General features: G+C 44.2%; 49 protein-coding genes and 2 tRNA genes (2 of these 51 running past the window's edge). 26 read left to right on the top strand and 25 right to left on the bottom strand.

Annotation, left to right across the window (positions count from 1 at the left end; translation table 11 throughout):
* Positions 1–309, bottom strand: partial view of a hypothetical protein gene (locus tag FTU87_RS07235; RefSeq protein ID WP_100534866.1) — the start only. It extends 420 nt beyond the left edge of the window; only the first 309 of its 729 coding nucleotides appear in the window; its start codon is at positions 307–309; the stop codon falls past the left edge of the window.
* Positions 310–483: 174 nt separating this feature from the next.
* Between FTU87_RS07235 and FTU87_RS07230 the strand changes: the two genes are divergently transcribed.
* Positions 484–990, top strand: a complete 507-nt coding sequence (locus tag FTU87_RS07230) for a hypothetical protein (protein WP_180096903.1) — start codon at positions 484–486, stop codon at positions 988–990.
* Between the two features lie 52 nt (positions 991–1042).
* On the opposite strand, the gene FTU87_RS07225 is transcribed toward FTU87_RS07230, so the two are convergent.
* From FTU87_RS07225 to FTU87_RS07215, 3 genes are all read right to left on the bottom strand, one after another.
* Positions 1043–1324: a hypothetical protein gene (locus tag FTU87_RS07225; protein WP_005097706.1), complete on the bottom strand. Its 282-nt coding sequence runs from the start codon at positions 1322–1324 to the stop codon at positions 1043–1045.
* 46 nt (positions 1325–1370) lie between these two features.
* The gene (locus tag FTU87_RS07220; protein ID WP_005097704.1) at positions 1371–2693 is read right to left on the bottom strand and encodes a hemolysin family protein; all 1323 of its coding nucleotides are present in this window, start codon (positions 2691–2693) and stop codon (positions 1371–1373) included.
* Between the two features lie 127 nt (positions 2694–2820).
* Positions 2821–3810, bottom strand: coding sequence for a LysR family transcriptional regulator (locus tag FTU87_RS07215; protein WP_180096902.1), 990 nt, complete (start codon positions 3808–3810; stop codon positions 2821–2823).
* 661 nt (positions 3811–4471) lie between these two features.
* Between FTU87_RS07215 and FTU87_RS07210 the strand changes: the two genes are divergently transcribed.
* From FTU87_RS07210 to FTU87_RS07195, 4 genes are all read left to right on the top strand, one after another.
* Positions 4472–6073 carry an isocitrate lyase gene (locus FTU87_RS07210; protein ID WP_005169883.1) on the top strand — a complete coding sequence of 534 codons (1602 nt, stop codon included), beginning with the start codon at positions 4472–4474 and terminating at the stop codon, positions 6071–6073.
* Between the two features lie 258 nt (positions 6074–6331).
* Complete coding sequence (locus tag FTU87_RS07205; protein WP_180096901.1) at positions 6332–9433, top strand: multidrug efflux RND transporter permease subunit; 3102 nt, start codon at positions 6332–6334, stop codon at positions 9431–9433.
* 133 nt (positions 9434–9566) lie between these two features.
* Positions 9567–10907: a magnesium transporter gene (mgtE, locus tag FTU87_RS07200; protein WP_100329090.1), complete on the top strand. Its 1341-nt coding sequence runs from the start codon at positions 9567–9569 to the stop codon at positions 10905–10907.
* A gap of 74 nt (positions 10908–10981) precedes the next feature.
* Positions 10982–11563: a DUF4112 domain-containing protein gene (locus tag FTU87_RS07195; RefSeq protein ID WP_159516095.1), complete on the top strand. Its 582-nt coding sequence runs from the start codon at positions 10982–10984 to the stop codon at positions 11561–11563.
* An 82-nt stretch (positions 11564–11645) separates the two neighbouring features.
* Here the strand turns inward: FTU87_RS07195 and htpX are convergent, their stop codons facing one another.
* Both htpX and FTU87_RS07185 read right to left on the bottom strand, forming a co-directional pair.
* A complete protein-coding gene (htpX, locus tag FTU87_RS07190) occupies positions 11646–12551 on the bottom strand; it encodes a protease HtpX (protein WP_005097694.1) in 906 nt (301 codons plus the stop codon).
* A 176-nt stretch (positions 12552–12727) separates the two neighbouring features.
* Complete coding sequence (locus tag FTU87_RS07185) at positions 12728–13600, bottom strand: lytic transglycosylase domain-containing protein (protein WP_180096900.1); 873 nt, start codon at positions 13598–13600, stop codon at positions 12728–12730.
* 500 nt (positions 13601–14100) lie between these two features.
* Here FTU87_RS07185 and ttcA point away from each other — a divergent pair, with 500 nt between their 5' ends.
* The gene (ttcA, locus tag FTU87_RS07180; protein WP_005097691.1) at positions 14101–15027 is read left to right on the top strand and encodes a tRNA 2-thiocytidine(32) synthetase TtcA; all 927 of its coding nucleotides are present in this window, start codon (positions 14101–14103) and stop codon (positions 15025–15027) included.
* A 203-nt stretch (positions 15028–15230) separates the two neighbouring features.
* Positions 15231–15617, top strand: coding sequence for an SCP2 sterol-binding domain-containing protein (locus FTU87_RS07175; RefSeq protein ID WP_180096899.1), 387 nt, complete (start codon positions 15231–15233; stop codon positions 15615–15617).
* A gap of 97 nt (positions 15618–15714) precedes the next feature.
* Here FTU87_RS07175 and FTU87_RS07170 read toward each other — a convergent pair whose 3' ends face one another.
* A complete protein-coding gene (locus tag FTU87_RS07170; protein WP_005097690.1) occupies positions 15715–16830 on the bottom strand; it encodes a transglycosylase SLT domain-containing protein in 1116 nt (371 codons plus the stop codon).
* A gap of 362 nt (positions 16831–17192) precedes the next feature.
* Between FTU87_RS07170 and greB the strand changes: the two genes are divergently transcribed.
* From greB to epmA, 5 genes are all read left to right on the top strand, one after another.
* Positions 17193–17687, top strand: a complete 495-nt coding sequence (gene greB, locus FTU87_RS07165) for a transcription elongation factor GreB (protein WP_005097688.1) — start codon at positions 17193–17195, stop codon at positions 17685–17687.
* Between the two features lie 88 nt (positions 17688–17775).
* Positions 17776–17865 (top strand) — tRNA-Ser (locus FTU87_RS07160).
* A gap of 258 nt (positions 17866–18123) precedes the next feature.
* Positions 18124–18213 (top strand) — tRNA-Ser (locus FTU87_RS07155).
* Between the two features lie 179 nt (positions 18214–18392).
* Positions 18393–19460 (top strand): 4-phosphoerythronate dehydrogenase, encoded by a 1068-nt coding sequence (locus FTU87_RS07150; RefSeq protein ID WP_005169904.1) that lies wholly within the window; start codon positions 18393–18395, stop codon positions 19458–19460.
* A complete protein-coding gene (gene epmA, locus FTU87_RS07145) occupies positions 19457–20431 on the top strand; it encodes an EF-P lysine aminoacylase EpmA (RefSeq protein ID WP_180096898.1) in 975 nt (324 codons plus the stop codon). The genes FTU87_RS07150 and epmA overlap by 4 nt, the downstream gene beginning before the upstream one ends.
* A gap of 92 nt (positions 20432–20523) precedes the next feature.
* Here the strand turns inward: epmA and FTU87_RS07140 are convergent, their stop codons facing one another.
* The 12 genes from FTU87_RS07140 to radA form a co-directional block, all read right to left on the bottom strand.
* Positions 20524–21759 carry a multifunctional CCA addition/repair protein gene (locus FTU87_RS07140; RefSeq protein WP_074383390.1) on the bottom strand — a complete coding sequence of 412 codons (1236 nt, stop codon included), beginning with the start codon at positions 21757–21759 and terminating at the stop codon, positions 20524–20526.
* A 94-nt stretch (positions 21760–21853) separates the two neighbouring features.
* Complete coding sequence (locus tag FTU87_RS07135) at positions 21854–24133, bottom strand: NADP-dependent malic enzyme (protein WP_180096897.1); 2280 nt, start codon at positions 24131–24133, stop codon at positions 21854–21856.
* Between the two features lie 140 nt (positions 24134–24273).
* Complete coding sequence (locus FTU87_RS07130) at positions 24274–27150, bottom strand: bifunctional diguanylate cyclase/phosphodiesterase (protein WP_180096896.1); 2877 nt, start codon at positions 27148–27150, stop codon at positions 24274–24276.
* 176 nt (positions 27151–27326) lie between these two features.
* Positions 27327–28037 (bottom strand): 16S rRNA (uracil(1498)-N(3))-methyltransferase, encoded by a 711-nt coding sequence (locus FTU87_RS07125; RefSeq protein WP_100329084.1) that lies wholly within the window; start codon positions 28035–28037, stop codon positions 27327–27329.
* A gap of 107 nt (positions 28038–28144) precedes the next feature.
* Entirely contained in the window at positions 28145–28981 is an 837-nt protein-coding gene (metF, locus tag FTU87_RS07120) for a methylenetetrahydrofolate reductase [NAD(P)H] (protein WP_180096895.1), read from the bottom strand.
* 183 nt (positions 28982–29164) lie between these two features.
* A complete protein-coding gene (gene ahcY / locus FTU87_RS07115; protein WP_180096894.1) occupies positions 29165–30547 on the bottom strand; it encodes an adenosylhomocysteinase in 1383 nt (460 codons plus the stop codon).
* Between the two features lie 381 nt (positions 30548–30928).
* Entirely contained in the window at positions 30929–31453 is a 525-nt protein-coding gene (locus tag FTU87_RS07110; protein ID WP_100329081.1) for a tetratricopeptide repeat protein, read from the bottom strand.
* 98 nt (positions 31454–31551) lie between these two features.
* Positions 31552–31890 (bottom strand): DUF3325 domain-containing protein, encoded by a 339-nt coding sequence (locus FTU87_RS07105; RefSeq protein WP_180096893.1) that lies wholly within the window; start codon positions 31888–31890, stop codon positions 31552–31554.
* On the bottom strand, positions 31887–33608 hold the full coding sequence (locus FTU87_RS07100; RefSeq protein ID WP_180096892.1) for a PepSY domain-containing protein: 1722 nt from the start codon (positions 33606–33608) through the stop codon (positions 31887–31889). Before FTU87_RS07100 ends, FTU87_RS07105 begins: the two co-directional genes overlap by 4 nt.
* A 1-nt stretch (position 33609) precedes the next feature.
* Positions 33610–33966 (bottom strand): hypothetical protein, encoded by a 357-nt coding sequence (locus FTU87_RS07095; protein WP_180096891.1) that lies wholly within the window; start codon positions 33964–33966, stop codon positions 33610–33612.
* Between the two features lie 208 nt (positions 33967–34174).
* Positions 34175–35179, bottom strand: coding sequence for a Tim44 domain-containing protein (locus FTU87_RS07090; protein ID WP_180096890.1), 1005 nt, complete (start codon positions 35177–35179; stop codon positions 34175–34177).
* Positions 35180–35297: 118 nt separating this feature from the next.
* A complete protein-coding gene (radA, locus tag FTU87_RS07085; RefSeq protein ID WP_005169957.1) occupies positions 35298–36689 on the bottom strand; it encodes a DNA repair protein RadA in 1392 nt (463 codons plus the stop codon).
* Between the two features lie 174 nt (positions 36690–36863).
* On the opposite strand from radA, the gene FTU87_RS07080 reads away from it, so the two are divergent.
* Positions 36864–37268 (top strand): hypothetical protein, encoded by a 405-nt coding sequence (locus FTU87_RS07080; protein ID WP_005169959.1) that lies wholly within the window; start codon positions 36864–36866, stop codon positions 37266–37268.
* 100 nt (positions 37269–37368) lie between these two features.
* Here the strand turns inward: FTU87_RS07080 and FTU87_RS07075 are convergent, their stop codons facing one another.
* Positions 37369–38715 (bottom strand): sodium:alanine symporter family protein, encoded by a 1347-nt coding sequence (locus tag FTU87_RS07075; RefSeq protein ID WP_005097666.1) that lies wholly within the window; start codon positions 38713–38715, stop codon positions 37369–37371.
* A 320-nt stretch (positions 38716–39035) separates the two neighbouring features.
* Between FTU87_RS07075 and FTU87_RS07070 the strand changes: the two genes are divergently transcribed.
* From FTU87_RS07070 to FTU87_RS07040, 7 genes are all read left to right on the top strand, one after another.
* Positions 39036–40439, top strand: coding sequence for an amino acid permease (locus FTU87_RS07070; protein WP_005097664.1), 1404 nt, complete (start codon positions 39036–39038; stop codon positions 40437–40439).
* 133 nt (positions 40440–40572) lie between these two features.
* The gene (locus FTU87_RS07065; protein ID WP_005097662.1) at positions 40573–40806 is read left to right on the top strand and encodes a lipoprotein; all 234 of its coding nucleotides are present in this window, start codon (positions 40573–40575) and stop codon (positions 40804–40806) included.
* A gap of 24 nt (positions 40807–40830) precedes the next feature.
* Entirely contained in the window at positions 40831–42075 is a 1245-nt protein-coding gene (lysA, locus tag FTU87_RS07060; RefSeq protein WP_074383381.1) for a diaminopimelate decarboxylase, read from the top strand.
* Positions 42076–42088: 13 nt separating this feature from the next.
* Entirely contained in the window at positions 42089–42934 is an 846-nt protein-coding gene (gene dapF, locus FTU87_RS07055) for a diaminopimelate epimerase (RefSeq protein WP_100534855.1), read from the top strand.
* Between the two features lie 93 nt (positions 42935–43027).
* Positions 43028–43633 (top strand): alpha/beta fold hydrolase, encoded by a 606-nt coding sequence (locus FTU87_RS07050; protein ID WP_026056588.1) that lies wholly within the window; start codon positions 43028–43030, stop codon positions 43631–43633.
* Complete coding sequence (xerA, locus tag FTU87_RS07045) at positions 43634–44569, top strand: site-specific tyrosine recombinase/integron integrase (RefSeq protein WP_180096889.1); 936 nt, start codon at positions 43634–43636, stop codon at positions 44567–44569.
* Between the two features lie 231 nt (positions 44570–44800).
* Complete coding sequence (locus FTU87_RS07040) at positions 44801–45184, top strand: hypothetical protein (protein ID WP_034608955.1); 384 nt, start codon at positions 44801–44803, stop codon at positions 45182–45184.
* 186 nt (positions 45185–45370) lie between these two features.
* Here the strand turns inward: FTU87_RS07040 and FTU87_RS07035 are convergent, their stop codons facing one another.
* Positions 45371–45865, bottom strand: a complete 495-nt coding sequence (locus FTU87_RS07035) for an Lrp/AsnC family transcriptional regulator (protein WP_004645712.1) — start codon at positions 45863–45865, stop codon at positions 45371–45373.
* A gap of 112 nt (positions 45866–45977) precedes the next feature.
* Here FTU87_RS07035 and FTU87_RS07030 point away from each other — a divergent pair, with 112 nt between their 5' ends.
* From FTU87_RS07030 to FTU87_RS07005, 6 genes are all read left to right on the top strand, one after another.
* A complete protein-coding gene (locus FTU87_RS07030) occupies positions 45978–46583 on the top strand; it encodes a LysE family translocator (RefSeq protein ID WP_180050104.1) in 606 nt (201 codons plus the stop codon).
* Positions 46584–47103: 520 nt separating this feature from the next.
* Complete coding sequence (locus FTU87_RS07025) at positions 47104–47856, top strand: electron transfer flavoprotein subunit beta/FixA family protein (RefSeq protein ID WP_180096888.1); 753 nt, start codon at positions 47104–47106, stop codon at positions 47854–47856.
* 18 nt (positions 47857–47874) lie between these two features.
* Positions 47875–48807 (top strand): FAD-binding protein, encoded by a 933-nt coding sequence (locus tag FTU87_RS07020; RefSeq protein ID WP_074383378.1) that lies wholly within the window; start codon positions 47875–47877, stop codon positions 48805–48807.
* Between the two features lie 153 nt (positions 48808–48960).
* Positions 48961–49620 carry a hypothetical protein gene (locus tag FTU87_RS07015; protein ID WP_180096887.1) on the top strand — a complete coding sequence of 220 codons (660 nt, stop codon included), beginning with the start codon at positions 48961–48963 and terminating at the stop codon, positions 49618–49620.
* Positions 49621–49940: 320 nt separating this feature from the next.
* Positions 49941–52934, top strand: a complete 2994-nt coding sequence (gene gyrA, locus FTU87_RS07010) for a DNA gyrase subunit A (RefSeq protein WP_180096886.1) — start codon at positions 49941–49943, stop codon at positions 52932–52934.
* 68 nt (positions 52935–53002) lie between these two features.
* Positions 53003–53422, top strand: a complete 420-nt coding sequence (locus FTU87_RS07005) for a hypothetical protein (protein ID WP_005097650.1) — start codon at positions 53003–53005, stop codon at positions 53420–53422.
* A gap of 33 nt (positions 53423–53455) precedes the next feature.
* Here the strand turns inward: FTU87_RS07005 and FTU87_RS07000 are convergent, their stop codons facing one another.
* The 4 genes in view from FTU87_RS07000 to FTU87_RS06985 are tightly spaced (at most 11 nt apart) and all read right to left on the bottom strand, a layout consistent with a single transcriptional unit that may run on beyond the window.
* On the bottom strand, positions 53456–54556 hold the full coding sequence (locus tag FTU87_RS07000; protein WP_100329070.1) for an ABC transporter permease: 1101 nt from the start codon (positions 54554–54556) through the stop codon (positions 53456–53458).
* On the bottom strand, positions 54556–55683 hold the full coding sequence (locus FTU87_RS06995) for an ABC transporter permease (protein WP_180096885.1): 1128 nt from the start codon (positions 55681–55683) through the stop codon (positions 54556–54558). Before FTU87_RS06995 ends, FTU87_RS07000 begins: the two co-directional genes overlap by 1 nt.
* Complete coding sequence (locus FTU87_RS06990) at positions 55683–56810, bottom strand: HlyD family secretion protein (RefSeq protein WP_180075271.1); 1128 nt, start codon at positions 56808–56810, stop codon at positions 55683–55685. The genes FTU87_RS06995 and FTU87_RS06990 overlap by 1 nt, the downstream gene beginning before the upstream one ends.
* Positions 56811–56821: 11 nt before the next feature.
* Positions 56822–57671, bottom strand: the 3' portion of a protein-coding gene (locus FTU87_RS06985) for a TolC family protein (protein ID WP_180096884.1). The gene runs 617 nt beyond the window's last position; the window shows 850 of its 1467 coding nt (coding positions 618–1467); its start codon lies off the right edge, out of view; it ends in the stop codon at positions 56822–56824.

The following is a 57671-nucleotide window of genomic DNA, read 5'->3' as shown; positions in this document are numbered from 1 at the left end:
AGAAGAATGCTGAACCTGTTGCAGAATTAAGGTGAGACTCAACATCAGGAACAACAGTATCGCCAAAATGGCATAACTTTGCGCCTGAAATTCGCTCACTTGCACAAAAGATTGCTTTATGACGTCACCGAACATCAAACTGACGGGAATAAAAATCATGGCCGCCAAGACCCAGGGAATCAAAAGCTTGGCTTTATCCCAGATCCCACGGATTTTGATCTGGCTATAGAACAGGTAATTGCCTTTAAATGCAGTCGGATACTGTTGTTGAAGTTGCTGCAGCAACAAAGTCACTTGGGTAGTGGGCATCATCCAGAGATTGATTCAGAAATAGACACAGGCACTATAGTCGATTTGACGCAGAATCACAGGACAAATCCATTTTCAGCGCTTATCATTGCTTTAATCACGAAGATTTTAGTTTTTTAGCCACGAATTATGCGAAAATAGCCGATTCAAGATTTATTTTTTTAAGGACAGTTTATGACTGATCAATCTCCTGAGGCGTTAAGCGACATCGAACTTTTAGACATCCTGCAAAGCATGAAAAAGGATGAACTAAATACTGAGGCGAAAGAAGTGATTCGTCAGGGTGGTAAAGCTGGTCGTCAGGAAGCGCATAAAGAAGCGTTAGTGGCATTGAATCAGTCATTTGAAGACAAATTTGTCGAAGCGGTATCTTTGGCTTTGGGCCTGAATACGGCACAAATCAAAAAAATCCGTTATAAAAAAGACCGCGTCCGTATTTTAAAAGCGCGCGGAATTGATTATATGGCGATTGATGGTGCTGAAACTGCACAGGTACTGTCACAAATTGCCCAAGCAATTGTGCGTGAAGACGCGATTGTTACCCATGACCTGCATAATATTTTCCCATTCTGGAAAGAAGGCTGGCCTATGGTGCAGTTCGACAATGCTTACAAGATTCTAGAAGATGATATCCAGATTCACTATCAAGCTGTTTTAGATGCATTGTTAACAAAGATCTAAGCACCTCAATAGATGTAAAAAAGCACCGTTAGGTGCTTTTTTATGATTGAATTTACTGGTTTGAATAAAACAAACTTAAAATAAAACTGATAGGAACGATAAATAGTCGTCCCCATAAAATCAAAGGTATGGCTAAATACTGTCCCCAACTCATGGTTCGGTCATAATGGCCACGGTGACGCTGGTAACCATAAGGGGTAATGATGCAAGCAAAAATCAATAAAATGATCGCTAAAAACAAAAACAGCGGATTTTGTTGTTGAGCAAAAAAGAAATAGATTAAATACAGTCCTGAATAAAAACTAAAACAAGCCAATAGCGCAGAAATGGACATCACTCTATCCTTATGATTTTTATTTTAAAATAGAAGAAGAATCAGATTATTCTGATTCTTCCTGAATTAATGGATTGATTTCAATGATCCGAGTCACCAGCAACTGGTCAATCTTGAAATGATCGACATCGACGACTTCAAATTTATAACCGGCATGAATGACGGTATCGGCAGGACGCGGAATTTTACGCAGCTTGAACATCATAAAACCAGCCAGTGTTTCGTAATTTTCCTCATCTGGCATTGAGTCGATTTCAAGCGCATGTTTCATGTCTTCAATTGGCGTGCTGCCTTCAATCAACCAGGAATTATTGTCACGCTTAATAATTTGCTGATCGGCTTCAATTGGTGTCACCCAGTCGCCCATCACGGTAATCATAATGTCGGAGAGGGTAATCACTCCAACGACCAGCGCATATTCATTAATGACGACGGCAAATTTTTCCTTGGTCGAGCGAAAACGGTCCAGAACTTCCGATAAAGTTAAAGTATCCGGAATGGTCAGGACATTACGGATGGTATTTTCATTTAACTGTAGCAGCGACTGGTTATTCAGAATCCGTACCAGAATATCTTTGGCATCGACATAACCAATCACACTGTCGATGTCATTGCTACACACCAGAAACTTGGAATAGGGATATTCCGCCAGCTTTTGCCGAATACTTTCTTCTGGTTCATTTAGGGTAAAGAACACCACATTCTCACGGGTAGTCATACTCGAAGGTACATTACGCTCTTCCAGCTCGAATACATTTTCAATGAAATGATGTTCCTGTTTTTGCAGTACGCCAGCCTGTGCACCTGCATCCATCACTGCGGAAATATCATCAAAGGTAATATTATCATCACGAATGGTATTCACTTTAAACAGACGGAACAGCATGTTGGCAATAACATTAATGAGCCAGGCCAAAGGCTTACAGACTTTAATGAAAATCTGAATGGGTTCAATGACCGAGACTGCGATCTTTTCTGGCGCAATCATGGCCAGACGTTTCGGCATCAAGTCTGCAAATAAAATAAATAAAGAAGTGACGACAGTGAAGGAAAGTGCAAAGCTAATATTTTCAGCCCAAGGACCCTGGTAAAAGCGGGAAACAAAATTAAAAATATAAGGACGGAAGGCTCCTTCACCTAAAATACCGCCAAGAATGGCGACTGCATTTAAACCGATTTGAGAGGCTGCAAAGAAGTCAGCAGAATTTTCTTGTAGATCTAAAACTTTTTGAGCGCGATGTTCACCCGATTCAGCCAGAATTTTCAGTTTGACTTTACGGGCACCTGCGAGGGCGATTTCTGTTAAAGATAAAAAACCGGCCCCCGCGATGAGTATTAAGATAATCACGATATTTTGTAAGAGGCTCACAAATCCACCTGTGGATGAATAGTATCTTGGGATATTTTTAACACAAAAAAAGGCTTGAGGTGTAAAAACTACCTCTCAAGCCTTCAAAGTATAATCTTAAAAAATAAGAATTTAGAAGAATTTGAGTTTAATAGTGTGAAAATTGAGAATTATTGCTCAGGAATTCACGATTTTCTTCCTCAATCATTTGACGCGCAACATACAAAATCAGCTGACGTAACCAGCGATGTGCAGGGTGATGATGCAATAGAGGGCACCATGCCATTTTGAGTTCAAATTCGGGAATATAAAACGGAGGGTCTTTGAGAATTAAATTGTAATTCTTGGCTTGCAGGCGTGCGATACGTGAAGGCAGTGTTGCTACCAGATCCACATTTGAGGCCAATAAACCCGGCATTTGATAATGACGGGTAAAGACCGAGATTTTACGTTTCTGGCCAATACGTTCCAAAGCCTGATCGATCCAGCCTAAACCGGCCTGTTTCTCCGGGTTGACCCCGAAGCCCACACCCATACCGGTTTTAGAGACCCAGATATGCTGTGCATCCAGATAGCTTTTTAAGTTCAGGTTGGTTGCAGCCGGGTGTTTATTGTTTAATAAACAGGAAAAACTGTCACGCCAGACCAGAACCTGATGAAAACTTTGCGGTATTTCATTAAAACGGTTAATCGCCAGATCAACTTTGCCTTGTTCCATGTCGCGATAAGACACATCACTCGGGGTTAGAAAGTCCAAGACCACGTTCGGTGCTTCTGAACGTAAGGCTTTGACCAGCCGAGGAACCAGTGTCGCTTCGGCATAATCCGAGGTCATAATCCGGAAGACACGATTTGACGTATAAGGACGGAACTCGGTACGCGGTTCCAGAATCATGGACAAGTCAGCCAGCGCATCCCGGATACGTGGCTGTAACTCAAGTGCACGTTCTGTGGGTGTCATGCCTTCAGAAGAACGGATCAGGAGAGGATCATTAAATAAATTGCGTAATCGGCGTAAAATATTACTCATGGCAGGCTGGGTAACGCCCAATTGTTCGGCTGCACGGGTGACATTTTTTTCGCGAAGAAGTACATCAAGATAAATTAATAGATTGAGATCGACCCGCTCCAGATTCATAAAAGAAATACCGAGAATAAATACAAGAAATTATGCTGATTATGCCATAACTGCCGGGCTTTGTGTAAAGCGCCGATGAAAAAAAGCCATGATAAAGCAGATAAAATCTAGGGAATTTATGCAGGTTTAAGCTGAATAATTAACGATTTTATTCGACTGAGTAGAAGCACGGGCTAAGCAAAGATTCAGTATTTTCATGTATGCAGATCAACAGCTCCATAACCAAGCTTTAAACTTTAAAAATACAGGTGTGAGTGCGTGAATAATTGCGTGAAAAGTATGCTATCTTGATAAATGCTTCAGCCTAAGAAATAATTCAAAATCATGATTATTTTTTAATAAAAGTGGATTTGAGCCAAGCCCAGACTTAAGTCTAATGAAGTATTTTTAAGCAGTATGAGTGAAAAACGATCAGTTTTATTTTAGTAAAATATAAAATAAAACAATATCTTATTTTAACATCACAGGATTATACTAAGACTTTCATCTACTCATTTTTTAAATAAATACTGAAGATTCTTGCAGACTATTGGATTAATTTTCATAAGCCCACTAATCTTTAGCTATCCCAACGGACCGGCGAAAATCTAAACAAGTTACTGAGGGTGTGATTTGAACGGTTCGTTGCAGAAAAATCCTAATATTATTACAGGAAAATATCATGACTACATACCAAACAGCGATTGATGCAATCCGCGAATTGAAAGCGAAATTCGGTAACACTTGGGCAGACATCAGTCCTGAAGATGCTGCGCGTATGCAAATCCAAAACCGTTTCAAAACTGGTTTAGACATTGCGAAATATACCGCGGCAATTATGCGTCGTGATATGGCTGCTTATGATGCAGACTCTAGCAAATACACTCAATCATTAGGTTGCTGGCATGGTTTCATCGCACAACAAAAAATGATTGCGAACAAAAAATACTTCGGTACGACTGAACGTCGCTACATTTACCTTTCTGGTTGGATGGTTGCAGCACTTCGTTCAGAATTTGGTCCACTTCCTGACCAATCTATGCACGAAAAAACTTCTGTTCCTGCATTGATCGAAGAAATCTACACATTCTTACGTCAAGCTGACGCGAAAGAATTGAACGACTTGTTCCGTGCACTTAAAAAAGCACAAGAAGCAGGCGATACTGCTAAAGCAGCTGAATTGACTTCACAAATCGACAACTTCCAGACTCACGTTGTGCCAATTATTGCGGACATCGATGCGGGTTTCGGTAACGAAGAAGCGACTTATCTTTTAGCTAAGAAAATGATCGAAGCGGGTGCATGTGCACTACAAATCGAAAACCAGGTGTCTGACGCGAAACAATGTGGTCACCAAGCTGGTAAAGTAACTGTGCCACACGAAGACTTCATCGCGAAAATCCACGCACTTCGCTATGCATTCCTTGAAATGGGTCTTGACGACGGTATCATCGTTGCACGTACTGACTCTGAAGGCGCTGACCTGACTCAAAAAATCCCAGTGGTTAAAGAGCCAGGCGACATCGCTTCTCAATATATCAGCTACTTGGAAACATCTGAAATTGATATCGCTGATGCACAAGAAGATGAAATCCTGATCAAACGTGATGGCAAACTTCACCGTCCTAAACGTCTTGCTTCTGGCTTGTACCAGTTCCGTGAAGGCACGCAAATTGACCGCGTTGTACTTGACTGTGTAACCAGCTTGCAAAATGGTGCGGATCTTCTTTGGATCGAAACTGCGACACCAAACGTTGCTGAAATCGCTCACATGGTAAACCGTGTGAAAGAAACAGTTCCAAATGCGAAACTTGTATACAACAACTCACCTTCATTCAACTGGACGCTTAACTTCCGTCAACAAGCGTATGACCGTTGGGTTGCTGAAGGTAAAGACGTTTCTGCTTACGACCGTGCTAAGTTAATGAGCGCTGAGTACGATGCAACTGAACTGGCTGCTGAAGCTGACGAAAAAGTTCGTACCTTCCAAGCAGATGCTGCGCGTGAAGCGGGTGTGTTCCATCACTTGATCACACTTCCGACTTACCACACAGCTGCACTTTCTACGCATGAACTTGCTCAAGGTTACTTCGGTTCTGAAGGCATGTTGGCTTATGTTGCTGGCGTACAACGTAAAGAAATCCGCGGCGGTATCGCATGTGTTAAACACCAGGCAATGGCTGGTTCTGACATCGGTGATGACCACAAAGAAATCTTCGCTGGTGACAATGCATTGAAAGCTGGTGATGACGCTAAAAACACAATGAACCAGTTCAGTGCTTAATCTGCTGAATTGATTCACCAAAAAACCCTGCATCTGCAGGGTTTTTTATTTGGAAAAATGCTATTAATAAATAGGAAATGGCAACCTCAAGAAAGTATTCAAGTAAGATCATCCATAATTTCTCCATGATTGGTTTTTATCACAGTTATTATGTGTTTAATTCTTGCATTTTACTGCTATGTCACTGAATACTTAGATATAGCTTGCTCGTATTTGGTCTAAATTCATCCCTATTTAATTAAAAAGTGACTCGGACTTATGCTGTCTAAATTTTTTATCCACCGCCCGATCTTTGCTGGGGTATTGGCGATTGTCGTGATGGCGATTGGCCTGTTCGCAGTGATGAACCTGCCAGTGGAACGTTATCCGGATATTGCCCCGCCACGGATAACGGTGGCAGCAACCTATAGTGGCGCTTCTGCGGAAACTGTGGAAGAAAGCGTGACCCAGGTGCTGGAGCAGCAGATTAAAGGGATTGACCATTTACTGTATTTTAGTTCGAGTAGTGATTCTTCAGGGCGCAGCCGGGTCAGCATCAGCTTTGAAAATGGTACCGACCCCGATACAGCACAGGTTCAGGTACAAAATGCGATTAATGGGGTATTGAACCGTTTACCGGAAGATGTCCAACGCCAGGGCGTTAACGTGTTTAAATCTCTCGGCGATACCCATATGGTGATCAGCCTGTATGATGAGTCCGGCCGCAGTAACAATATTGAACTTTCTGATTACTTGATGACACATCTGGAGCAGGACATTTCCCGGATTGAAGGCATTGGTGAAGTCGATGTTTTTGGTTCTCAATATGCGATGCGGATCTGGCTGGATCCAGGAAAACTCAAACAGTATAAGCTGATGCCAAGCGATGTTCGTGCCGCCATTGAAGCTCAGAATACTCAGGTGGCTGCGGGCGCGATTGGGGATTTGCCGGCAGTGGATGAACAATACCTGAATGCTAAAGTCACCTCGGGTTCCCGTCTAAAAACCGTTGAAGAATTCCAGAATATTATTGTCAAATCGGATCGTGCCGGTAGTTTTATTTATTTAAAAGATATTGCACGGGTCGAACTTGGTGCTGAAAGTTATCAGTCTTATAGCACCAATAATGGTTATCCTTCGGCAGGTCTTGGAATTTCTCTGGCCTCAGGTGCCAATGCCATTGCCACCTCAAACTTGATTAAAGCTGAAGTTGCCCGTATTTCCCAGCAATTACCCGAAGGCTATAAAATTGCCTACCCACGAGACAATACACCCTTTGTACAAGAGTCGATTAAAGAGGTGGTCAAAACCCTGATCGAAGCGATCATTCTGGTTATCATGGTGATGTTCATTTTCTTGCAGAACTGGCGTGCTACTTTGATTCCTACCGTAACGGTGCCGGTGGTGATTTTGGGAACCATGGCGGTGCTTTATGCACTGGGCATGAGTATCAATACCTTAACTTTATTCGCTTTGGTTCTGGCTATTGGACTATTGGTTGATGATGCGATTGTGGTGGTAGAAAACGTGGAACGGCTGATGCATGAACAGCATTTGTCTGCCAAAGAGGCGGCGTTAGAGTCCATGCAGGAAATTAGTGGGGCATTGGTCGGAATTACCTTAGTTCTAACCGCAGTCTTTATTCCGATGGCGTTCTTTGGCGGTTCTACCGGGGTGATCTACCGACAGTTCTCCATCACTTTGGTTGCGGCCATGTCCTTATCCTTATTGGTGGCCTTGATTCTAACCCCAGCACTGTGTGCACTCATTCTGAAACCGAATCCAAAACCGGCAAAATGGGCGGCATGGTTTAACCAGAAGCTGGATCATTTAAAGTATCGTTATCTGCATCTTTCCAAAGTCACGATTCAGCATCAGGTCATTTGTTTACTGCTTTTTGCCGGCTTGATCTGTGTCTTTGCACTGTTTTACCGTGCTTTGCCAACCAGTTTTTTGCCGAGTGAAGATCAGGGGATTTTAAGCCTGCAAATCAAAGTGCAGGAAGGTGCTCCGATGAAAAATACCATTCAGGTCGGAGAAGAGGTTCGTAAATATTTTCTGGATCAGGAACAGGCCAATGTCAGTCTGGTGATGATTCGTTATGGCCGCAATTTCTCGGGAACTGGCCAGAATCTGGCCACCGGTTTTGTGGCATTAAAACACTGGAATGAACGTTCCGGTCAGGACAATACCGCATCCGCGATTCGTGAACGGGCTTTGAAGCATTTTCAAAGTAACCCTAATGCACAAATCAATGTATCCATGCCAGCGTCAGTCAATGGTCTGGGACAAACCGATGGTCTGGATTTCTGGATTCGGGATATCAATGGTAATGGCCGGCAGTATCTGGAACAGCAATTTCAGGCACTGGAAGCTCAGGCTGGCAATTATGCAAGCTTTGAAAATCTGGGTAAACGTTCTAATCCTGAAAAAGCCGAACTACGCGTCAATATTGACCAAAAACAGGCCATGGCCAATGGTCTGACCCAAACGGCAATTAACAGCACCTTATCTAGCGCTTGGGGTGGCAGTTATATCAATGACTTTATTGATCGCGGCCGGATTAAACGGGTGATCATGCAGGGCGATGCCGAATTTCGTTCCAAGCCGGAAGATCTGGCACAATGGCATGTCCGCAATGACCAGAATCAAATGGTGCCTTTTAGTAACTTCTCGCAAGTGGACTGGAGTGGTGGTCCGGAAGTGGTCAACCGTTTCATGGGCTATACCGCACTACAGATGGAAGCAGATCGGGCTCAAGGCAGCAGCTCCGGTCAGGCCATGCAGGATGTAGAGGCGCTGATTGCTGAACAGGACGGTGTAGATGTGGTCTGGAGCGGTTTATCCTTTGAAGAAAAACAGTCCAATAATCAGGCCATCTGGCTGTATCTGATTTCGATAGGTTTTATTTTCCTGTGTCTGGCCGCATTGTATGAAAGCTGGAGTATTCCAACGGCGGTAATGTCAGCAATTCCTCTTGGTATTGGCGGCAATATTATTTTCAGTTATTTGGCTGGCTTCCCGAATGATATCTATTTCCAGATTGCCTTGCTGACCACCATTGGCTTGTCCTGTAAGAATGCCATTCTGATTGTGGAATTTGCTTCGCTGGCACAGCAACAGGGAAAATCGGTGGTGGAGGCAGCATTGGAAGGTGCTTCCCTGCGTCTGCGTCCGATCCTGATGACTTCCTTGGCTTTTGGCGCCGGAATTTTACCTTTGGTCTTTGCCACGGGAGCAGGTGCGGTAAGCCGTCAGGAAATTGGTGTCAGTGTATTCGGCGGCGTAATTTTTGGAACCGTGCTGGTGCTAATTTTTATTCCCTTTATGTATGTGATGATTCGAAGTTTAATGGCTAAAAAAGAACCGGTTGATTCATGATCGTGCGCTCAGAAAAACAATCCATAGCCTGACTCAATCCGGCTGTGATGATTTAGATGCACTGAGAGCAGGGGTAATGTTCGGAGAATGATGCTAAAATCCACACCTTTGCGCTTATAACCATGGACTGCCTATGCCGAAAATTTCAGAAAAAATACAGCATATTCAACAACAGATCCGTTCTGAACACCATGCTATGGCGATTGGCTTATTAAATGAGCTGAATGTCGCCGATCAGGCCAGTATTTTAAAAGGTTTGAAGTTAGAAGAACAGATCCGGATTTTTCAGGAACTCAAAGAACCGAGCCGGGTATTCGAGTTTATGCCACTCAGCCAACAAGTCAGTCTGGCTGAGCAATTACCGGTCGCACAGATTATTGCGATTTTAAATGCGCTCGATTCGGACAACTTTGTCGATGTTTATAAACGATGTTCTCCACAGCTGCAGCAGCAGCTCATGGCAAAATTGTCCGAAGCGAGTCGGCAAACCCTAAAAGATCTGGCGATTTATCCTGAAGGGACTGCTGGTGCGCTGATGAGCTCCAGTTTTGTTTCTTTGCATCAGGATCTGTCGATTCATGACGCTATCCAAATGTTGCGTGTGGTGGCCGCAGATCAGGAAACCCTGTATCTGATTTATATTGTTGATGAGCAGGACCAGCTGATCGGGGTAGTCTCTTTAAGGCAGATGATTCAGGCCAGTCCTGAAACCAGCATTGCCGAGATCATGCAAAGAGATGTGATTTACGCCAAGATTGGGGATGACCAAGAAGACGTCGCAAAAACTTTAACCTATTATGATTTTATGGCTTTGCCGATTGTCGATGAGCATAAAAAAATTCTTGGAATTGTCACTTATGATGATGCCATGGACATCATGGAAGCCGAAACCACCGAGGATATTTTAAAGTCAGGGGCGGTTGAGCCCTTAACTGAGTTAAGTTTAAAAACTGCGCCTATTTTTACATTGTACCAGAAGCGCGTATCTTGGCTGGTGATTCTGGTCTTTGGCAGTCTATTGTCCGGCATTGGCATTGCACATTATGAAGAGACCATTGCCGCGCATATTGTTCTGGTTTTTTTTCTGCCATTGCTGGTGGGCAGTGGTGGTAATGCCGGCTCGCAGTCGGCGACCTTGATGGTGCGTGCTTTGGCCACCGGTGATATAGAGTTTAGAGACTGGTTTAGCCTGCTCAGCCGGGAAACCTTGGTGGCGTTGTGTCTGGGTGGCACCATGGCACTGGCTGTCTCGGTGTTGGGTTATGTCCGAGGGGATATCATGGTGGCTGTGGTTCTGGCGATCAGTATGCTCGGCATTGTGCTGATGGGCTGCCTGATCGGCATGAGTCTGCCTTTTATTCTGAACAAGTTTAAGATGGATCCGGCCAGTGCCTCTGCACCTTTGGTGACCTCTATTTGTGATGCCACCGGTGTGATTATTTATCTATTTGTTGCTTCCAAATTATTGTTTTAATTCACAGATTGCTACAACTTTGGTCTCAAAATAATTTATGCTGATGAAAGTCAGCCCTATTTTTGGAATCACATATGCCTGAGCCTGGACAAAAAACAAAACTGAGTCAACAAGAGGTCATTCGTCTGGAACGTGATCTGGCCAAGTTTGCCAACATGATGGATTCAGTGGTACGTATTCCATTTACCAAGCAAGGGGTAGGGGCAGATGCCGCGCTGAGTACGATTCCGGTCGCTGGAGATATCGCCGGTTTTGTATTGACCTGTTATGCCATTCATAAGGCCAAACAGATTGGGGTGCCGAGTGCCAAGCTGAATCCGGTCATGAAACTGGCGGTGATGGATGCGGTGGTTGGATTTATTCCAGTGGCAGGTACCATTTTTGATATTTTTATTCGTCCCAGTCGCAAGGCGCTTGATGTGGTGCATGTTCATATTCGCGAAGAATATCAGATTCACAGTGATCGACATGTGGTACACCCTTTTTTGCATGAAAGCCTGGAACGCAAACAGCAGCAATCTGCATTTTGGCGCAATCCCGTAGTGGCCTGGATCTGGATTCATATCCCGGATATTTTAGGCACCTTGTTCCTAATTCTATTTGTTTTTGCGATTGGGTGGGGTGCGATGGCGTTGTATCAGTGGATCAGCGCATAAAGCCCTATATAAATAATGAATAATTGAATCCAATAAAAAAGCCTGCAAGTGCAGGCTTTTTTCAATCAATGAATAGTATTACTTAAGCACAATCAAGCTGTTGTAGTGCAGCAACACGTTGTTCGATGCTTGGATGCGTCTGGAACAAGGCAGCAAGGCTAAAGCCTTCTTCTTTACCCGCAGAAATCGCAAATGCTTTCATTTCTTTCGGCATGGCATCTGGCATTTCAGACTCTGCCTGTAAGCGCAATAATGCTGAAATCATAGCCTGTTTACCTGCCAAGCGCGCACCTGCTTCATCGGCACGATACTCACGCTGACGGGAGAACCACATCACAATCGACGACGCCAGAATACCGAATACGATATCCAGTACGATGGTAATTACAAAATAGGCAATACCCGGTGCTTCACCTTCTTCACGACCAAAAACGTTACGGTCAATAAAATCACCCGCGACACGTGCGAAGAACATGACGAAGGCGTTCACAACACCCTGAATCAGTGCCAGAGTGACCATATCACCATTGGCGACGTGACCAATCTCATGCGCCAATACTGCACGAAGCTCGTCTTTGTTCATACGCTCAAGCAGACCAGTCGATACGGCTACTAAAGCATCGTTTTTATTCCAGCCAGTGGCAAAGGCATTGGATTGATAAGATGGGAAAATACCCACTTCCGGCATTTTAATGCCTGCACGCTGAGAAAGTTGTGCAACTTCATGGAGCAACCAGGCTTCAGCTTGGTTACGAGGTGCATTCGGGTCAATCAGTTCAGTACCCGTGGTCTTTTTCGCCATCCATTTAGACATGAACAGGGAAATCATTGAGCCAACCATACCGAACACGAAACAGATGACCAACAGGTTGCCTAGATTCAAGCCACCTGCGCCATGGTAACTACCGACACCGAAGAGTGACAAGATAATGCCAGCTACAACCAGTACCGCGAGGTTGGTTAGCAAGAACAAACCAATCCGCATCATTGAGAAATCCTCTTATTACAGAAAAATAATCTGATTATTGAATGTAAATCATTGAAATCAATATGAGGTGAAATCGATAAGATTTCAAGAAAAAAATAGCAATTCGCTACAAAAAGACAGTATGTTTTTTGTCCATATTGAAAGATAGGTCTTTAAAAAAAAAAGCTGTTTCAAAATTAATCACTTAAATATATTTTTGCAGATGCTGTCGCATTGGCATTGGCATAAGAACCCATCGGTGCATCAGTGAAGCTACCATCTGCTCGTGCAATGATCTGACGCTGATATTTTGCCGCCTGAACATTGGACGCCGTCGTGGTTTCAGTTGAATAATTGGCAGAGCTGGCAATGACACGACCAGTATCAGAGGAAGCGGTATATGTACCACTGGTGCTGCCCAGTCCCTGTGCGTACAAGTTCTGATAACGGCTGCTGACACGGCGGACATAGTCCTGAGTTTCACGAAAAGGTGGCACCCCCTTATATTTGGCCACATTGCCTTCGCCGGCATTATAACCTGCCAGTGCCAAGGTGGTATTGCCATTAAAGCGTTTCAATAACCAGGCCAGATATTTGGCCCCGGCCATAATATTCTGCTGCGGGTCATAGGCATTGCTGACATTAAAACGACGTGCTGTCGCCGGCATGAGTTGCATCAGGCCTTGTGCACCGACTGGAGAGCGAGCCTGTACATTAAAACCGGACTCGGTATGCATCACGGCTTTGATCAGGCCTTCAGAGACACCATAGGTTTGCGCTGCCTGGCGAATAATCGAATCATAAGCATTTTTATTTCTACTATAGCTCGGCAAGACCGAAGCTTCACTGGAACCCCAATTGCTATAACTATGAATATTACTGTCTGGATAATAGGTCTTCTTTTCAACCTGAAGATGATTATAGCGACTTTTCTTATTGGTTAATAAGGTGCTGCCATTGCTATCGCGCAACTGATAAATGGTTTGACCGGCATAGACCAACTGGCAACAACTCGCCAATAGCACAGCACTGATCCCATGACACCCCAAAACACGCAAATTTATTTTCATTGTTTATATTAGGTAAACACAATCGAGAAAAATTTAATGATGAGTTTAACAAAAAATTACGGAATGGAAAGACTTGTACGCTGCATTTATAAACGAGTTTGTAAGTGCAAGCCATTTTTTACATTTTAGAGTTAGAAAAAAAAATATGATTTAATTTAAAACCTTAGGGTTGACAGGTTTAACTAGTTGATTTTTATTAATAATTAAATTGGTTAAAAAGTGATCAATTTAAAGAAAAGCCTTATCTTTTGAGACGAAGAACTTGTCAAGTGCGTTTCAATCCACAAAGTTATCCACAGCTTTTGTGGACAACTGTGGAAAAGTCCAAAAACTAGGCATCTTGCTGATTAATTGAACTGAAACGTTCAATATATCAATCTAAATAAAACATGAAAATGAAACTAATATGACATTTGCATGAAAATAAATTCTTTTGATGCGATGCGGGCCTGAATCGGCTAAAATTGCGCGGTATTTTTATTTATGGGTGAATCTCGTCTATGTACTCGCCAGTTGAGTCCGAACAAGGATTTAATTTCAAACCTGAACTGCCAACAAGCTCAGCCTACTATCGTTTGTTGAAGAAGCTGCGTCGCCAGGTCGGACATGCCATTCGTGACTTCAAAATGATTGAAGAAGGCGATAAGGTCATGGTGTGTATTTCAGGTGGTAAAGACAGTTACACCCTGTTAGATATCATGTTGCAGTTCAAGCGTATCGCACCGATCAACTTTGATGTCGTGGCGGTGAATCTGGATCAGAAACAGCCAGGCTTCCCGGAAGATGTATTACCACGTTATTTAGAAGAAAATAACATTCCGTATTACATTCTGGAAAAAGACACCTACAGCATCACCAAAAAGTTGACCCCGGAAGGTAAGACTTATTGCGCCGTCTGTTCGCGTCTGCGCCGTGGCTCTTTGTATGGCTTTGCCCAGGAAATTGGTGCGACCAAGGTTGCGCTGGGGCATCACCGTGATGATATTCTGGCGACCTTCTTCCTGAACCTGTTCCATGGCGGCAGCTTGAAGGCCATGCCACCAAAACTGTTGTCTTCTGACAAAAAGAACATTCTGATTCGTCCACTGGCTTATGTGGAAGAAAAAGACATCATCAAATATGCAGAAATGCGTCAATTTCCAATTATTCCATGTAATTTATGTGGCTCTCAGGCGAACCTGCAGCGCGCAATTATCAATGACATGTTACGTGATTGGGATAAGGCACATCCAAAACGTCTGCACAGTATTTTTGGTGCATTGCAAAATGTCTCGCCATCACAGCTGGTCGATCGTGAATTGTTTGACTTTGAAGTGCTGGACAGCCAGCGCGAATTTGACTTCAAAGACAGCTGTTCGACTGAAGAAGCGCTGGAAGGCGAGAAACGCCGGATTAATATGGTCAATCTGGGCTTTGCCGCAGAATAATTTCAGTACGCAGATATCAGCCTTCGGGTTGATGTCTGTATGAAAAACAAATAAAAATAGAACTACAAAAATTGAACGACGCGTACAAAATTCGTTAGCCTTTGCGCTAATGATCATGATATAACAAAGCACGAGCATAATAGCTTCAACATGATGTCGTCTGGATAGTCGACACAAATGAACAAATAATTTGAGGAAAGATCATGCCTGCTTTTTTAACTGATGATTGGTTTTCAACTGTAGAAACACTTACTGTGCAAGCTGGTGATTTAAACTTGCCACCAGCTTTGGCGAACCTGGCGATTAATTTGGTTGTAGCGGACACTACAGGTAATACTGAACTATCTTTAGATGGTGGAGCAATTAAAAAAGGTTTGTCTTCAAATGCCAAAACGACTTTGAATATGGACGGCGAAACGTTACGTAAAGTTTTTCTGGAGTTTGATATGGCCGCAGCCATGCAGGCATTTATGACCGGTAAAATCAAAGTACAGGGTGATATGTCTCAATTGATGGCACTTCAAACTGCCAAACCGAGTCAGGAACAAAAAGATCTATTCAAGAAAGTACTTGAAAATACGACAGCTTAATTTTGCTGAACATCAGCTGAAATGAGCACAAAAAAAGCTTACCCTTGAGGTAAGCTTTTTTTATCGCTGGATAGAATAAAATCCAGCTCATCAGACCTTAGATATTCACCAATTGTGGTGTGGTCTTGATGTGTTCCAAATAAGCACGAATACGGGTTACATATTGTACTGCCTGACGATAGCGGCCGTTATTGGCTTTATTCTGATCCAGATAGGCATAGAGGTTGACCCAGTTATTTGGATTCTTGCCTTGTGACTGAATGCGTTTTTGTAACTGATTCACTGCACCTGGGCCCATATTATAAGCGACCAGTGCAAACCAGTTGCGATCCGGATAAGGAATATGCTCATAGCGGCTCAGCATTTGATCATAATACTTGGCACCACCCTGAATGCTTTGGGCTGGATCGGTACGATTGCTCACACCCATTGCTTTAGCAGTGCTATTGGTCAGCATCATCAAACCGCGAACACCTGTCGGAGAGACTGAGTTCGGTTTCAGATAAGATTCCTGATAACCAATGGCAGCTAATAAATGCCAATCCAGATCATATTGCTGCGCTGTCTGTTTAAAGCTTGCTTTATAGATCGGTAACCGGTTGCTCAAATCACGTTGAATGGCTGTCCAAGATTCCTCTTTCACCACATTCTGATTATAAAATGAAGCAAGCTGCTTGATGGCACCACTTTGTTTGCCTTTACAGATAAAAGCACTAGCAGTCTGGCTCAAGGGATCTGTGGCAGATTTAAATACCAGATTTAAATTGGTATTCAAGCCATTACTCACCAAAATAGACTGATCACCACAGGTGGCGGAGAATGAAGTCAGGCGCTTATTTTCAATTTCACCTAAATCGGTGGTGGTCATGGCCAGATTGGCTTTGCCCTGAGCAACCCATTGCAGTGCAGTGGCATTATTCGGGACAATTTTAAAATCCAGTTTCACATTCAGACTGTTGGCATAGTTGCGCACCAGGTCATAACCGAAGCCATGCAGATGTTGTCCATCCTGAAATACGGTGGTCGGATTTTCGACTGCAACCACGGTCAGCTTATTGCTATTGACCACATGATCAAACTGAAGTGTGGTCTTACTTGCATTGATACTGTGAAAGGGAATAAATGCAGTGCTCAGTACAAGTGCTTTCAAAGGGAGAGAAGAAATTACAGATCGTAGGCAAAGCCTCGACCCAGTGGATGAACTACTGTGCATGTTGTCTCCGCTACAAGTAATTTATGCCCTAAAAATCACAGCCAACATAGCCAGAAATTTTAACAGTTTGATAAATTCAATAAGGGTTGGGCAGTCATGACGTCATTCAAAATGACAAGAGATTTACGCATCATTATGTAGAAAAACTACATAGATTAAAAAGTAAGCATTTCCGGAAGTAGGTGGCATATTAATGATCTAAAAAACGATTGTCAAATTTTGTACACAAATTATTATTAAAAATAATTTTAAGATACTGAAATATAATGTGATTTTTTTTTGAATTTTTTCATTGTTTTGAAATGGTAAATAAAATAAGCTGTTTGTAAGTTAATACACTGAAAATTTGATCAGCACGACGTATGAAATCCAACTTAATCACCCGTGGTGGACACGATAAATTGGTGGCAGAACTTAAGAATCTCTGGCATGAAGAGCGTCCGGAAATCACCAGAAAAGTGAACTGGGCAGCGAGTCTCGGCGACCGTTCGGAAAATGCCGATTACCAATATAACAAGCAAATTTTGCGTAAGATTGACCGCCGGGTCAGATACCTAGGCAAGCGTCTTGAAGAGCTAAAAATCATCGATTTTTCTCCAGAGCAGGAAGGCAAGGTCTATTTTGGAGCTTGGGTCGAGATTGAAAATGAAGAAGGCGAGCAGAAAAATTTACGTATTGTTGGAGTCGATGAAATTTATGATCATCATCCGCAGCATATCTCGATCAGTTCGCCCATGGCACGTGCGTTGTTGGGCAAGCAGGTAGATGATGAGGCTGAAGTGCTGACACCTTCTGGAAAGAAACGCTGGTTCATCAATTCAATTCGTTATGAAAAACCAGAAAATTCAGCAAATTAATGGAATTGATTTTATTTTGTGCAATTGATGCAGTGAAAGCATGAAAATATTTGCCAAGCGTGATTTTTGTTTATATCATGTCGGCCATGGAAGCGTGGCAGAGCGGTTTAATGCACCGGTCTTGAAAACCGACGAGGGTGTGAGTCCTCCGTGAGTTCGAATCTCACCGCTTCCGCCAAATTCTAAAAACCCAGTCAATTGACTGGGTTTTTTTATGCCTTTATTTTTATATTCATTATCAAGCTAATTCTGATTCATGTCGTTGCTTTATCTTGAATTAAATAGCTCTTGGCATCGTTTAAGTATTAACTTCTTTAAATAAAAATACATTTCAGCTTTTGTTTCGACTGATTTTTAACTGAATGAACAGCTTTTGCTAAAAGTTTTGCTAAATTTTATTGCCAAAAATCCGATTTATTTATATGATGGCGGCCAAGGAAGCGTGGCAGAGCGGTTTAATGCACCGGTCTTGAAAACCGACGAGGGTGTGAGTCCTCCGTGAGTTCGAATCTCACCGCTTCCGCCAAATTCTAAAAACCCCAGTCGAAAGATTGGGGTTTTTCTTTTTAGGCAGCAATGATTCAATACTTTATTCATCAATAACCAGCTCATAGCTTAAAACTTGAAAAATGGACGCATGTGCCAAATATAGAGTCAGAGACATCAACGCGCTATCATATGCCCAAGCATCATATGGATCTCATTATGAAAATTGTCGCAGATGAAAATCTGGCATTTACCGATTATTTCTTTTCTGAATTTGCAGACATTCGTCATTGTCCAGGCCGTAGCTTAATGGCACAGGATGTTCAGGATGCAGATGCATTATTGGTACGCTCAGTGACTCAGGTCAATGAAGCACTGCTACAGAATAGTTCGATCAAGTTTGTAGGCAGTGCCACTATTGGTACAGATCATCTGGATATTGCTGCATTGGAACAGCATGGGATTCAGTGGAGCAATGCAGCCGGCTGTAATGCACAAGCTGTGGCTGAATATGTCATTACCGCATTACTGCATGTACGTCCTGAGTTAGTAGATGCCAATGCAACATTTAGCCTGGGTATAGTCGGTTTGGGTAATGTTGGAACCCGTCTGGCTTATATGGCAAAACTTTTGGGCTGGCGCGTGATTGGCTATGATCCTTTGGTTCAAAGAACGCAGGTTGATCAAGTTGAATTTAATGAATTGTTGCAGCAAGCAGATGCGATTTCGATTCATGTCCCTTTAACTCAAACGGGTCTTTATCCAACTTACCATTTATTCAATACGGCTACATTGGCGCAAATGCAGCCTGATGCAATTCTGATTAATTCTGCACGTGGGCCAGTGATTGAAGAGGCCGCCCTGATCCAGGATCTTAAAGCGACACAACGAACCGTGATTTTAGATGTTTTTGAACACGAGCCGGTTATTTCAGCAGAGCTTCTGGATCTGCTGACGCTGGTGACGCCGCATATTGCCGGTTATAGCCTGGAAGGCAAGGCGCGTGGTACTCAAATGATCTATGACGCTTTCTGTCAAACTTTTGCTTTTGCAGCACATAAACAGTTCGAAACCCAGCTTCCGGTCTGCGAGCAGTTTTTCCAAAATCAGGATTTAAAAATGGTGCTAAAGCAATATTTAACGCAAATTTATGATATTGCCCGTGATGATCAAAATCTGCGTGCTTGTGTCAAGGATGGCAAAGTGGATCAGCAGGCTTTTGATCATTTAAGAAAAACCTATCCGCTGCGTCGTGAATGGGCTGCACATGGTGGGCCAAAAGCATGAATAGCACTTATCAGCCGACGTGTGACCTGAATGCCATGCGTGCACGTGCCACCTTATATGCACAAATCCGTCATTTTTTTGCTGAGCGGGATGTATTAGAAGTCGAAACACCAATTTTATCTCAAGCCGGTGTGACCGATGTGCATTTGGCTTCAGTACAGGCGCAGCGTCATGTACTGGCTAAAGCACATACGCATTATTTACAGACCTCACCTGAATTTGCCATGAAGCGTTTATTGGCCAGTGGCAGCGGGCCTATTTACCAGATTTGTAAAGTCTTCCGTGATGATGAGCATGGGCGTAAGCACAATAGCGAATTTACCATGCTGGAATGGTATCGTCCGGACTTTAGCTTAAAAGATTTGATGTTCGAAGTAGCCGATCTGCTTAATGTGACGCTTAAAGCACGTTTTGCTGAAATCCGTCCAACCATTTTGAGCTATAAACATGCCTTTATGGATCGTCTGGATATTAATCCATTGCAAGCGACCTTGCAGGAACTGAAAGACTGCTGTCGCCGTGTCGGTCTAAATCTGGATTTGGGTGAGGATCGGCTCGGCTATATCGACCTGTTATTTTCACATATGGTAGAGCCGAGTCTCGGTTTTGATACCGCAGTATTCCTGACCGATTTTCCGCCGGAAATGGCCTCTCTGGCGAAAACCCGAATCGATGAAGATGGGGAACTGGTCGCTGCACGTTTTGAGTTGTATATCGAAGGTTTAGAATTGGCCAATGCCTATGATGAGCTGATTGATGCCGAAGTTTTGCGCTCACGCTTTGAGGCGGATAATGTAGAGCGGGCCAGACTTGGGCTGCATGTTATGCCTATTGATGAGTATTTACTGGCGGCTTTACCGAATATGCCGGAATGTTCAGGGATTGCTTTGGGAATTGACCGCTTGCTCATGATCGCGACCAATCAGATGAAACTGGAGCAAGTGATTAGTTTCCCGGCGGATATTTCCTGATCGGGATTTGATTTTCCTTAAGCTCTTTAGAGGGCTGGGTCTCTGCACTAAATGATTGAAGCAATAAAAAAGCACCCTCGGGTGCTTTGTCTTTATTCAATAGATACAGTTTGTTGGGCTTTAAGTTCACCCAGTGCCTGAATACGCCGTTCAATCAGCATTTCGCCAATATCCGGGCCTTGAATATCGGCAGGCAGGTCTTGTGCTTTAATGGCACGTACTATCTGCATGGCATCAAGTACATATTGTGCTTGTGGATAGGCACGATCTTCCAGTCCTAAACGGCCACGTGAATCACATTCACAGGCCTGTACAAAAGCTTCGACACGCTCGGGACGACGTAAAACGTCCAGACGCTGCAATAATCGCCATAAAGTACCGGGTTTGAGATTAAATGCCTGATGACATTTCAGATGCTCTTTACATACTGCCAACGCCAGTTGCTTGGTATAGGTCGGTACTTTTAAGCGATCACACAGATCATTGACCGGCTTGATGCCACGTTCTTCATGCATGATATGCCGCGGTAATTCTTCAACCGGGGTTAATGCTTTGCCCAAATCATGCACTAAAACGGCGAAACGTACATCCAGGCTATAGTTTTGACGACACGCCTGCTGCAAGGACATCATGGTGTGAATGCCGCAGTCAATTTCCGGATGATATTCAGGGCGTTGTGGAATACCATATAAGGCATCTATCTCAGGAAATAAGACTTTTAAAGCGCCACATTGACGCAATACTTCAAAATACACATCAGCATGACGTTCTGTTAAGGCACGTGAAGTTTCTTTCCAGACCCGCTCTGGTGTTAATGCATTCAATTCACCGGATTCCGTCAAGCGCTGCATGAGTGCTAAAGTTTCATCCGCAATCACAAAACCTGCACTGGTATAGCGGGCCGCAAAACGGGCAATTCGCAGCACCCGTAATGGATCTTCGACAAAAGCATCGGAAACATGACGCAGCACCCGGTTATTCAAATCTTGCTGACCGCCATAAGGATCATAAATCTGACCGGCATCATCCATCGCCATGGCATTAATGGTCAGGTCACGACGGATCAAATCCTGTTCCAGGGTCACACTGATATCGGTATGAAAGTCAAAACCATGATAACCGGTGCCGGATTTACGTTCGGTACGGGCCAGTGCATATTCTTCTTTTGTTTTGGGGTGTAGGAAAACAGGAAAATCTTTGCCTACGGGCTGATAGCCTAAGTCAAGCATTTGCGCCGGAGTTGCACCAACGACCACATAATCTTTTTCGTGATAGGGGTGTCCGAGCAAATGATCCCGAACTGCACCGCCTACTAAATAAACTTGCATGAAAAAACCTCTATTCTTACAAGCATCATGCTACAGAATAGAGGTTTTCTCAAGTTAAGAAACGAGGCGGATGCGTCGTTATCTTGTCATTGGATTAAAGTGCGTCTTGTTCCGCTTGCTGGATTTCTGCAACGGTAAGTGCAGTCATGTTCACCACGCGACGCGTAGTCGCAGTCGGAGTCAAGATATGTACCGGCTTCGCAGCACCCAACAGAATTGGGCCAATCGTCACGTTGTTGCCTGAAGTTGCTTTCAACAAGTTAAACGAAATGTTGGCAGCATCCAGATTCGGCATGATCAGTAAGTTTGCAGAACCTTTAAAACGTGAGTTCGGGAAGGCAAACTGGCGAATATTTTCATCCAGTGCAGCATCACCGTGCATTTCACCTTCAACTTCTAGCTCAGGCGCGATTTCAGACAGGATGTCATATACCTTACGCATTTTTTGCGCGCTGGCATCATGCTGGTCTGAACCGAAACTTGAGTGAGAAAGCAGGGCAATACGTGGGGTCATACCAAAACGGCGCACTTCTTCAGCAGCCAGAATGGTCATTTCCGCCAGCTGTTCAGCCGTTGGATTGGTGTTGACATAGGTGTCGGCAATGAACAGGTTGCGATCTTCAAGCATCAAGGCATTTAGGGTAAAGAAAGTGTTATGACCTTCTTTTTTGCCAATGATGTTGCTGACGAAGTCCAGATGAATGTCGTAGCTTGAATAAGTACCACAGAGCATGCCATCTGCCATGCCATGTTTGACCAGCATCGATGCAATTAAGGTAGAGCGACGACGCGCTTCACGCTGTGCATATTCAGGCGTTACGCCTTTACGCTGCATGATCTGGTAATAATCGTCTGCAAACAACTCATAATCCGGATTCTTTTCCTGATCAACAATCGTGATATTCACGCCATCTTCAAGACGTAGACCCAATTTTTTGATATTGGCTTCAATCACGGCTGGACGACCGACCAGAATAGGGATCGCCAAACCATCATCGACTGCAATTTGAACGGCGCGAAGTACACGCAGGTCTTCACCTTCCGCATAGGCAATACGCTTAGGATTCGATTTTGCCTGTTCAAAGATCGGTTTCATCACGAATGCCGAGTTATAGACAAACTCAGACAAACGTTGACGATAATGCGAGAAATCTTTAATTGGACGTGTTGCTACACCCGAATCCATGGCTGCTTGTGCCACTGCAGGTGCGATTTCAAGAATCAGGCGCTGATCCAGTGGACCCGGAATCAGGTATTCACGGCCAAATGATGCCGATTTCTCACCATAAGTTGCAGCATCCGCTTCGATGTGTGCCATACGCGCAATTGCATGTACACAGGCAATTTTCATTTCTTCGTTAATCGTGGTTGCACCAACGTCTAATGCCCCACGGAAGATGTATGGGAAGCAAAGTGCGTTATTGACCTGGTTTGGATAGTCAGAACGGCCAGTGGCCATGATCACATCATTACGAACTTCGTGTGCATGTTCAGGCAGAATTTCTGGATCCGGATTCGCCAGTGCGAAAATGATCGGATCTTTGGCCATCACCTTAACCATTTCTTTGGTCAGGATGCCGGCAGCAGAAAGACCAAGGAACATGTCTGCACCCGCGATCACATCACCAAGCTGAGTGGCTTCAATGTCCTGTACATACGCTTTTTTAGATTCATCCAGACCTTCACGATGCGTGGTCAGCAGACCACGTGAATCGGCAACGATGATGTTTTCTTTTTTAGCGCCCAAAGCACACAGCAGATTTAAGCAAGATAGCGCTGCAGCACCCGCACCTGATGCCACAATCTTGATGTCTTCAATTTTTTTGCCATTAATTTGCAGGGCATTCAGTAACGCAGAACCAACAATAATTGAAGTACCGTGCTGATCATCATGGAATACCGGAATATTCATGCGTTCACGCAGTTTTTGCTCGATGTAGAAGCATTCTGGCGCCTTGATATCTTCAAGGTTAATCCCGCCAAAAGTCGGCTCTAAGGATGCGATAATGTCTACAATTTTATCTGGATCATTTTCAGCGATTTCGATATCGAATACATCAACACCGGCGAATTTTTTAAATAATACGCCTTTGCCTTCCATGACGGGTTTAGAAGCCAGAGGACCAATATTACCCAAGCCCAGCACCGCAGTACCGTTGGTCACTACAGCGACCAGATTACCGCGTGCGGTATACAATGCAGCAGTTGAAGGATCGCGTTCAATCTCAAGACATGGTGCAGCTACGCCAGGCGAGTAAGCAAGGGCTAAGTCACGTTGGTTGACCAATTGTTTGCTTGGTGTAACGCTGATTTTCCCCGGGGTAGGAAACTCGTGATAGTAAAGGGCCTGTTGCTTTAAAGATTGTTCGTCCATCAGTCTCTCGATCGTTGTAAAGATTACCCGGTCAGCGGGTAAAAAATTTATTTATGTCCCCGAATATACCATTTGTTCGCCAGTTCGCACAGCCAAAGACGGCCGTTTTTCCAACAATCTTATTGGGGGAGGGTATAAACTTAGACTTGATAAGTATAAGAATCATTGGTCATATTTTGTGTCAAATACGCAGTGGCGTCCTGTTCCGGCAGCGGTTTGGAGAATAAATATCCTTGAGCGATATCACAGTCTAAATCATGTAGATATGCTAACTGCTCTTCAGTCTCGATGCCTTCCGCGACCACGGTCATCCCCATGGCTTTACCCATCGCCACCATGGCACTGACAATGGCTTCCTGTTTGTTTTCACCAATCTTGGACACAAAACTGCGGTCAATTTTTAGGGTATCAATCGGGAAATCAGCAAGATAGGACAGGGATGAATACCCCGTGCCAAAATCATCCAGAGCAATATGGATCTGTCGCTGTTTGATTTCGTTCAGCAGGTTTTTGACTGCTTCCGAATTTTCAATTAAAGACGATTCGGTAATTTCCAGTTCCAGACTGGCACCTGAAATCTGGTTGTCGGCAATGGCCTGATCCAGATCGTCAAGTAATTGGCCGCGCCGCAATTGTTGCGCCACGATGTTGACTGATACACAAATATGATTAAAACCGAGATCATTCCATTGACGAATCTGTTTGGCAGTTTGCTGTATCACCAGACGGCCAATGTCTGAAATCAGGCTGGTCTGTTCGGCTAAAGGAATAAACAGGCCGGGTGGAATAATGCCTTTTTCTGGATGATTCCAGCGAATCAATGCTTCAAAGCCATAAATGCGCTGATCACTGAAATTAATTTTTGGCTGATAATAAACAATCAGCTCATTATTCTGGATGGCTTTACGCAAATCCCGTTCCAGAAAAATCCCCGTTTCTTGTAGGCCATCACTTTGATTAGAATAAAAGTGAATGGTATTGCCCCCCAGATTTTTAGCTTCGTTCAGGGCCTGTTCGGCACAGTTGTTTAAATAATCGAGTTGACGACCATGATCTGGATAAAATGCCACGCCCATGGAAAGCGTGATCACATAATCCTGACCGTAAATATTAAATGGAGTGGTAAATGCCTGAGCGATGCGTTCACAGTGTCGCTGTACTGAAGGGCGAATATGTGAAATCTCATAGATAATCGCAAAATCATCACCATTCAGATGCGCCACAAATAAGGCTTCTGCATTGTTCATGCGCAGGCGCTGCGCGACCTGACGTAAAAGTTCATCCCCGCCATTATTGGATAGATATTCATTTAATGGACGGAAGCGATCAATATTCAGGCGAATCACGGCCATCTGCTGAATGGAATCTTTTTGCGAGACCAGATATTGATGCAGCTGATAGTTATAATAGAAACGATTCGGTAAATCGGTCAGTGGGTCATAATTTTCCAGATAAGACAGGCGCTGTTCCTGTAATTTGCGTTCGGTCAGATCCGAGACAATCCCGACATAATGGGTAATCCGGCCTTCATCATCGGTGACGGCATTGATGTGTAACCATAAGGCGGATTGTTTGCCCGACATGAATTTGGCGTATACCTCGCCATCATAGGAGCCAATCTTTTGAAGCTGTTTGATAATACTGGCATGGTTACTGCGCTGTTCAGCTTTATTTTGTGCCACAAGATCGAATAAAGACTTACCGATGATCTGCTCACGCTCAAAGCCACTCAGGTATTCATAGTGAGGATTGACATCAATATAATACAGTTCAGGATTGAGAATAAAAATCCCTTCCGCGGCCTGTTCCAGTACACTGGCAACCAGTTTTAAACGTTCTTGAGAAATACGTTCCTGCTGAATATCACGACGAATACCTACCATTCGCAAAGGTTTGTTATTTTTAGGATCACGGCTAATCACGCGGCCAATATCATGCACCCAGTTCCAGCTGCCATCACTGAGCAGAATCCGGTAAGTGGCATCATAACGCTCAATCTGACCACGTAAATGCTGTTTCATGTTGCGCTTAAAATAGTCCAGATCATCAGGGTGAATCAGATGCTCTAATTGCAGATGATGATCTTTGGAATCACGCAGAATTTTTTCATCTTTATGATTGGTTAATGTAATGAGACGGTCTTTGATATTCCAGTCCCATGGGCGAATGCCGGCAATCTCATGGGCAAGATCCAGGTTCTGTTGCTGATTTTTCAAATGATAATTAATCTGTTCAATATCATAGGTACGTTCCCGTACTTTTTGTTCCAGCAGTTGATTGTTGAGCTGTAACTGTAATTCAATATCTTTGGATTTATTGACTTCAGTTTGCAGTTGCTGGCACAGCTCATCAGTCCAGACCACTTGCTGTTCGGCATTTTTAACCAGCAGACTGTTTTCTGCATACAAGCGCGATGTCCGGCGATGAATACGATAACTACTATTGGCACACAGCAGAATGACAATCACCGCAAAATTTAAGGCCAGACCGAAGAAGGGATTGGAAAGGCTGACATGATAAATTTGCGACAATAAAAAAGGGAATAAAGAGGGTAAAAATACCAGGCAGAAATAACTGAGTTTTTGGGTCAGATAAGTCAAGCCAAATGCCTGAGTCACAATCAGGAGCAGAGCAGACAAGGTCAGTGCTTCAATATCTTCGAATGCAGGATTGGCCTGCGGCAAATAGTAATAAATTGTATAAATACCGACAGCAATACAGCTCCCGACGGCAAGACTCTGAATCTGTAACCAGCGATGTGCGCCTTTCAAATCATATTGTTCAGGCTTAAAATAAAGTGTGCTCACCAACCAGCACATACTGACCAGTAGCTCGGTCAGAATAAACCAGGTATTAAAATAGGTATTGGAAGGACGATATTGAAGGTGATAAATACAAAAAATATAAAGGCAAATCACCATTATACTGATTAAAAAATAGCGACTATGGCGAAGTGTGTTCGCAATCTGAGCATGATGCAAATGCTGCTGGATATAGTCGTCTTGCTTATCAACCATGTGATTCAATGCCTGTATTCATCCTAAACGTTTTTCCCTATGTATTGTTCTTATAAAAAAACTCCAGGAAATGTGTAAAATTAACTCATCAATAGTTATTATTCTTTCATCGAGATTAGAGGTCTTAGGAATAAAAATCAACAAAATTAAAGACAAATTTTTACTGGCCTGATGAACTAGAGATTATAGTTCAAAATTGAAAGGGCCACGACAGGAGCTGTTTCGGTACGTAGTACGCGTTCACCAATACACCAGTTTAGAAAACCTTTTGCATTTGCTGCTGTAATTTCTGCCTCACTGAGACCGCCTTCAGGGCCAATCAGCAGGGCAATATCCAGGGTCGCATCTGCCAGTACATCTGTTTCATCTTTATTGGGCGCCAAAACCAGTTTGGTCTTGGGTAGCTCGGTTTCCAACCATTTTTCAAGTGATATTGGTGCTAAAATTTTAGGCACAATATTCAGTCCACACTGTTCACATGCTGCAATCGCGATCCCTTGCCAGTGATCCAGTTTTTTCTGGTCACGATCATACTTCAAGCGCATTTCACAACGATCCGAAGTCAGCAGCTGAATTTCGGAAACGCCCAATTCCACAGCTTTTTGAATCGCATAATCCATGCGGTCGCCTTTGCTCATCACCTGACCGAGCAAGGCCTGGAACTTGGGTGTGCGATTGGCGGGATTAAATGCATTGACCGATACTGTGGCTGATTTTTTAGCAACCTCAGTTAAGGTCACTTCATATTCGCCACCCTGTCCATTGAACAGGGTCGCGGCTTCGTCCGCTTGAGCGCGTAATACCTTTACCCAATGATGAAAAACGGTTTCCGTTAACTCAACCGTAGTATCAACATTTAAGTCTGCTTCAATAAAAAAACGTGGCATGTAAGGATTACTCTCAGATGGAACAAAACAAGACTGCATTGCATTTACACCCTCTTTGTGTTTCTCTCAAAGGGAGAAAATGGGTGAGATCAATGCAGCCTAAAAACTTATACTAGACCTAAGTCTTTTACAAGTTGGCGTGTAGGATCAGTGGTGTTCATGGTGTAGAAGTGCAAGCTTGGTGCGCCACCTGCAAGTAGACGCTCACAGAATTTAACCACAACTTCGTGGCCAAAGGCTTTGATGCTGGCAGTATCATCACCATAGGTTGCCAGTTGCTTGCGAATCCAGCGTGGAATCTCGGCACCGGTACCGTCCGCAAAGCGGATCAGGTTGCTGGCATTGGTGATTGGCATAATGCCCGGCGCCACAGGAATATCAATTCCGGCTTTCTGGATGCGCTCTACAAAGTAGAAATAAGCATCTGGATTGAAGAAAAACTGGGTTAATGCTGCATTGGCACCAGCTTGTACTTTTTCAACAAAGTGCTGGATGTCTTGATCAAAGCTTTCTGCCTGAGGATGCATTTCCGGATAAGCTGCGACTTCAATCTTGAAATGATCGCCTGAATATTCACGGATAAAGCGAACCAGATCAGCGGCATAGGGTAATTCACCCAAACCAACCTGGCCTGATGGCAAGTCACCGCGGAGGGCAACAATACGGTCAATGCCTTGTGATTTGTACAGATCAAGCAGTTCTGCAATACGCGCTTTGTCATCGCCGATACATGACAGATGAGGGGCAACCGGTGCACCTTTGCCATTAAAATCGTTGATGGTAGACAGGGTGCGTTCACGAGTTGAACCACCTGCACCATAAGTTACAGAGAAAAATTCTGGATTGAGCAATTGTAGTTCTTGATGAACCACTTTGAGTTTTTCCGCACCCACATCAGTTTTGGTCGGGAAGAATTCAAATGAAATTGGAATTTGCTTAGACATGTTGAAATCCTTTTTTATAAATACTTTTTAATTAGTTTTACCTCTCCTAAATCCTCTCTTGCGCTGAGCTTCAAAGCAGTGCTTTAAGCACGCTCAGGAGAGGACTTACCCTCGATGACATACATTTGGTAATGAATGTTTCCTCTCCCTATGGGAGAGGGTTAGGGAGAGGGTGGAGTTTAATTAGTATTTATAAGCATCCGCTTTAAACGGACCTTCAACAGCAACGCCTAAGTAATCCGCTTGCTCTTGAGTCAATTGAGTCAAGACACCACCGAAACCAGCAACCATCGCAGCAGCAACCTCTTCATCTAATTTCTTAGGAAGAAGCTCTACACGAATTTGTGCAGCTTTTTCAGATTCTGGAAGATCAGCAAATTTCTCAGCGAACAAGTGCATTTGACCCAATACCTGGTTGGCAAATGAACCATCCATAATACGTGATGGGTGACCAGTCGCATTACCAAGGTTTACCAAACGACCTTCAGAAAGAAGGATCAGGTAATCATTTTCATTTTCTGAACGATACACTTGGTGTACTTGAGGTTTAACTTCAACCCACTTGTAGCCACGTAGGTAAGCTGTATCAATTTCAGTATCGAAGTGACCAATATTACATACAACAGCACCCGCTTTTAATGAATCAAGCATTGCTGAATCACAAACGTGGTAGTTACCCGTTGTAGTCACGATCAGGTCAGTGTTTTGAAGAAGGTCAATATTGATGTCTTCTTTCTTACCAGTTTGCACGCCATTTTTGTATGGAGAAACAACTTCGTAACCGTCCATGCATGCTTGCATCGCACAGATTGGATCAACTTCAGTTACGCGTACAATCATGCCTTCTTGACGAAGTGATTGCGCAGAACCTTTACCTACGTCACCGTAACCGATCACAAGTGCACGACGGCCAGATAAAAGCATATCTGTACCACGTTTGATTGCATCGTTCAGTGAGTGGCGGCAACCGTATTTGTTGTCGTTTTTAGATTTCGTTACTGAGTCGTTTACGTTGATCGCAGGAACTTTTAAAGTGCCATCACGAAGCATTTCGTACAGACGTTGAACACCTGTCGTTGTTTCTTCAGTTACACCGTGAATTCTTGCAATCACTTCTGGGTATTTTTCATGAACAAGTAGCGTTAAATCACCGCCATCGTCAAGAATCATGTTGGCATCCCAAGGCGTGCCATTTACATTGATTTGTTGTTCAAGACACCACATGTATTCTTCTTCAGTTTCACCTTTCCAGGCAAATACAGGAATGCCCGCAGCAGCGATTGCAGCAGCAGCATGGTCTTGAGTCGAGAAGATGTTACATGAAGTCCAACGAACTTCAGCGCCTAATTCAACCAGTGTTTCAATAAGAACAGCGGTTTGGATTGTCATGTGGATACAACCCAAGATTTTAGCGCCAGCAAGTGGTTTAGCAGAGGCATAGCGTTTACGCAGACCCATGAGGGCTGGCATTTCAGCTTCTGCAAGTTTAATTTCTTTACGGCCGTAATCAGCAAGTGAAATATCAGCAACTTTGTAATCTGTAAATGAAGCAGTAACCGCGTTCATCAGGATCTCCTAGGAAAAAATAGATTGGATCGTTCTGTTCGCGGATGCCGTTGTTGATCAGAACGAATGTCTGACCGATGGTCGAGCCTAGCGATTTTACATTTAGTGCCTGTAAAACGTCGCAGCATCCCTCGACTAGCGCCGTATTGTACTTGGATTCTATGAATGAGCCAAGTTGAAAAAAGATAATATTAATTGTTTTCTAAGCTTTGAGTTTTTAACTGATCAAAAGCCTGTCAGCCTGTAGGCATTAAAATCGAATATTTTCTATTTATTCTTTTTTTTTGATTCTCCCGCCTAACAGGGGAGTAAGCACGATATTTAATTTTATCGTCATTATTATGCGTTTAAAAAAGCCCATCATCTGACGGGCTTTTCGTTTTATTTAGCTTCTTGCTCAGCAGCATCCGCTTTTTGGGTCCAGAACTCAGCTAGTTCTTCATCGCCATCTACACCTAAACCATTTGCATAAATAAAAGCAAGATCGCGCATGGCCTGAACTTCACCCCATTCCGCAGCCTGTTTGACTAAAGAAATTGATTTCTCTACATCTTTTTCAATCACATCACCGCGACGGTAGAAACCGGCCAACTCTAAAGTCGCAGCAGGGTGCTTCTCGATATTGGCTTTACTTAACCAGTAATAGGCTAACTCAAAGTGAGCTTTAGATTCTTCAGGATCTTCTTCAGTCAGTTCTTTGGCATAAACGGTATAACCTTCACCTAACCAGTACATCGCATCAACCAGTCCGCCGTTGGCAGCTTTCAATGCCCATTCTTCAGCCAGAATGATGTCATCATCATGCTCGCTTTGCATATACAGTTCAGCCAATTCAAATTGCGCTTCAGCATTGCCTGCTAAGGCAAGATTGGTCAGGGCAGCAGAGGGAGAAACACGCTGGGTCATATCAACATCTCAAAAATATTATGCGTAGACTAAAGGTTTAAATTAAAAAAGCCAATCCGAAGATCAGCTTTTCAAGTATGAGGGGGTAAATTAGAATTTTAGACCAAGCAAATGATTGCTGAAATCACGGCGATTACCACACAGATTGAGGCGATTACTTTAATTTTACTTTCCAGATAGCTCAGGCTTAAACCAACGACCAATGCTGCAAAAGTTAAACTGCCCAGCCAATAACTGATCATGTTACTGATTGTACCTGCGAACAGGCACAGGATGAGCGCAATCGTTAATATCACCCAGCCAAGAATGCTGGCTATTTTGGTTTTGGGAGCATCTAGCTCTTTAGCAAAGATCTGTTTCTGATGTTTGGACATCGACGCGGCAAGTGCAAATAAACCGAGAGAAGTCAAAGCCCAAATCAATAAGAAGAACATCATGCCTGATTCTCCTTGAGCATCACTTTAGATTTTTTAGGCGGCAAGCCTTGATGGTTTTTCACTTTCTTGAATGCAAACCAGAATAGGATTGCAAGCGCCCACATCGCCAGATCAAAAGAAGCAATCATCCACTGACCATGCATGATGCTGTTCCAGATTGCCTGACCGCCGGTCAGGAAGTTTACAATTGGGAGTAGGGCAAATGCTGCTGTTGCAAGCAGGAGCAGCTCTAGCCAGGCCTGACGATTGCTACGAATCATGGCATAAACTAAGGTCAGCAACCAGATGATAAAGAAGCTGCGAATTTCCCAGTTCAAACGCATGTCCATGTCTGCCGGAATAAAACGGTTGGCATAAAAGTAGGCAGCACAGGCAATCGGTAAACCGATAATTGCCGCGATATTAGTCACTTCCACAAGACGATAACCAAAAGATTTATAGCCTTGCTTTTGTTGTTGTGGTGCGCGTTTGACACACCACAGAATCAAACCAGTCGCAATCATGAATGTGCCGACCACACCAGACATGAACAATAACCAGCGTAGAGCCAAGTCCACGCCACGTGCTTCATGCAATGTGGTAAATACGTTATAAATACCGTTTGCAACCGAGGGTGTTTTCAGTGTGGTTTGATCCGGCTTTAATTCACCCGTCACGCCATTGAAAGCCAGACTCGGATAAACATTGCGATAGGCTACGCTGACCCCATTTAAGGCACGAAGTTCAATTTCAGCTTTGGCGGTATTTGGCTGGATGATGTTAATTGTAGTAACCGGATTGTTTTTCCATTGCTTTTCTGCTGCTGCAATAATGGGCGCTAAGTCTGCCAATGGCGCAGGGCGGGCAGGTGGCGCATCACCACGTGAACGGCGAGCTTCACCCCGTGCAGACATATCACCACGTTCACCACGACTCTCTCCCTCGCCACGCAGTCGACGCTGGTCACTATCACCGGATTCAGCCTGAACGCTATTGTCCTGAATCAAGCTCTTACGCTGATCTTGCAGAAATGCACCTCGATTTTCATAAATCTGGTTGACACCCCAAGGCATCAGGGTAAACAGCAGCAGTAACAAACCGCTAAAGGTAATCATGATATGAAACGGCAGGGCAAATACCGCCGTTGCATTATGGGCATCCAGCCAGGAGCGCTGACCTTTGCCAGGACGGAAAGTAAAGAAATCCTTAAAAATTTTCTTATGGGTAATCACACCGCTGATAATCGCCACCAGCATGAGCAAGGTTGCAATGCCGACAATCCAGCGCGCCCAGATTCGGGGCAGTCCGTACAGTTCAAAATGAAAGCGGTATAAGAATGAACCACCGCGTGTTTCACGGGCTTGCAGCACTTCACCGGTTGCACTGTCAATGGTTAGGCGGGTACCGCCACGACGGGCACGCGGATCTTCACCGGCACCGCGAATATTCAGTATGGTGGTATTCTGGCGTGAGTTAGGCAGCTGAATTGCCCAGCTGCCGGCATCCGGATGATGCTGTTGCAGATAAGCCAATGCGACACGGGTCTGTTCGATTTGGGACTTTTGTGGGACTGACTGATGAAATTCCGGTTTCATCCAGATGCTGATTTCATTCTGGAAAAAACTTAAAGTTCCAGTTAAAAAAATCGCATATAAAAGCCAGCCTAAAATCAGACTGGCCCAGGTATGCAACCATGACATCGACTGGCGTGGCCCTTCCTGTTTTGCATCTACTCTCATCTTAATTTCCTAGGAATTTATAGCTGATATAGAGCAAAACACTGGGAATTACGATTCCGAGCGTTGCCTTGATAGTTTTGTTGACCATAAATACCCAAATAAAGGCTGCGGTATTCAGGCTAAAACCAATCAGGGTGGCTGACATGGCAGCACTGCTTCCTGCATCCATAAACATCTGGGCAATCACGATGGCAGCCAGCGAGGCAAGCATATAGCCGCCGACACCAGCCAAAAGAAAGCGATATAAAATCATCCCACGATAAACCAGCAGATTTGCTTTAGCTTTATTTTTGCTCGATGGACTCGGTGCAGTAACTGTTTCAGTCGCTATTGCATGCATATTCGGACTACTCATCATCGAAAATTCTATCTATTAAACTTGTTAAGCTATTTCGATGCGAATGATAACAATTATTGTTTATATTTTAAATACGAAACATCAAACTATTTATATGAAAAATAAAAAGAACTATTGGACAGGCTAAAAGGGGGGTATTAAAAAATATAAGCTTTAAAAATAAAAACAGCGGCTCGAAAGCCGCTGTCTAAATATTATCTGTTCAGAATTAGTCTTGCTGAATACCTGCAACCACCCAGTCCTGATTTGAACCTGCTGGTTTAGTGAAATGCCAGATTTCTGCAAACGGTTGTGGCAAGCTGTTCAAGTCTTCGCTTACCGTACCGGTAAAGCGTACGCTGACAATATACTGACCATTGTCAGTCGATGAATCTACCACCATGGCATTCAGATTTGAAAACTCGGCAACATCCTGATCCTGATTGCTCATGATGTCATTACGCATTGACTGATAAAGATCAGGAGTTAGGTAACGCTGAATTTCCGAAATGTTGCTTGCCGTATTCATAGACTGAATGTGGTTAAAACGCTGACGTGCGACACGCAAGAACGCGGCAGGTTCAGTACCATCCGGTAACTGGCTGCCGCTTTGGGTATAAGCCGTGCCGAAAGGCGCAGTATTTGCCGGCGCAGAACCAAACGGTGCATTAGTGCTTGGCGTTTGACCGCCAACATTCTGACCAAAGATATTGCTATTGTCACCACCGCGAGGTGCAGTCGGTGCTTGACCAAAAGGTGCTGTATTCCCAGCACCGCTATTTGGTGCAAATGGATTAGAAGCTACTTTTTTTTTTGCGCCCATCTTACGGAAAATGAAGAAGGCAACAGCAGCAGCAAGCAGGATCCAGATCCAGCCTGGAATACCACCTTTTTCCTCTTCTGCTGGAGCCGCCTGAGCTTCAGACGCTGCCACACTTTGATCATCGGCCAATGCATTGGCAGCTACGGCACCAATCGCAGCACCCGCTACACCGGCAGCAACCATACCACCCACACCTGGGCCAGATTTTTGCTGGGTTGCAGCACCGGCAGCTGGCGCTTGTTGAGCAGGCGCAGCTTGACGAGGTTGTTGATAAGATTGGGTAGGCTGTGCAGAACGTTGCATACCGTGACTTTTACCGCCACCGGCACGCTTTGCTTCAGCAGCAAAAGGCGCAACCAATAATACTGCTGTCAAGATACCTGTAATCAAACCGCGCTGTCGAACTTGCATTCATTTTTCCTATGAGAATAAAACCTATTTGTACAGTCTATTTATATAGGCTTTGTGTGGAATTTCAATCAAAAATCTGTATTTTTTTGCGCTTTACTGCGAATTCACTGCCTGATGCTTAATTTAGCTCATCACTTAAAGACATGGCTTCACTCAAGGCTTCATGCAAACGGGCAACAGGAATAATTTGCACGCCTGCAATGGTTTTTTGCGGTGCATTGCCACGCGGCACAATAATGTATTTAAAACCATGCTTGATCGCTTCTTTCAGACGTTCCTGTCCATTTGGCACGGGACGAATTTCACCAGACAGCCCGACTTCCCCAAAAACAGCCAGTTGTTGTGGTAAGGCCTTGCCACGAATACTGGAAGCGCAGGCCAGAAGTACCGCCAGATCGGAGCCGGTTTCCGTAATTTTAAGACCACCAACAATATTGACATACACATCCTGACCTGAGGTTTGCACACCACCATGCCGATGCATGACGGCCAAGAGCATATTCAGGCGGTTCTGATCCAGACCCAGCGCGACACGTCTTGGTTGGCCATGCGCATCATCGACCAAAGCCTGTACTTCGACCAGGAGTGGACGCGTGCCTTCACGACTGATCATGACAATCGAGCCCGGAATCGCTTCATCATAACGGCTTAAAAATATTGCAGATGGATTGGACACTTCGCGCAGCCCTTTGTCGGTCATGCCAAACACCCCGAGTTCATTCACCGCGCCAAAACGGTTTTTGACGGCACGGATCATCCGGTAACGTGAATCGGACTGACCTTCAAAATACAGCACACAATCGACCATATGCTCAAGTACGCGTGGGCCTGCCAATGCACCTTCTTTGGTGACGTGGCCGACCAGAAATAAAGAGGTACCGCTGTTTTTGGCAAAGCGGGTCAGCAGGGCAGCGGATTCACGAATCTGCGAGACTCCACCTGGAGCCGATTGTAAGGTCTCGGTATACAGGGTTTGAATTGAGTCCAGAATTGCGACGGCAGGACGTTGCTGGGCCAATACTTCACAAATGCGTTCGACACAGGTTTCTGCCATGACCTTGAGCTGATCGGTTGGCAGATCCAGACGCTGGGCACGTAATGCGACCTGAGACAGGGATTCTTCGCCGGTGACATATAAGGCCGGATTTTTGGCAGAGGCCATATGCGTGGCTGTTTGCAGCAAAATGGTTGATTTACCAATGCCGGGATCACCACCGATCAGAACCACTGAACCCGTCACCAGTCCGCCACCCAGAACCCGGTCAAACTCACTGATACCGGTCGGTAAGCGTGTTTCATGAGAGACTGAGACCTGATTTAAGATGGTGATTGTGGATGCCTGACCTGCATATCCACCCGCGATTTTTGGCTGAGCCCGATGTGTAACCGCAGGTGCAATGCTGACCTCAGTCAGGCTGTTCCATTCCCCACATTCCGAACATTGTCCCGACCATTTCGGATGATCTGCACCACATTGTTCACAACGATAGACACTTTTTGCTTTAGCCATATTTTAAGATGAGGCGATTGAAATTGACTGACAGCATAGCGGTGAATGTGATCTAAAACCAAGCCTTTCACCTGAGAAATCATGGTTTTTACGACAAGGCTTGTCGTTTTTATTTGTGCTTATTCGGATGTTGTGTATCAACGCCGTCTATAATGCCCGTCTTGTTATGCTGAAATGGAACAGATCTTGTCACAATTGCTGAAACATATTGATGCGATCGCACGTGAAAAAAACCGTGATGTGCTGTTTGTGCATTTTGAACAGTATGTATACCCAGATCAGGACGCTCACTCGGTTCGGCAAATGTTTATCGGCTGGTTAGAGCAACAGGGTATCCGTTATATACCGTGTTTGGGCATTGAGCCCACAGTCCGCAGTGACGTGTATTCGGGCAGTCTATATCTGGATGTACCTTTTGACCTGCAGCATAAAACTTATCAAAAACTGAGCGAGTACTTGGAAGATGATCAGGGCAATATGAAAATTGAAGGCATTCAGTTTTTTGTTTTATCTTTAGGACTGGCACTTGAACTCGAATCTGACGGCAAATTACCAGAATGGGGCGGTTTACGCTCATAGAACATGAATATTGGATTTGGATTTCGAATAATTAATAATAAAAAGCCACAATTGATGTGGCTTTTTATTCTCTTGGTTCGGGATTTAAGCAATAAGGCGGTTAATAAAGTTCACCAGATTTACGTCTTGCGATGAAGTCTTTCGATTCCTTGGCAATCACGCCAGACAATAACAGCAATGCAATCAGGTTGGGAACCGCCATCAGACCATTAAAGGTATCGGCAAATAACCAGACCAGATCCAGTGTCGCGATACAGCCGACAAAAACCGATGCAATATAAATAATACGATAAGGTAGAACAAACTTTTCGCCGAGCAAGTAAGTGGCACATTTTTCGCCGTAGTAGCTCCAGCCTAAAATCGTGGAATAAGCAAAGAAAATAATTCCGAAGGTGACCACCCAGCCACCGACACCGGGCAGGAGTTTGTCGAACACGCCAATCGTCAGTACTGCACCGGTCTGATCACCAAATGAATTACCGGCCATGATGTAGCCCATGACCAGAACAATACCAGTAATCGAACACACAATAATGGTGTCAATAAAAGTACCGGTCATAGAGACCAGACCCTGACGGGCAGGATGGTCGGTTTTTGCTGCTGCGGCTGCAATCGGCGCAGAGCCCATGCCGGCTTCATTCGAGAATACCCCACGTGCTACACCATAACGAATCGCCGCACCAATCGCACCGCCTACTGCAGCTTCACCGGTAAAAGCATAGGTGAAGATCATTTTTAGTGCAGGCGCTACCAGTTCTAAATTGTTGAGAATAATGACCAGACCACCAGCCACATAGCCTACCGCCATGATTGGAACAATCACCGAAGATGCCTTGGAAATCGATTTAATCCCGCCCAAAATCACCAGTGCTGAAAAGGCAGTAATGATAATACCGGTCATCCAGGTTTCGATCCCCAAACTGTTTTCAACTGCCAGTGCAACAGTATTGGACTGCACTGAACTGCCGATCCCAAAAGAGGCCAGTGTCCCGAACAAGGCAAAAATCAGCGCCAGCCATTTCCATTTCAGGCCACGTTCGATGTAGTACATCGGACCACCCGACATTTCACCTTTTTCATTTTTAATTCGGTATTTGACTGCAAGGACACCTTCGCCGTATTTAGTCGCCATACCAAACAGCGCAGTCATCCACATCCAGAACACCGCACCCGGACCACCCAGCACACAGGCGGTGGCTACGCCGGCAATATTACCGGTACCAATCGTGGCAGACAGTGCAGTCATCAGTGAAGCGAACTGGGAAATATCACCTGAGTGCTCGGGATGCTTGCCAAAGACCTGTTTGAAGGCCAGTGGCAACATACGGAATTGCCAGAACAATAAGCGGAAAGTGAGGAATATCCCGGTGCCGACAATCAGTACCAGCATATAAGGGCCCCAGACCCAGCCGCTTAAAGTCTCCATTAAACTTTGTAAATTTTGCATAAAATTCTTCTTATTGATCCATGTCTATGTAATTCGAGATATTGATTAAAAAGCAATTATTGTGCCATCGGTATTCATCCTGAATACTTAAAATGGCGGAATTGTGTTCTAGTTTTTACATGGTTTTGCTGCTTTGACAAGAAGTTTCTTGAATCTCGGGCGTCGAAAAAATAAGCGTTAAGCTGGCGCGAGTGAGATATAAGAAAAATAAATGAACTTTACAGTTTAGGCAGAAAATACAAATGATGTGATTTTTCTTTTTGTATTCAGGCTTTTTTACGTTAATTTGTCGCGAGTAAAACTCGAAGTTGAAATCAATAATGTCAGAAAAATATAACAGTTCATCGGCAGAGCACGGTGAGTTACAGCGAAGTTTATCCAATCGGCATCTACAGCTTATTGCCATTGGTGGCGCCATCGGAACCGGCCTGTTTATGGGTTCGGGCAAGACCATCAGTCTCGCAGGTCCTTCTATTCTGGTGATCTATATGATCATCGGTTTTATGGTATTTCTGGTAATGCGTGCACTCGGTGAGTTGTTGCTCTCGAATTTGCAATATAAATCATTCATTGATTTTGCCACGGATCTGATCGGGCCTTGGGCCGGATACTTTGTTGGCTGGACCTACTGGCTGTGCTGGATCACTATCGGGATCGCAGATCTATCCGCGATTATTTATTACCTGCAATTCTTCAATAATGGCTTGCCCTTTAGTCCTGAAGAAGGAGTGATGATCAGCGTTGCCGCGATTGTGTTTATCATGGGTTTGAACCTGGTCACGGTCAAACTGTTTGGTGAAATGGAATTCTGGTTTGCTCTGGTCAAGATTATCGCGATTGTGGTGCTGATTGCCGTTGGCCTGTGGATGGTCTTTACCGGGTTTACCTCGGATGCCGGCACAGTTGCGTCATTTAGTCATATCTGGTCACATGGCGGTATCTTCCCGACTGGAGCGATGGGCTTCCTGGCCGGGTTCCAGATTGCGATTTTTGCCTTCGTGGGTGTAGAGCTGGTGGGTACGACCGCAGCTGAAACCAAAGATCCGGAAAAGAACCTGCCGAAAGCAGTGAACTCGATTCCGATCCGTATCATTATTTTCTATGTACTGGCACTTTTGATTGTGATGTCGGTAACGCCATGGAATCAGATTGATCCAAATATCTCGCCCTTTGTGAACCTGTTTAGTCAGGCTGGTATTGCCGCAGCTGCGATCATCATGAACCTGGTGGTGTTGTCCTCGGTGATGTCATCGATGAACAGTGGGGTATTCTCGACCAGTCGTATGCTGTTCGGTCTGTCGCGTGAAGAGCAGGCACCACTTGCCTTTGGTCGCTTAAACCGTCGTGCAGTTCCGGCAAATGCCTTGTATTTCTCTGCGGTATGTTTGTTGCTGGGTGCAGCACTACAGTATTTCGTTCCAGATACCGTCCGCGCTTTCACTTTAGCAACGACTTTATCCACGATTCTGTTTATCTGTGTCTGGATCATCATTATCTGGAGCTATATCGTGTACTACAAAACACGTCCAGAATTGCATGCCAAATCGACCTTTAAGTTGCCGGGCGGTCTGGTGACCTGCTGGATTGTGATCGTATTCTTCCTGAGCATGATCGTGGTGTTGGCGCTGGAAGACGATACCCGTCAAGCACTGATGGTCAGCCCGATCTGGTTTATCCTTCTGGTTATTGGCTATTTCGGTTTCTATAAACAGAAACATAAATAAACCTTATCAATAAAAACGTCAGCGATCTGCTGGCGTTTTTTTATCGCTAAAGATAATCTCTAGGCTTTAGCGCTTTGGTCATGGTGATCATCGCGTTATACTTCATCGAAACACTATTCAATTAGGTGGTCAGATGCATCAAGTCATTTGCTACATCAGTATCTTGGCGACAAGTCTTGTTCTTGCAGCTTGTGGGCAGTCAGGTGCGTTGCACTTGCCGAATGATCCAGATTACGACAAGCGTGCCAAGTATTTGTTATATAAAAATACCGAAGCTGAATCCAAAGCCTCCGATGAAGAACGAGATGCCCCTGTGCAACAACAGTTTGCTGCGCCTGAAGCATCAGATTCAACGACTACACCTTAACGCTTTCAAAGAAAGGATACCTTCATGAGTTTCACCCGCATTAATGGGGTATTGCACGCTGAGCAATGTTCATTACAACAGCTCGCAGAGCAATTTGGCACACCTCTCTATGTTTATTCCAAAGCCACCTTGGAAAAGCATTTTTTAGATATGGACCGTGCTTTTAACTTTATCGATCATCAAATCTGTTTCGCGGTAAAGTCCAACTCCAATCTTGCGGTATTGAATGTATTGGCCAAACAGGGGGCCGGTTTTGATATTGTGACCGGCGGTGAATTGGCACGTGTGCTAAAAGCCGGTGGTGATGCCGCAAAAATTGTATTTTCGGGTCTGGGTAAAACTGAAGCAGATATTAAAAAAGCCTTAGAAGTGGGCATTGCCTGCTTTAATGTGGAATCTCATGCCGAGCTGGATCGTATTCAAAAGGTTGCGGCTGAATTAAATGTTAAAGCGCCGATTTCATTGCGCGTGAATCCGGACGTCGATGCCAAAACCCATCCTTATATTTCAACCGGTCTAAAAGAAAATAAATTCGGTATTCCATCTGATAGCGTATTTGCAACCTATCAATATGCGGCGTCACTGGCCAATCTGGATGTGGTCGGGATTGACTGTCATATCGGTTCACAGCTCACCGAAACCCAGCCTTTTGTTGATGCGCTGGATCGTGTCATTGTCATGATTGACCAGCTCAAAGAAATGGGTATCCACCTCAAACACATCGATATTGGTGGTGGTTTGGGTGTGACTTATAAAGATGAAACCCCGCCATCGGTTGAAGAATATGCCAATGCGCTGCGTCCAGCTTTAGAAAAATTGGGCCTGAAAGTGTATATGGAGCCGGGGCGTAGTATTTCTGCCAATGCGGGTGTATTGCTGACCAAAGTCGATCTGCTCAAACCGACCAATCACCGTAATTTCGCGATTATTGATGCCGCGATGAACGACCTGATTCGCCCGGCTTTATATGAAGCATGGATGGACATTCAACCTGTTAGGCCGCGTACTGATGCTGAAACTAAAGAATGGGATGTGGTAGGTGCGATCTGTGAAACCGGTGATTTCCTCGGTAAAGAGCGTGAATTGGCAATCAAAGAAAATGATGTACTGGCAGTCTTGGGCGCAGGTGCCTACGGTTTTGTGATGAGCTCAAACTACAACAGCCGTGGCCGTGCGGCTGAAGTGATGGTTGATGCAGATCAGGCACATTTGATTCGTGAACGTGAGACGATTGAATCACTCTGGGAACGTGAGCGTTTATTGCCTTAAGGACTAAATCGAGATGTTATTAGAATTTACCAAGATGCATGGTCTGGGCAATGACTTTATGGTGGTTGATCTGATCAGCCAGCGCGCTTATTTGGATCCGGTCACCATTCAGCGCTTGGCCAATCGTAATTTTGGTATTGGTTTTGATCAGCTGCTGGTGGTTGAACCACCAGACGTACCGAGTGCAGATTTTAAATACCGGATTTTTAATGCCGATGGTTCGGAAGTAGAACAATGTGGCAATGGCGTGCGCTGTTTTGCCAAGTTTGTACATGACCGTCAGTTGACCAGCAAAACCAAAATCAAGGTACAGACGAAGTCTGGTATTGTTGAACCGGAATTGGGTGCCAATGGCTGGGTGCGGGTCAATATGGGCTATCCGAAATTCCTGCCACAGGACATTCCATTTTTGGCCGATGCACCGGAAAGCCTGTATGACATTGAGCTTGCTAGCGGTGAAAAGCTGAGCATTGATGTGGTGAATATGGGTAATCCACATGCGGTGACGATTGTACCGGATGTGATTGCTGCCGATGTGGCACGTATTGGCCCACAAGTTGAAGCGCATGCGCGTTTCCCGGCACGGGTCAATGCTGGCTTTATGCAGATCATTGATGAAAAACATGCGCGTTTGCGTGTATATGAACGTGGTGTCGGCGAGACTCTGGCCTGTGGTACAGGTGCCTGTGCCGCAGCCATTTCCGGGATGCGCCGTGGTCTGCTGTCGAGCAAGGTTGAAATCGAGCTGGCAGGTGGCAAGTTGCAGATCGAGTGGAAAGAAGGTGATGTGGTCTGGATGACCGGACCAACGGCGACCGTGTATGAAGGGCGTCTGGATTTGCGTTATTTTCAGGGTTAATCGGCATTAAGTTTTAAAAAAGCACCGTGCTCAGAACGGTGCTTTTTTTATGTTAGGATGAAACTGAAATTTAATATGCATGATTATGCCTTCATGAATCAGCTTGTATTTTTACCGGGTGCATCTGGCAGCCAAGGTTTTTGGCAGCCGTTAAGGGCAGCATTAACCGAATATCCAGATCAGCAGGTCATTGCCTATCCAGGATTTGATGGGGTAGCGCCAAATGTAGCCATTCAAAACCTGTATGATTTGCAAGAACTAGTAAATAGGCAGATTCAGGATGACTCCATTCTGATTGCCCAGTCGATGGGTGGTGTACTGGCAGTTGGGTTGGCGCTTAAGCATCCGCAAAAAGTCAAAGGGCTGGTATTGTTGGCGACATCAGGCGGTTTAAATTTGAAGAGATTTCACTGTGCCGACTGGCGAACAGATTATCGTGAACAGTTTAAAGCAGTACCGAACTGGTTTGTACAAGATCACACTGAATTTAATCCTGATCAGCTCGCCGGTCTTGAAATTCCCATTTTGCTAATTTGGGCAGATCATGATCCTCTAAGCACGATTCAAGTAGGACAATACTTAGAAAAAATATTTAAACATGCAAAACTGCATATCATCCAAGGCGGAAATCATTTCTTTGCCCACACTCATGCAGATCAGGTGGCAGCACTGATTCAAGATTATCTGGAGCAACTTTAAATGGAGCAGGCAGTGACTGTGCCCCCTCAACTTTTGATCAATATGTGGCTGAAAGAACGTGAAATCCAGAACCAGTCTAAACATACCTTGCAGGCCTATGCTCGTGATGTCTCGGATTTTTTAGAGTTTTGCCAGCGTGAGCAGCTCAATTTAAATGATGTAGAAGCCACAGACCTGCGCCAGTTTCTGGCTGAAAAAGTCGAACAGCATCAGCTGAGTCCCAGCAGTCTTCAGCGCATGCTGTCGTCCATTCGCCAGTTTATGAAATGGGCAGAGCAGGCCCAGCATCTCGCTTTTAATCCGGCTGATGATTTTCAGTTAAAGCGCCAATCGCGTCCTTTGCCGGGCATGGTAGACATTGAAACCGTGAATCAGATCATCGATCAGCCTGCGCCTGAAAATGAAATCCAGCAGCAAATGTGGCTCCGGGACAAAGCGATTCTGGAGTTGCTGTATTCCAGTGGGTTGCGTCTGGCCGAATTACAAAACCTCAGAATCAAAGATATCGACTTTAACCGGCAGTTGTTACGTATTACTGGTAAAGGTAATAAAACCCGGATTGTGCCTTTCGGCTCCAAGGCCAAAGCAAGTGTCATGGCCTGGTTACAGCTTTATCCACGCTGGAATGGCGACTTTGTGCCAGAGGCGAATGTATTTATTACCCAGAAGGGCAATCCACTGGGTGCACGCCAAATTGAAAATCGGGTCAAGTTTCAGGCGCAGCGCGCAGGCGTCAATGTGGATTTACATCCGCATTTGTTACGTCACTGCTTTGCCAGTCATATGCTGTCGAATAGCCGCGACTTACGTGCGGTTCAGGAAATGCTGGGCCACAGTAATTTAAGCACCACCCAGATTTATACCCATGTCGATTTTGATCATCTGGCACAAATTTATGATCAGGCGCATCCGCGTGCACAGCATAAAAAGGATTGATCATGCGCCAAGTGGTAGAAAGTAAAAATCATGAATATATATTTTTGGCATAAAACTTTCATATTTAAACCTTAAAATGGAATTGAACTGAAAACTGGCGTTCTGTTGGGGCATTTCACTATTGTCTTATTCGTTAAATGCGTCATTTCAGGTATAACAAGAACGAGTAATTAATATTTAAAATGAAGTATGACTGAGCAAAGTCTCAGCATTTGGCGGATGGGAATTGATATGGACACAATAGTGATTGCAGATATAGAACAAAAATATGCACAGTTAAGCGCAGCTCAAAAAGAAATGTTTGCCGGTTATGGTTTGCGACAAATCAAGCATTTTGTGGACATTAGCTTACCGAGTCTTGCAGCGACTTTACCTGAAGGTGCCATCATTCAAGGGATTAATGCCGATGGTAAAGTTCAGGCATTTAATGCAATGACAGGACAATACTATTTATGGATTTCTGATTTACAGTGGCAAGTGTCGAATCGTGCCACCCAAGCGGTCGATTTAAAAGAAGATGCGATTGCGATTTGGACAGTTTTTGAATTATCAGACTATGAATTGGTGGATTTAAGCCATATTCATCGTGATTTTTTAGCACAGGTAACTGCCTAAACTTAAACTCCCTAGTATCTCGGCTTTACTCAAGAAAAAGGTTGTCTTTAAACAAGGCAACCTGATATTTTTCTTATCGTCAAACTTGCGATCTATCTATCTGCAACATAGCGGGTGATTTAAGCTGGCTATGATTATTTAGCGCTGGAATTAAAAATACGCCGTCGCCATTCTTAATCCATTCGTTTATAAATCCTCTAAAGGCAATTGGAAACTCTGTTTAATAATCTGACTAGGTAAATCGGTTTTAACACTGGTAATACCATTTTTTTTAGTCAGATGGGTCGACTGGAATTTACGGTAACTTTCCAGATCAGGCACCACAACCTTCAGCATGGCATCACTCTCTCCCAAAATGATATAGCACTCCATCACCTGAGGCAGTTCTTTCATGGCCTCAATAAAGGTGTCAATGGTTTCAGCATCTTGACCGACCAGCCAAATCCGTGAAAACAAAATCAGCTGAAAGCCAATTTTCTGTTGATCGACAATGGTGGTGTAATTCTGAATCACACCCGCATCTTCCAGTAATTTGACCCGCCGCAAACAGGAGGAAGGTGAAAGTCCAATTTCCCGCGCCAGATCATTATTCTGAATACGGCCATTGGCTTGTAAGTGTCGAATGATATTTTTATCAATTCGATCAAGTTTTACTCGCACAGACTTGGTGGATATTTTCATAAATTAGAATAATATTCGAAAAATAAGACTTATTATAAAATAAATTGAAAGCCAATTTTGTAAAAAATCGCAGATACTTGTTTCACTTTCTGGAGTTTGAAAGGAAAAGGAAATGTCTGTATTTGTACTCTTTGCACTGACCGTGCTTCCCCTGATTTTTACGCCTGGACCCGATATGTTATTTATCCTGTCTCAAGTGATGGGTAAAGATGCAAAAGCAGGCATGATGGCGACTGTCGGTGTGTGTTGTGGTTATCTGGTGCATTCGATTCTGGTCGCACTCGGAATTGCCGCGATTATTGTGTCCTTTCCGGTGCTGTTTGAAACGATTCGCTGGCTCGGAATTGCTTATCTGCTGTATCTGGCCTTTGGCCTGTTCAAGTCAGTATTCAGTAAAAATGTGCTGAACATTGAGAAAAAGACGTCAGCCAATCCGATTCAAAAAGGTTTTTTTACTGCGTTATTAAACCCGAAAGGCATGCTGATTTATTTTGCGATTTTGCCGCAGTTTATTGATAAATCGGCCAATACTGTCAGTCAAGGTTTGATTCTGTCCTTTATTTTTATTGGTCTAATTTTTGTGGTGTATTGTGGCTTAAGTATTTTGTTCAGCAAAATCAGCCAGAAAACCCAGATTGATGAACGTAAACAAAAATGGGTAGACGGAAGTTCTGGTGGTTTATTGGCGCTTGCAGCAAGCTGGCTCATCATCAATTAAGCCCGATTCAAAAAAGCATACTTTTCACAGTATGCTTTTTTATGGTTAAAAGCATTTGAAAAAGAGATGACTTTCCTGGCGTATCTATAAGTGAGCGGGTTGCTTATTCAGTCAATTGGTCTTTTTAGTGGGCCAAATCCGTTTCAAAGAAGATTTCTGTCTAAAATGACAAATATGATTGTGGGTTCATCCTGCCAGTTTTGCTGCCAACTACTTTCATTTTATTTTGCGTACAGCTTTTCAATCAGAACTATTGATGTGACTAATCAAATAAAAAAATAATATAAATCAATGCTTAAATTTTAAGTAAATGTTTATACATTTCATTGTAATAAATGGATAACAATTAATTGTGAACGCATCGTTCAGGTAAATTTACGCATTTTTACAGCTCTTTGTTGAATTGTGACTTGACCGAAATGCCGTACACATTGCAAGATAGGGCACCTAAAAAAATTTAAGTGAAGAGTTACACTAACTTTTCTCAACATTTACATTTGCTAAAACAGCCGAGGATTACATGAAGGCTCTTGTTGCTGTAAAACGTGTGGTTGATGCCAACGTTAAAGTTCGTGTTAAACCGGACAACAGTGGTGTTGACTTAACCAACGTTAAAATGTCAATTAACCCATTCTGTGAAATCGCAGTGGAAGAAGCGGTTCGTTTAAAAGAAAAAGGAACTGTTTCAGAAATCATTGTTGTTTCTATTGGTCCTAAAGAAGCGCAAGAACAGATCCGTTCTGCAATGGCGCTTGGTGCTGACCGCGGTATTCTGGTTGAAGCTGATGACAGCCAGCTCGGTGCGCTAGAAATTGCTAAAATCCTGAAAGGTGTTGTTGAAGCTGAACAACCACAATTAATCCTTCTAGGTAAGCAAGCCATTGATGACGACTCTAATCAGGTTGGTCAGATGCTTGGCGCTCTAATGGGTGCGGGCCAAGGTACATTTGCTTCTGAAGTGAAAGTAGATGGCGACAAAGTACAAGTAACACGTGAAGTAGACGGTGGTTTACAAACTGTTGAACTTGCACTTCCAGCCATTATTACCACTGACTTGCGTTTGAACGAGCCACGTTATGCAGCGCTTCCAAACATCATGAAAGCGCGTAAAAAACCGCTTGATAACAAGTTGCCTGCAGATTTTGGTGTAACGACCACAACTAAACTGAAAACAGTAAAAGTTGAATCACCTGCAGAGCGTAAAGCTGGCGTACAAGTGAAGTCTGTAGACGAGCTTGTAGACAAATTGAAAAACGAAGCGAAAGTGATCTAATACAGAAGGATAAAAATCATGAGTATTTTAGTTATCGCTGAGCACGACAACAAAGCATTAAACGCTGCTACTTTAAACGTTGTTGCTGCGGCGCAAAAAATCGGTGGTGATATCACTGTATTGGTTGCTGGTTCTGGCGCTCAAGCAGTTGCTGATCAAGCAGCGAAAGTTGCGGGTGTAAGCAAAGTCGTACTTGCTGATGATGCTGCTTATGCAAACCAGCTGGCTGAAAACGTAGCGAAACTGGTTGCTGAATTAGGCAAAGGTTATAGCCATATTCTTGCTGCTTCGACTACCACTGGTAAAAACATTTTACCACGTGCAGCTGCGCTTCTTGATGTGAGCATGATTACCGACATCATCGCAGTCGATGGTCCTAAAACATTCAAGCGTCCGATCTATGCAGGCAACGCGATTGCAACTGTAGAGTCGGGCGAAAATGTCGTACTGGCAACTGTTCGTGGTACAGCATTTGATGCTGTTGCTGCTGAAGGTGGTTCTGCCTCTGTAGAAGCTGCGACTGTTGCTGGCGATGCAGGCATTTCTAAGTTTATCAACGAAGAAATCGTGAAGTCTGAGCGTCCTGAATTAACAGCTGCTCGCATTGTGGTGTCTGGTGGTCGTGGTGTGGGTTCTGGTGAGAACTATCACGCGATCCTTGATCCATTGGCGGACAAGCTTGGTGCTGCACAAGGTGCATCACGTGCTGCAGTAGATGCTGGCTTCGTTCCTAACGATATGCAGGTTGGTCAAACCGGTAAAATCGTTGCACCTGACCTGTACATCGCTGTCGGTATTTCTGGTGCAATTCAGCATTTGGCCGGTATGAAAGAATCTAAAGTGATCGTTGCGATCAACAAAGATGAAGAAGCGCCAATCAATGCAGTGGCTGACTACTGGTTAGTTGGTGACTTGAACACTGTTATTCCTGAATTGGTTTCTAAAATCTAATTCCTGAATACAGTTTAAAACGCCTCTTAGTCTCGGTACCAAGAGGCGTTTTTTATTGGAAAATTTTTAAAGATACTCGGCAGTCGAAACTAGAGTATGTGATTTGGATGAAAAGTGATAAAATCCTGCTTTGCTTTTTCTCCTGTTTTGATCATGTCCTTTTCCAGAACCGCTCATATCCTGTTTATTAGTTTCCTGCTGATTGCGCTCTATGTGAGTATTTGTGTGCATACTGCGTTGAATGCACCGCTGTCAGTAACCCAGTATTTATTCAGTGAGTCGGGCGCTTTTGAAGTGCTTAGTCCTTGGCTATGGTACTTGCTGGCCATGCTGTGTCTGCTAAATACTGAAATTAAACTGAATACCCGGATATTTACCGCTGCTGCTGCGATATTGTTGGGCTTCAGGGAAATGGACTTTCATAAGCGACTGTTTGACGACAGCTTTATTAAAACCAATTTCTATCGCAGTGCTGAAATTCCGCTCATGGACAAGCTGCTGGGCTTTATTTTATTGCTCGGCATTATTTTTGTCTTTCTGGTACTGGCAAAAAAATTGGTAAACACCATACGCAGCATGAAAGATTCTTTGAATATTGCGCATTTTTTTATCTTCCTGACCATTGCCTGTGGCGGACTGAGCAAGGTTCTGGATCGCACGACGTCAACCCTCAGGGAGGAATTCAATATTCAGCTCATACCACATACGCAGGTCATGATCATGACCATTGAGGAAGGGGTGGAGGTGCTATTGCCGATTCTATTGATTGTGGCGGTGCTGACTTATCGCAAGGTACTGAGTCAAGCGCATTAAAAGACAGATTAAATCTAAGGAAGATGCCCATTTTGTGTGTGCATCTTTTTTTTGCACTGCTGTTTTTATGTATATTTTGGGTGCAAAAAAATATGGATGTGGTGCACTTGTTTTTGACGCTGAAATAACAGGAAAATGACCACTAAAATGAAGATAATTAACAAGGTTAAGCTGAATATTTCGACACAAAAATACAAGTGTTTATGCTATAATTTAGGGCTGTATTTTAGTTTTTAACTCAGTCGTTTGAGTTAATGATTTTGCTAGTTTTACGACATATAAATACAAGCCAAAACTGGCTTGTAGAATAAGGAGTATGCATGAGCGTATCGGAAATTAGACCGATTGCCATTGAGGATGAACTTAAAAGCTCATATCTCGATTATGCGATGAGCGTGATTGTGTCACGTGCATTGCCCGATGTACGAGATGGTTTAAAACCTGTTCATCGTCGTGTGCTTTTCGCAATGCACGAATTAGGCAATGACTATAACAAAGCTTATAAAAAGTCTGCACGTGTCGTCGGTGACGTGATCGGTAAATATCACCCGCATGGTGACTATGCCGTATACGAAACCATTGTACGTATGGCACAAGATTTCAGTTTGCGTTACCAGTTGGTCGATGGTCAGGGTAACTTTGGTTCGGTCGATGGCGACAGCGCAGCAGCGATGCGTTATACCGAAGTGCGTATGCGTAAACTGACCCACGAACTCTTGGCGGATCTTGAAAAAGATACCGTCGAGTGGGAAGACAACTACGATGGCTCTGAGCGTATTCCTCAGGTGATGCCCACCCGTGTACCGAACTTACTGGTTAATGGTGTAACCGGTATTGCGGTGGGTATGGCGACCAATATGGCGCCGCATAACATGACTGAAGTTGTGAATGCGTGTCTGGCCTATGCCAATGATCCCCAGATCAGCATCGAAGGGTTGATGGAACACATTTCTGGTCCGGACTTCCCGACAGGTGGTATTATTTACGGTAAATCGGGCATCGTGGATGCCTACCGTACCGGTAAAGGCCGTTTACACATCCGTGGCAAGTATCACTTCGAAGAAGATCCAAAGAATGGCCGTACCACGATCGTGTTTACGGAAATTCCATATCAGGTCAATAAAGCAAAAACCATTGAGCGTATTGCTGAACTGGTTAAAGAGAAAAAACTGGAAGGTATTTCCGAGCTGCGTGACGAGTCGGATAAAGACGGTATGCGTATCGCGATTGACTTGAAACGTGGCGAAAATGCCGAAGTGATCGTGAACAACCTGTTCCAGAACACGCAACTTGAAAACTCTTTCAGCATCAACATGGTCTGCCTGGATAATGGCCAGCCTAAACTGATGAACCTGAAAGATATTATTGCAGCGTTTATCCGTCACCGTCAGGAAGTGGTAACGCGCCGTACCATGTTCGAATTACGCAAAGCGCGTGAACGTGGTCATATCTTGGAAGGTTTAACCGTTGCTCTGGCGAATATTGATGCCATCATCGAAACTATCAAGAGTTCTGCAAACCCGGCTGAAGCACGTGAGCGTTTGCAGGCAGGTGAGTGGACAGGTGGCGGTGTATTGGCATTGCTAGAAAAAGCTGGCTCAGTTTCTGTACGTCCGGATGAGATTGAAGGTGAAGACCCAAGTCGTCCGTTTGGTCTGGATGGCGATATTTATCGTCTGTCACCCACCCAAGTCAATGCGATTATGGAACTGCGTCTGCATCGTTTAACCGGTCTTGAACAAGACAAGTTACATGCTGAATATAGTGAAATTCTGGCGCAAATTGCTGAACTGACTGCAATTTTAAATGACTTTAATCTGTTGATGAACGTAATTCGTGAAGAATTGGCTTTGATTCTTCAGCAATATGGTGATGCACGTAAAACCTCGATTGTTGAATCACGTATCGATTTCTCTCGTGAAGATCTGATTCCTGAAGAGCAAATGGTGCTGACGGTTTCAAAAACAGGTTATGCGAAAACTCAACCATTGTCTGACTACGCCGCACAGCGTCGTGGTGGTCGTGGCAAGTCTGCAACCAGCATGAAAGAAGACGATTACATTCAACATCTGATTGTGACGTCAAGTCATGCGACGGTACTTTGCTTTACCAACGTTGGTAAAGTCTATCGTCTGAAAGTGTATGAAGTGCCACAAGCATCACGTGGTGCCAAAGGTCGCCCAATGGTGAACTTGTTGCCATTAGACGAAAACGAGACCATTACCGCAATTTTACCGGTGATTGATGCACCGAAGAAATTCAAAGAACGTCTGGCGGACTTCAAAGCCTTCGTAAAAGCCAATGCTGCACAACTGCAAAGCAATGAAGTGATTAATGGTCACTTTACGGCACTTGAAGCGGCACTTGCTGAATCTGAAGAGGGTGCGGATGATATTTCTGATGCACTTCGTGTTCAATTGAAAGAGCTAGGTTTAGAACTTTCAACGACCGATCTTGATGATGACATCATCAATGATTTTGCACAGCAGGCTGAAGCGGTTCGTAAAAACTTCTATGTGTTTATGGCGACTGAATACGGTACGATTAAACGTGTAGAACTTGAACAGTTCTCGAATGTGCGTTCAAACGGTTTACGTGCGATTGAACTGAATGGCGATGACACTTTAATTGGTGTTGCGATTACTGACGGCGAACAGCAAATCATGTTGTTCTCGAACGAAGGTAAAGCCATTCGCTTCGCAGAGACTGATGTACGTTCAATGGGTCGTTCAGCCAAAGGTGTGCGCGGTATGCGCGTGACCATCGGTGCAGCAGCCTTGCTGGAAGAAAGCGAAGAAACTGAGATTGAGTCTGATGATGAAGATGCTGCAGATTCAGCATTGATCAGCCGGATTGTGTCTTTAGTCGTTGTCCCTGAAACTGGTGAAGTATTGTGTGCTTCTGAAAATGGTTATGGTAAACGTACCCCGGTGGATGACTTCCCGACCAAGAAACGTGGCGGTAAGGGTGTGATTGCACTCAAGACCTCAGAACGTAATGGTCAGTTGGTCGGTGCAGTAGCGATTGATGCATCTAAAGAGCTGATGTTAATTTCCGATGGCGGTACTTTGGTTCGTACCCGTGCCTCTGAAGTGGCTCAAACCGGTCGTAATGCACAAGGTGTTCGTCTGATCCGTCTCGGTAATGAAGAGTTACTGGTTGGTGTGGTTTCAGTTGAAGCTGTTGAAGAAGATGAGTTTGTTGAAGCGATTGAAGGTGAAGAATCTTTAGTAGCAGAAACAGATGTAGCGACTGAAACAGATACAGTAGCTGAACATGTTGAAAAAGATGGTGAAAACTCAGTAGAAGAATAAGTGTTCTATTGATAAAAAGGGCGCTTCGGCGTCCTTTTTTATAAATCTTGACTGAATGAAGGTAAGCGATGAAAACCCAATCAATGTTGTTAGCGGCAGCAGTTGCATTAAGTGGCTGTAACTCAATGGACAATATTCCAAACCCAAGTCCTGAGCAGGAACAGGCAGCACAGCTGGCCTATGAGGATTTGCGTGATGGGAAATATGACGAGTTTCTGGATCAGCTAGAGCCGCAATTGCAAACACAGTTTAAGGACAACGAAAAGCTGATGAAACGCTTTTCACGTTCAATTCCGCAAGGTGAGTACAAGTCTAAAACTTTAATGACCAAGCAGATTGAAGAAGCAACCAACCAGCCTGGCCAATATAAGATCAGCTATGAAATTGCCTATCCAAATAATCTGGTGCAGTATGATGTCAGTTTCGACCAGCCGAATGGTAGCAACAAGATTCGTAATTTTAATATTCAGGTCTTTGGCGAATCTTAATCCATAAGTTGATGACAGCATAAATCCAATGCTTTATCTGCTTTGACTCACTTGAATCAAACGTCGATAAGCCAAGAAAAAACATAAACTGCCTATCAGCCCCAGATATATCAGTTTAGGCAAAATCAGTGCGGTCGGTACACCCATCTGATTCAGTTGAATAAACATCTGCACCATTTGGGTAGAAGGCAGTATCTCAGCGATCACTTGCATCCAGATGGGCATAGCTGCATGTGGCCAGGCAGCACCGGATAAAAAAAATAGAGGGATAGAAGTAAAAACAATTACATGTCCAGCGCGTTCCGGCATATCCAGAAAACTGGCAAATAGGCAGGTGATTCCAATCACAGTATAAACGAAAACCGGCACAGCCAGCAGCATGCCGAATAGGTTACCCCCTCGCGGATAATCAAATAACCAAAAGGTAAATCCAAATAAATAAAAACAACCCAGACAGCCAATGCTCAATATCGCTAAACATAGCCCAATCAACGCATTTGAGTTTAACTGCACTTTTCTTTCGCGGTACACCAGAATCAGCATATTCAAACCTAAAAAAATGGTCTGATGAATGATGAGAGGGGCGACCGCAGGAAAGACATAACTGCCATAGCCGGAGAGCGGATTAAACAATGGAATCTGATGCACTGATAGGGCAGGAGAAAAATCTGAAACCTGGCCAAAACGTTCAGCATAGTCTGCCAAGGTCTGCTCAAGAGAGGTCGCTAAACCGATCCCCATCTGTTTGGTGACTAAAAAATTGGCAGCACTTAAGTACAGTCCTATTCCACCCGTTTCACCATGCCTTAACGTTTGCGATAAATTGTCCGGTAGCAGCAAAATCCCATCCGCTTGTTGCGATTCAACCCATGTTTTGGCTTCGGCGAAATTGCTGGTAATCGCCTTGATTTCAACATCCGGGCTTTGACGGACTTGGCTAATAATCCGCGCGCTCAAGTGACTTTGTTCTGCATCAACAATAATAATCGGTAAGGCTTCGGCTTGCTGTGCCTGATAAGCAAAGGGATAAAAGAAGCTATAAAACACCACTGATAAAATCAGCGTGGTAAAGATAGCGCCGTGGCTGGCAATATCTTTAAAGCTGCGCAGATAATAAAACCAAAGGGATTTCATCAGGCCGCTCCTTTGGCTATTTTCTTGAGAAAAATATAGGCTAGCAGTGCGTACACCACCACATAGGCCAACAAGATCCATATAGCTTGCAGTGAAATCTGCACTGGACTGCCAATCATCCATTGTTCAGTTTGTAATTTGGCATAAGGAGTAAAGGGGATAATATTGGCCCAAAACTGGGTGAATAGGGGCGCATTATTTAAGGGTAAAGTCACCCCGGCAAAGCTTAACGATGACCCACCATATACAGCAATCAAGCCGAAAGATTTACTTAAATCTTGGGTGGCCAGCACCACCGCAGCGCTTAAAAATGCATAGGCGCTATACAGCAGCAATTGTGCCAATAAAATCAGACCAAGCGAACCGGCAACAAACCAGCCGCGAATTTCAATCATCCAAAACATCCACGCCCAAGTCCATAGACTAAAAATAGCCACATAGACCAGATTTTTAGACACTAAAGCCATCCAGATGGATGAGTTGCTAATCCAGCTTGTTAAGGTCTGCCGCTTCAGTTCCTGACCGACGGAAAATGCCACACAACAACACAGCAGTAAATGCAGAACTGCGAGAATGACATAAGGTTCTAGATATAACTCATAATTCAATTGCGGATTATACAAAGGTGAGATCTTGATCTGTGGTATCGGTGCTTGGATATAGGGCAGTCGATTCACCAGATAGTGCTGTTCAGTAAACTCAGCTAGGGCTTGTAAGGTACTCACCAGCATGGCTGAAGAAATTGTATTGCCGATACTGAAATAACTCTGGTTAAAGGCAATGCTAATTTCTGCATCCTGAGCACGAACAAAACGTTGTTCGGCACCATTTGGAATATGGATATAACCCCAAATTTTATTTTCATTCAGTAGGTGTTCAACTTCAGCGACTTGCTGGGATACCGTTTCAATTTTAAGGGTATGATTGAGCGAGACATGTTGATAGATGCTTCGGCTGAGCGCACTTCGGTCTTGATCAATAATGGCAATGGGTAAATGAGTAGGCTTGCCCTGCGCAAACATGCTGCTGAATAAAATAATTACCAGAGCGGGTGCCAGCGTAACCAGGCACAGATCCCATTTTTCTCGGAGCAAATAGCGTAGTTCGCGCCATATACCCAGCCACATTAGGGTGTCTCTTTAAGTTTAAATAATACGCTCATACCGACTTTCAGTTCAGGTATGGTTTGTGTCGGTAGCAAATGCAGTTTAAAACTTCTCACATCATAGCCGCCGGTTTGGCGGGTGGTTTTAATGGTGGCAAACTCACCTTCAGCGCTAATACTTTTGATCTGAAAACTGGCTGTTTGATCCAAGGCTGGAATATAACCTTGAATGCTTTCTAATTTTTGAAATGGAGCATACTGGTCTTCGCGAATATTCAGGCTTACCCACATCTTCTCTTCAATCAGGCTGACCACGGGCACTGCGGTTGCGACCAGCTCAGATATTTTGCCATAAGTTTTAGACACCGTTCCATTGACGGGGGCCAGCAATTCGGTTTCTGCTTCTAGCGCATTGGCTTCGTTTAGAGCAGCCTGGGCAATGTCTACTTGTGCATCGGCTGAACTCTTTTGCTGCGGGGTGCTGCCACGCTTGGCACGTGCATATTGCTGATAGGCGGCCTCAGTCATTTCTAGCGCAGATTGACTGGCTGCATACAGTTCATCACGGCGCTGACGTGAAATCACACCTTCCTTAAATAGATTTTCCCCACGCTGATAAGATACTGTGGCGAGATTTTGCTGTGCTTTTAGCGATTGCCAGTTGGCATACAGACTCGCGACATTTTCTTCCTGCGAGCCACGTTCAGCTGTGGACTGTAAGGCCAAAGCCGATTGTAAAGCTGCTGTAGCTTGCTGTTTTTTAGCTGCAATTTCCGGGCTATTTAAGCGAACCAGAACATCGCCTTTTTTAACTCGCTGACCTTCTTCCACATAGATTTCTTCAATCCGGCTTGGCACTTTGGTGGCCACCTGAATCGTTTCAGCCTCGACACGACCTTGCAATTCAATCGGCGTCGGTTGATAGCTTTTCCATAATCCAAAAATAATCACGGCCAGCAGAATAGGCAGCAACGCCAGCAGTAGATATTTTTTCTTTTTGGAGATTTCAGGAGGCTGCTCATCGGTCGAGGTCGTCGCGTGATTTTCCTCTAGCGTTGCTGATTGGGTCTGTGGAGCGGGAGAGCTTTCTGTTTCGGTAGATGAAACCGCTTCATTCACAGGATCATTGGGTTTTTGATCGTCGTTCATGTTCGGCTCCATTAGCGAATATAGTGGGTATTGGTGTGTTGAATATAATTGGGAAATTCTGCAATCGAGCCATGGCTTTGTAACAGGGTGGCCAGTGACATCACATATTTATAGGCATTCAATGCAGTTTCGGCTCGTAGCCCGCTAAGCATGTTTTGGGCATCAATGACCTGTGTTGCTATTCCGATATCCTCTTTAAAGGACAACTCTTGAATGCGTAAATTTTCCTGCGCAGCTTTTAGATTTTGTTCCAACAAAGCATGACTTTGCTGTGCACTCAAGGCTTCGCTATAAGATTTATAAATCAGGTTTTCAATCTCTTGCTGGGTGCGTGAGGTGAGCAGTTCTGTGGCATAGCGTTTGAGCTCGGCCGCCTGAATATTTTTGTTTTTATCAATCCCTGAAAACAGGTTATAGCGTGCGGCAACACCGACAATCCAGTTTTGATTCTGATCCAAACTATATTCACCAAAAGCAAAGACATTGGGTTTTTTTGCTGCTTGCTGAGCTTTGACATTGGCTTGTGCTAATTGGGTATCTAGCTGCATTTTTTGAATCAGCGCAGAGTTTTGACTAAAGGTTTTCAGTAGTTGATTTAAAGCCTGTGGCTCGGTCTGATTGACAAATAAAGGTGTCGACAGTTCAGTGATACTGCTTTGTTGCAGCAGATTATTCAGTTGAAATAGACTGGCATTTAAATTGGTTTGCATATTTTGCTGACTGCGCTCGGCATTATTACGCGCCACTTCAAACTGCATGCGCTGGCCTTTGCTAATAAAACCTTGCTGTTCCATTTTTAAGGCATTGCGATAATGCTGTTGCATGGCATTCAGATTAAATACTGCTGCTGCATGGAGTTGC

This window comes from Acinetobacter sp. YH12156 (assembly GCF_013418235.1).
GTDB lineage: Bacteria > Pseudomonadota > Gammaproteobacteria > Pseudomonadales > Moraxellaceae > Acinetobacter > Acinetobacter pseudolwoffii.
This window is presented reverse-complemented; position numbering and strand designations above follow the sequence as displayed.

Coding starts and splice junctions, on each gene's coding strand:
- FTU87_RS07015 (WP_180096887.1), top strand. CDS start 48,961: ATGTCCTTTTCCAGAACCGCTCATATCCTGTTTATTAGTTTCCTGCTG.
- FTU87_RS07050 (WP_026056588.1), top strand. CDS start 43,028: ATGAATCAGCTTGTATTTTTACCGGGTGCATCTGGCAGCCAAGGTTTT.
- FTU87_RS07005 (WP_005097650.1), top strand. CDS start 53,003: ATGAAAACCCAATCAATGTTGTTAGCGGCAGCAGTTGCATTAAGTGGC.
- FTU87_RS07095 (WP_180096891.1), bottom strand. CDS start 33,966: ATGATGAGTAGTCCGAATATGCATGCAATAGCGACTGAAACAGTTACT.
- htpX (WP_005097694.1), bottom strand. CDS start 12,551: ATGATGCGGATTGGTTTGTTCTTGCTAACCAACCTCGCGGTACTGGTT.
- dapF (WP_100534855.1), top strand. CDS start 42,089: ATGTTATTAGAATTTACCAAGATGCATGGTCTGGGCAATGACTTTATG.
- FTU87_RS07100 (WP_180096892.1), bottom strand. CDS start 33,608: ATGAGAGTAGATGCAAAACAGGAAGGGCCACGCCAGTCGATGTCATGG.
- FTU87_RS07000 (WP_100329070.1), bottom strand. CDS start 54,556: ATGAAATCCCTTTGGTTTTATTATCTGCGCAGCTTTAAAGATATTGCC.
- FTU87_RS07130 (WP_180096896.1), bottom strand. CDS start 27,150: ATGGTTGATAAGCAAGACGACTATATCCAGCAGCATTTGCATCATGCT.
- FTU87_RS07030 (WP_180050104.1), top strand. CDS start 45,978: ATGTCTGTATTTGTACTCTTTGCACTGACCGTGCTTCCCCTGATTTTT.
- FTU87_RS07185 (WP_180096900.1), bottom strand. CDS start 13,600: ATGAAAATAAATTTGCGTGTTTTGGGGTGTCATGGGATCAGTGCTGTG.
- FTU87_RS07040 (WP_034608955.1), top strand. CDS start 44,801: ATGGACACAATAGTGATTGCAGATATAGAACAAAAATATGCACAGTTA.
- FTU87_RS07105 (WP_180096893.1), bottom strand. CDS start 31,890: ATGATGTTCTTCTTATTGATTTGGGCTTTGACTTCTCTCGGTTTATTT.
- ahcY (WP_180096894.1), bottom strand. CDS start 30,547: ATGAACGCGGTTACTGCTTCATTTACAGATTACAAAGTTGCTGATATT.
- FTU87_RS07110 (WP_100329081.1), bottom strand. CDS start 31,453: ATGACCCAGCGTGTTTCTCCCTCTGCTGCCCTGACCAATCTTGCCTTA.
- FTU87_RS07065 (WP_005097662.1), top strand. CDS start 40,573: ATGCATCAAGTCATTTGCTACATCAGTATCTTGGCGACAAGTCTTGTT.
- radA (WP_005169957.1), bottom strand. CDS start 36,689: ATGGCTAAAGCAAAAAGTGTCTATCGTTGTGAACAATGTGGTGCAGAT.
- FTU87_RS07070 (WP_005097664.1), top strand. CDS start 39,036: ATGTCAGAAAAATATAACAGTTCATCGGCAGAGCACGGTGAGTTACAG.
- greB (WP_005097688.1), top strand. CDS start 17,193: ATGAAATCCAACTTAATCACCCGTGGTGGACACGATAAATTGGTGGCA.
- FTU87_RS07230 (WP_180096903.1), top strand. CDS start 484: ATGACTGATCAATCTCCTGAGGCGTTAAGCGACATCGAACTTTTAGAC.
- FTU87_RS07135 (WP_180096897.1), bottom strand. CDS start 24,133: ATGGACGAACAATCTTTAAAGCAACAGGCCCTTTACTATCACGAGTTT.
- FTU87_RS07080 (WP_005169959.1), top strand. CDS start 36,864: ATGGAACAGATCTTGTCACAATTGCTGAAACATATTGATGCGATCGCA.
- FTU87_RS07210 (WP_005169883.1), top strand. CDS start 4,472: ATGACTACATACCAAACAGCGATTGATGCAATCCGCGAATTGAAAGCG.
- FTU87_RS07170 (WP_005097690.1), bottom strand. CDS start 16,830: ATGCACAGTAGTTCATCCACTGGGTCGAGGCTTTGCCTACGATCTGTA.
- FTU87_RS07150 (WP_005169904.1), top strand. CDS start 18,393: ATGAAAATTGTCGCAGATGAAAATCTGGCATTTACCGATTATTTCTTT.
- FTU87_RS07025 (WP_180096888.1), top strand. CDS start 47,104: ATGAAGGCTCTTGTTGCTGTAAAACGTGTGGTTGATGCCAACGTTAAA.
- gyrA (WP_180096886.1), top strand. CDS start 49,941: ATGAGCGTATCGGAAATTAGACCGATTGCCATTGAGGATGAACTTAAA.
- FTU87_RS07225 (WP_005097706.1), bottom strand. CDS start 1,324: ATGTCCATTTCTGCGCTATTGGCTTGTTTTAGTTTTTATTCAGGACTG.
- lysA (WP_074383381.1), top strand. CDS start 40,831: ATGAGTTTCACCCGCATTAATGGGGTATTGCACGCTGAGCAATGTTCA.
- FTU87_RS07125 (WP_100329084.1), bottom strand. CDS start 28,037: ATGCCACGTTTTTTTATTGAAGCAGACTTAAATGTTGATACTACGGTT.
- xerA (WP_180096889.1), top strand. CDS start 43,634: ATGGAGCAGGCAGTGACTGTGCCCCCTCAACTTTTGATCAATATGTGG.
- FTU87_RS07205 (WP_180096901.1), top strand. CDS start 6,332: ATGCTGTCTAAATTTTTTATCCACCGCCCGATCTTTGCTGGGGTATTG.
- epmA (WP_180096898.1), top strand. CDS start 19,457: ATGAATAGCACTTATCAGCCGACGTGTGACCTGAATGCCATGCGTGCA.
- FTU87_RS07195 (WP_159516095.1), top strand. CDS start 10,982: ATGCCTGAGCCTGGACAAAAAACAAAACTGAGTCAACAAGAGGTCATT.
- FTU87_RS07140 (WP_074383390.1), bottom strand. CDS start 21,759: ATGCAAGTTTATTTAGTAGGCGGTGCAGTTCGGGATCATTTGCTCGGA.
- FTU87_RS06990 (WP_180075271.1), bottom strand. CDS start 56,810: ATGAACGACGATCAAAAACCCAATGATCCTGTGAATGAAGCGGTTTCA.
- FTU87_RS06995 (WP_180096885.1), bottom strand. CDS start 55,683: ATGTGGCTGGGTATATGGCGCGAACTACGCTATTTGCTCCGAGAAAAA.
- FTU87_RS07035 (WP_004645712.1), bottom strand. CDS start 45,865: ATGAAAATATCCACCAAGTCTGTGCGAGTAAAACTTGATCGAATTGAT.
- mgtE (WP_100329090.1), top strand. CDS start 9,567: ATGCCGAAAATTTCAGAAAAAATACAGCATATTCAACAACAGATCCGT.
- metF (WP_180096895.1), bottom strand. CDS start 28,981: ATGTCTAAGCAAATTCCAATTTCATTTGAATTCTTCCCGACCAAAACT.
- ttcA (WP_005097691.1), top strand. CDS start 14,101: ATGTACTCGCCAGTTGAGTCCGAACAAGGATTTAATTTCAAACCTGAA.
- FTU87_RS07175 (WP_180096899.1), top strand. CDS start 15,231: ATGCCTGCTTTTTTAACTGATGATTGGTTTTCAACTGTAGAAACACTT.
- FTU87_RS07020 (WP_074383378.1), top strand. CDS start 47,875: ATGAGTATTTTAGTTATCGCTGAGCACGACAACAAAGCATTAAACGCT.
- FTU87_RS07215 (WP_180096902.1), bottom strand. CDS start 3,810: ATGAATCTGGAGCGGGTCGATCTCAATCTATTAATTTATCTTGATGTA.
- FTU87_RS07090 (WP_180096890.1), bottom strand. CDS start 35,179: ATGCAAGTTCGACAGCGCGGTTTGATTACAGGTATCTTGACAGCAGTA.
- FTU87_RS07075 (WP_005097666.1), bottom strand. CDS start 38,715: ATGCAAAATTTACAAAGTTTAATGGAGACTTTAAGCGGCTGGGTCTGG.